Origin of the sequence: Streptomyces composti (assembly GCF_012034205.1) — a bacterium.
Lineage (GTDB): Bacteria > Actinomycetota > Actinomycetes > Streptomycetales > Streptomycetaceae > Streptomyces > Streptomyces composti.
The window spans coordinates 1-56,576 of the sequence record NZ_JAATEM010000030.1 but is presented as its reverse complement, the minus strand read 5'-3'; the positions used below and the strand labels follow the sequence as shown (position 1 = coordinate 56,576).

Below are 56,576 nucleotides of genomic sequence, written 5' to 3'. Positions count from 1 at the left end.
CTCAGACAGGACGCCGTGCTGGTCACCGACGCCGCGGAGATCGTCGAGCTGGTCGGCGGCATCGGCGAACTCGCCCCCGAGCGGCACGGTCCCGTGCTGCCGCGGGACCTGCTCCCGGCCGCCACCCGCCAGGTGCTCGCCGCCCTGCCGGCCCGCGCCCCGGCCTCCGTCGCCGACATCGCCCGCGGCGCCCAGACCAGCCGGGACGACGCCGTCGCGAGGCTGTACGAACTACGAGCACTTGGTTACGTCGAACGACACGACGACGGCTGGAAGTTGACACGCCAGGCGAAGATCTCGATCCGGGCCGATGCTCGCGAGTGCTGACGGAGCGTGTTCGGCCGTCCGGGGGAACCGCGACACGCCTGGGAAAATAAGCCAGTTGGGGCATCAGGGTGATCACGCAGAGCGACGGATGTGCCCCGGCGGGACGGCCCTCGGAACGTATCTGCGCACGCTCCCGCCCTCGTTGTTCGCGCACCGCGACGCCTTAGTCACGCTACGCTCACGAGGATCCCGACACGAACAGGCAACTCGACATCAGACAGACAGCTCACCCAGGCAGCAGCACTCCGCAGCAGAACGGCACAAGGCGACGAATGCCCCAGCACACCTCCGGGTCCGACCGGGCGGCGATCCCCCCAGCCGCCCGTGACGGTGGCAGCGTGCGGCCGCCCGCCCCCTCGACGCTCGACGAACTGTGGCGGTCGTACAAGGAGACGGGGGACGAGAGGCTGCGCGAGCAGCTGATCCTGCACTACTCGCCGCTGGTGAAGTACGTCGCCGGCCGCGTCAGCGTGGGGCTGCCGCCCAATGTGGACCAGGCGGACTTCGTCTCCTCCGGGGTGTTCGGGCTGATCGACGCGATCGAGAAGTTCGACGTCGACCGGGAGATCAAGTTCGAGACCTACGCGATCACCCGGATCCGGGGCGCGATGATCGACGAGCTGCGGGCGCTGGACTGGATCCCGCGCTCGGTGCGGCAGAAGGCCCGCAATGTGGAGCGGGCCTACGCCACCCTGGAGGCACGGCTCAGGCGCACCCCCACGGAGAGCGAGGTCGCCCGCGAGCTGGGCATCCCCGTGGACGAACTGCACGCCGTCTTCAGCCAGTTGTCGCTCGCCAACGTCGTCGCCCTGGAGGAGCTGCTGCACGCCGGCGGGGAGAGCGGCGACCGGCTCAGCCTGATGGACACCCTCGAGGACACCGCCGCCGACAACCCGGTGGAGGTGGCCGAGGACCGCGAGCTGCGGCGCTTCCTGGCGCGGGCCATCAACACGCTCCCCGAGCGGGAGAAGACCGTGGTGACCCTGTACTACTACGAGGGGCTCACCCTGGCCGAGATCGGCAACGTGCTGGGTGTGACCGAGAGCCGGGTCAGCCAGATCCACACCAAGTCCGTGCTCCAGCTGCGGGCCAAGCTGGCGAGCTTCGGCCGCTGACCGGGCACGGAGTCGACCTCGTGGTTCCGCCCGAGTGACTCCCGCCGTGCGGGGCGCGTCCGTACAGTGGTCGACGTGCCAAGGATTCGAGCGGCCTCCGTGGCCGAGCACCGGTCGATGCAGCGTGCCGCCCTGCTGGACGCGGCACGCTCCCTGCTGTCCGAGGGCGGTACGGAGGCGCTGACCTTCCCGGCCCTCGCCGAACGCACGGGCCTCGCGCGCTCCTCGGTCTACGAGTACTTCCGGTCGCGGGCGGCGGTCGTCGAAGAGCTGTGCGCGGTCGACTTCCCGGTCTGGGCGGCCGAGGTCGAGGCGGCGATGGCCGCGGTGGACGGCCCCGAGGCCAAGATCGAGGCCTATGTCCGCACCCAGCTCGCGCTGGTCGGGGACCGCAGGCACCGCGCCGTCGTGGCCATCTCCGCCGGCGAGCTGGACGCGGGCGCCCGGGAGAAGATCCGCGCGGCCCACGGCGGCCTGATCGCCATGATCGTCGACGCCCTCGCCGAGCTGAACCACGACCAGCCCCGCCTGGCGGCCATGCTGCTCCAGGGCATCGTCGACTCGGCCGTCCGCCGCATCGAACTCGGCGTGGAGGACCCCGGGGCCGTCACCGAGGCGGCGGTCTCCATGGCCCTCCGTGGCGTCGGCGGCTGACCGCCGTCCGGCCCCGGCTCACGCCGGACCGTCCGGGAGCGGCACCCCCAGGACCGGCAGCAGTCTCGACGGTCCCCGGTGGAGCAGCCACGGCGGCAGGAGGGCGAGCGGGTTCAGGTAGGTGCCGGCTCTGCGCAGGCCCCAGTGGAGGCAGGGCGCCCTGCAGTGTGAGCCGCCGGGCTCCACCACGCCGATCACCTCACCCGCGGTCACCTCGTCGCCCTCGCGGACCGACGCCCCCACCGGCTCGTAGGTCGTCCGCAGCGGGGGATCGCCGGTGCCGGACAGCTCCACCGAGAGCACGCCCTTTCCGGCCACCCGGCCCGCGAAGAACACCCGGCCCGCCGCGACCGCCCGGACCGGCGTCCCCGCGGGCGCGGCCAGGTCGACACCGCGGTGGCCCCGGCCGTAGGGCGTGGCCGGTGGTTCCCAGCCGCGCAGCACCGCGGGGCCCGTCCCCACCGGCCACGCCCGCCCGATCGCGGGCACGTCCGCTCCTGCCGCGTCCGGCGCTTCCGGCGAGGCCCGTGCCCCCGCCGCGTCCGCCGTCTTCGGCGAGGCCGGCGCCCCCGCCGCGTCCCCCGCCCCCGCACCCGCGCCGCCCCCGGTCCCCGCCGCGAGCAGCCGGGCCGGGGGAGGGGACAGGAGCAGCACGCAGGTCAGAGCCGCCAGGACGGCCGACCGGACCGCCGCTCTCGCACATCGCCTCGATCGCCTCATCCGCATGCCGCCAGCGTCGCCGGAACGCCCGATCATGGCGTGGACCTGTGGACAGGCGGCGGCTTGTGGACAACGGCGTCACCCGGGGCCCCGCGGGTCCCGTACACTTCTGGTGGCGACCCGGGCCACCGGGTCGACTTCGCACGCCCCGACATCCGGTCCGGTCACGGCCGTCCCCCGGTGTCAGCGCCCCTCGGTCCCTCGTGGCACGGCGCGTTGCGGGCGTCAGGCGCGGGAGCCGTCCGGCCCCCGCGGCACAACCGAGAAATCCAAGGAGAAACGGCCATGGCCGTCGTCACGATGCGGGAGCTGCTGGAGAGCGGCGTCCACTTCGGTCACCAGACCCGTCGTTGGAACCCGAAGATGAAGCGCTTCATCTTCACGGAGCGCAACGGCATCTACATCATCGACCTGCTCCAGTCGCTGTCGTACATCGACCGTGCCTACGAGTTCGTCAAGGAGACCGTCGCCCACGGCGGCACGATCATGTTCGTGGGTACGAAGAAGCAGGCGCAGGAGGCCATCGCCGAGCAGGCCACCCGCGTCGGCATGCCCTACGTCAACCAGCGCTGGCTGGGCGGCATGCTCACCAACTTCTCGACCGTCTACAAGCGCCTGCAGCGCCTGAAGGAGCTCGAGCAGATCGACTTCGAGGATGTGGCCGCCTCTGGCCTCACCAAGAAGGAGCTGCTGGTCCTCTCCCGCGAGAAGGCCAAGCTGGAGAAGACCCTCGGTGGTATCCGCGAGATGCAGAAGGTGCCCAGCGCCGTCTGGATCGTGGACACCAAGAAGGAGCACATCGCGGTCGGCGAGGCCCGGAAGCTGAACATCCCGGTCGTCGCCATCCTCGACACCAACTGCGACCCCGACGAGGTCGACTACAAGATCCCGGGCAACGACGACGCGATCCGCTCCGTCACCCTGCTCACCCGCGTGATCGCCGACGCCGTCGCCGAGGGCCTCATCGCCCGCAGCGGTGCCGCCGAGGGCAAGGGCGAGAAGGCCGCGGGCGAGCCGCTCGCCGAGTGGGAGCGCGACCTGCTCGAGGGTGAGAAGAAGAAGGCCGAGGCCGCCCCGGCCGCCGACGCCGCCGCCGCGGCCGAGAAGCCGGCCGAGGCCCCCGCCGCCCCGGCCGCCGAGGGCGACAAGGCCTGACCTTCCCGTCAGCGTCAGCGATGACGGCGGGAGCCGGAACCGGCCCACAGCGCCCCCGGGCGCGGTGACGTCCGCTCCCGCCGTCCACCCGTAGGCCTGCGGCGCCAACGCAGAACTGCATACCGCAGCGCAGCGCACCACCGCCGCAGGCCTCGAACCTCCAGACTTCGAGAAAGACTCACAGACTCATGGCGAACTACACCGCCGCCGACGTCAAGAAGCTCCGGGAGCTCACCGGCGCCGGCATGATGGACTGCAAGAAGGCGCTGGACGAGGCCGAGGGCAACATCGAGAAGGCCGTCGAGGCGCTCCGCATCAAGGGCCAGAAGGGCGTCGCCAAGCGCGAGGGCCGCTCCGCCGAGAACGGCGCCGTGGTCTCGATCATCGCCGACGACAACTCCTCCGGCGTGCTCGTCGAGCTGAAGTGCGAGACGGACTTCGTCGCCAAGGGCGAGAAGTTCCAGAACGTCGCCAAGGCCATCGCGGAGCACGTGGCGAAGACCTCCCCGGCCGACATCGAGGCCCTGCTCGCCTCCGAGATCGAGCCCGGCAAGACCGTCCAGGCGTTCGTGGACGAGGCCAACGCCAACCTCGGCGAGAAGATCGTCCTGGACCGCTTCGCGCAGTTCTCCGACGGCTACGTCACCGCGTACATGCACCGCACCATGCCCGACCTGCCGCCGCAGATCGGTGTGCTCGTCGAGTTCGACAAGCCGAACGCCGAGGTCGCCAAGGGCGTCGCCCAGCACATCGCCGCGTTCGCGCCGAAGTACCTCTCCAAGGACGACGTGCCGGCCGAGGTCGTCGAGGCCGAGCGCCGCATCGCCGAGGAGACCACCCGCGCCGAGGGCAAGCCCGAGGCGGCCGTGCCGAAGATCGTCGAGGGTCGCCTCAACGGCTTCTTCAAGGACGCCACGCTGCTCGGCCAGCCCTACGCGCTGGACAACAAGAAGTCCGTCCAGAAGGTCCTGGACGAGGCCGGTGTCACCCTGAAGCGCTTCACGCGCATCAAGGTCGGCATCTGAGTCCGTACCGCGACGGACGCTCGGCCCCGATAGGGTCGTCAGCAGTCGTCCGGACACGGCGTCACGCACCTGCGCGTGCGGGACGACAGCAGATCTGACGAGGAGGCCATTGCCGCACGGGATGCGAAACCCTGACCGGCAATGGCCTCCTTGTATGTGCAACACGTGAAAGAGGCGGAATCCGACCATGACCACCAAGGCTGAGAAGAGCGACGACGGCAAAGTACGCGGCCGGTTTCTGCTGAAGCTGTCCGGAGAGGCGTTCTCCGGTGGCGGGGGACTGGGCGTCGACCCCGACGTGGTGCACGCCATCGCACGCGAGATCGCTGCCGTGGTCCGCGACGGCGCACAGATCGCGATCGTCATCGGCGGCGGGAACTTCTTCCGCGGCGCCGAACTCCAGGTGCGCGGCATGGACCGCGCCCGCTCCGACTACATGGGCATGCTCGGCACCGTGATGAACTGCCTCGCCCTCCAGGACTTCCTGGAGAAGGAGGGCGTGGACTGCCGGGTGCAGACCGCGATCACCATGGGGCAGGTCGCCGAGCCCTACATCCCGCTGCGTGCCGTCCGGCACCTGGAGAAGGGCCGCGTGGTCATCTTCGGCGCCGGTATGGGCATGCCGTACTTCTCCACCGACACCACCGCCGCCCAGCGCGCCCTGGAGATCGACGCCGAGGCGCTGCTCATGGGCAAGAACGGCGTGGACGGGGTGTACGACTCCGACCCGAAGACCAACCCCGACGCGGTCAAGTTCGACCACCTCGGCTACGGGGAGGTCATCACCCGCGACCTGAAGGTCGCCGACGCCACGGCGGTCACCCTGTGCCGCGACAACAATCTCCCGATCGTCGTCTTCGAACTGCTCGCGGAGGGCAATATCGCGCGCGCGGTCAAGGGTGAGAAGATCGGCACGCTGGTGGGTGACCAGGTCAGCCGCGGCTGATCACCCCGGCCGGGGGTGGACAATGGCCCGCCGGTCGGGAACCGTGCAGAAAGAAGACGCGACGCAGCCGGCCGCCGCCGAGACAACGGAACCGCAGCCGGGCCTACTCAAGACACGCAGGAGCAAGTGGTGATCGAAGAGACCCTCCTCGAGGCCGAGGAGAAGATGGAGAAGGCCGTCGTGGTCGCCAAGGAGGACTTCGCCGCGATCCGCACCGGTCGTGCGCACCCGGCGATGTTCAACAAGATCGTGGCCGACTACTACGGTGCACCGACGCCGATCAACCAGCTGGCCTCGTTCTCCGTGCCCGAGCCGCGCATGGCCGTGGTGACGCCCTTCGACAAGAGCGCGCTGCGCAACATCGAGCAGGCGATCCGCGACTCGGACCTCGGCGTCAACCCGAGCAACGACGGCAACATCATCCGGGTGGTGTTCCCCGAGCTGACCGAGGAGCGCCGTCGCGAGTACATCAAGGTCGCCAAGGCCAAGGGCGAGGACGCCAAGGTGTCCATCCGCTCGGTGCGCCGCAAGGCCAAGGACGCCATCGACAAGATGGTCAAGGACGGCGAGATCGGCGAGGACGAGGGCCGCCGAGCGGAGAAGGAGCTGGACGACACCACCCACAAGTACGTCGCCCAGGTGGACGAGCTCCTGAAGCACAAGGAAGCAGAGCTGCTCGAGGTCTGATGAACGACTCTTCCTGGGGGACGCCGCCGCAGCCCGGGTACTGGGGGCCGTCCGACCAGGGGCCCGCCCAGGGGGCTGTCCCGGCGGGTCCCGCGTACGATGCGCACAACGCGCAGCAGACCCGCCCTCTGCCCTTCGTGGACGACGTGCCCGCGCACGGCGACGACCAGGATGCGGAACTGGGGGCCACTCGGCTGAGCGGCCCCCTGTTCCGAGACGAGACGACGCAGGCGCGCTCCCGCACCGGGGAGGTGCCGCAGAATCCGGAGCCCATGTCCGACGCCCCGCAGCCGGCGCCCCAGCCGCAGAAGAAGAGCGCCGGGCGCGACCTGGGCGCGGCGATAGGGGTCGGCGTCGGTCTCGGCGCCGTGATCGTCGCGTCGCTGTTCGTGGTGAAGGCCGTCTTCGTCGGCGTCATCGCCGTGGCCGTGGTGGTGGGCCTGTGGGAGCTGACCAAGCGGCTGGAGGAGCGCAAGGGCATCAAGGCGCCGCTGGTGCCGCTCGCCCTCGGCGGCGCGGCCATGGTGATCGCCGGATACGTCCGGGGCGCCGAGGGCGCCTGGATCGCCATGGCGCTCACCGCGCTGGCCGTGCTGGTCTGGCGGATGACGCAGCCGCCCGAGGGCTACCTCAAGGACGTCACCGCGGGCGTGTTCGCCGCGTTCTACGTGCCGTTCCTCGCCACCTTCGTCGCCATGATGCTCACCGCGGACGACGGTCCCTGGCGGGTGCTGACCTTCCTGCTGCTCACCGTGGTCAGCGACACCGGCGCCTACGCGGTCGGCTGGCGCTTCGGCAAGCACAAGCTCGCCCCGCGGATCAGCCCCGGAAAGACCCGCGAGGGCCTGCTGGGCGCGGTCGCCTTCGCGATGGTCGTGGGTGCGCTGTGCTTGCAGTTCCTGATCGACGACGGCACCTGGTGGCAGGGCCTGCTGCTCGGCCTCGCGGTCGCCGCCAGCGCCACCCTGGGCGACCTGGGCGAGTCCATGATCAAGCGGGACCTCGGCATCAAGGACATGGGCACCCTGCTGCCCGGCCACGGCGGCATCATGGACCGGCTCGACTCCCTCCTGCCGACGGCCCCGGTCGTCTGGCTCCTGCTGGTGGTCTTCGTGGGCAGCTGAACCCGCGGCACGCCGGAACCCGCGGCACGTCTGACCCGTCAGCCCGTCTGAACCCGCACGTCCGAGCCCCCGCCCCGAAGCGACTTCGGGGCGGGGGCTCGGTGCTGTCCGCGCCGTCGCCGCACGCGTGCAGCCGACCGTTACCCGGCCCGCCTCCCTGCCCGGGAGTCTGCGGACCGGCCGGCGAACCCCGGGATCAGCACCGCGGCCACCGCCACATGCATGACCGCCAGCGAGAACCGGGTGCCGCCGTCCATGCCACCGCCGGTCAGCGGCAGGAAGGACAACAGCAGCACGGCGCCTGCCACCACGGTCCAGATGGTCCGGGCCCGCCGAGCCGTGAACCGCTCCAGGACGGCCAGCAGACCCCACCCCAGCAGTGACGCGAGCAGCCCCACGAACGCCACCGGCACGGCACCGATGTCGAGCGTCTCCTCACCGTCCGTGATCCGCAGCGAATGCCCCGCCAGCGGATCCGCTATCACCCACACCAGAAGGGGGGCCAGGACGGCCAGGGCAGTCACCCCGAGACGACGCCTCCTCCGCGCGCTCACTGATTGCCTCCCCTGCCGTCGCCGTCGCCCTCGTCGGCGTCCTTGTCCCCGGCCCTGCCGCGGTCCGACAGCGCCCCGTGCAGGAAGACCTCCGCCAGCTCCTGAGGGGCCAGAGCGGGCTTGTCCTCCACGCGCGGCTGGACGAACAGCAGACCGAAGAACAGGGCCGCGATCTGCTCGGGCGACCGGCGCAGGGCCGCCCGGTCGGGCTCGAGCAGCTCCACCAGGGCCGCTCGGATGCGGGCCACCGACTCCTCGCGGCCCGCACCGCGCATCGTGCCCGGATGCTTGCCGCCGTGATGGCCCAGCGACCCGATGATCGCGCCCATGCGGGACATGTGTGCCTGCAGCGCCTCGGCGGCCTCCGCGAGCCGTTCGGCCAGGGGCAGGGCGGGGTCGATCGCGTCGAGCTCGCGGATCGCGTCGTCGGGGGAGAGCGCCTGGGACACACAGGCCTGCAGCAACTCGTCCTTGTCGGCGAAGACCCGGAAGATCGTGCCCTCTCCGATGCCCGCGGCACGGGCGATCTTCGCGGTGGTCACCGCGGCGCCGTACTCGGCGATCAGCGGGATGGCCGTCCGGATGATCATCTCGCGACGCTGCTCCGGCGACATGGCGGGCGCGCGGCGGCGTCGCGTGCTCTCTTGTTCCTTGGATGCGCCGAGAGTACGGAGTGAGTGCTCACTCCGTCAATGAGTGAGCACTCACTCCGGTGAATTGCCGGCCCTGGTGAGGAGTCCGTGCACCGAAGAAGAGCCCGCCCTGAACAGGGCGGGCTCTGGTGATGTCACACTCGGCGGCGAAGGGCCGCCAGGTAGCAGGTGAGTGGCAGCGCGGCTGCCAGGGCGAGCAGGGCGGCGGTCATCTGCCACGGCATTCCGAGGCCGGCCACCTCCACGGCCTTGGCCATGGCGGGGGGTGCGATCACCGTTCCCGAGATGCTGAACACGAGGTGACTCGTCTCCAGCAGCCGGCCCGCCTCCTTCGCCGGCACGGACGCGGCGAATGCCGGACCATTGCGCGTGGTCGTGATCTTGACGTAGGCAGCAGCGCTCGGTTCCTCACTGCTGCTGGACGGGAAGACCTCATGGGTACTCATCAAAGGCGCTGTCGGAACCGGCTCGTCAGCTTCTGGGCGCCCTGCCCAGCAATCAGCCGGCTCCACGGCCCGGGCCCTGGTCCAGGCGTCCTACCTAGACCGGCACCGGGCGGGGTCGGACGTTGACCATGGCTGCTCCTCTCGGAACGTCTTCGCAGGCGACGCCTGCGTGTGGTGACGGTAGCATCCCAGGTGCATTTTTGCACCTACTCGTTGCAGTATGGATGCAGTATGGGTGCAGTAGTGGATGCAGTAGTGGTCGTCTTCGTGCTCGCGGCAGGTGCAGAGGGCACCGGGATCCGAGCGCGACAACCAGGGAGGAGGTGCGTATGACCCCGGTCAAGAGCCGTCCGCAGGGCAATGAGCGGTACTCGGTCACGCTGGTGCCGCCGGCGGTGGACGCGATCAGCAAGCTGGTGGACGCGACGGGACTCACCAAGACGGACGTGATCAACAGGGCGGTGCAGATCTATGCGTTCCTGGAGGAGCGCATGGCGAAGGGGAACGACGTCATGCTCCGCAGCCCGAGCGGCGACTACGAACGCGTTCACATCGTGTAGGCGGGCTGGAGCGGCCACTTCCGAAGACGGCGCCGCAACGGCGCCACAGGCGCCTGCCCGCGGCCGGCCGCGCGCAGGCGACCGCCCCAGCCCGCGGGCCGGCCGCTACTGAGGTTCGGGCACCTTCCAGCTCGTCACCGAGAACTTCACCGACGCGGAAGGCCCGGTGGTCAGCTCTACCACCTTGATCAGGGCGACCGCGTCCCGATCGCTGCTGAAGGAGCAGTACCGCTGCCCCGCCTTCAGCTCGGACAGCTCCAGGTCACCCGTGTTCTCCGCCGCGTTGGCGACGGCGTCCACGCAGGCGGACGCTCCCACGTCACCGTCCACCGGTGTCGTGCGTTCCCCGAAGCGGATCTTCGGGGAGCTCAGGCAGTCCGGGAAGTAGAGGATGTCCGCGTCCGCCATCGAGCCCTTGACGTACTTGAGGATCGGCGACTTCGAGAACACGCTGGCGTGCCCGACCGCGCAGTCGTTCGCCTCCGAGGCCTCCTCGCTCAGGGTGAGGGGCAGGTCCTTGTAGACCGGTTCGTCGTAGGACTCCTTCTTCGCCGGCTCGTCCGGGGTGCGCCACGCGGAGACGGACCAGTCGATCTCGCGGGCCGGCGTGCCGGACACCTTCGTGACCCGGAAGTGGACCACCTGCCTGTGCTCCTCGAATTCCGTGCAGAACTCGTCGCCCGCCGCCAGGTTGCGCCCGCTGTAGGCGTCCAGCCAGGAGCCGTCGCCCAGCGCGTTCCGGATGTCGGCCCGGCAGCTCGACGGGGTCTGCGATCCGGAGACCTTGGCGACCGGGTCGTCGAAGTAGAGCACCGGCTTCGACGGGGCGCTGCACGGGGGGATCCACCTGATCGAGGGCCAGGTGCCTCCGTCGTCCTGCGGATGGTCCTTCGCCGGGGAGTCCGTGACGTGCGGCCCGTCGTCCCTGAACTCGAGGTAGACGGACGTCGGGCAACCACGCTTGACGGCCCAGGCGTTGCTGAGTGTCGCCGTCTTGTCGGTGTAGAGGGGGCCCGAGGGCTTCGCACCCGAGGTCCCTTCCTGCGTCGCGTCGCCGCCCGGCTGCGCCCACGACCCCCCGCCGCCGTCGCCTTCACCGTCGCCGCCGCAGCCCGCTGTCAGAGCGAGGGCGAGCAGGAGGACGCCACTGTGTAGTGCTCGTCGTGCATGCTTGCCGAACACATCATCTCCGCAATGCCGTTGGTGGATCACTGGATCACTGGCGCGCCCTCCCGAGGGCGGGCACACGGCGCGTCAGATTAGTGGCACATCAGTGATCGGCGGCGGCGATCGCCCGAGCCGGCAGCGGCTGCCACGGTGCGAGCCGATGTGCGTTTTGTGTCTCCGAACGCGTACGAGCGCCGGTCACCCCGGCGCCGTGGATGGCCCGGACGACTCGGCGGGCAGGTGGTCCGTGAGCCGGCGAAGCTCTGCGACATGGGCCTGGAGAGCGTGCCGTCCCTTCCCGGTGAGGCCGACCCAGGTGCGGACGCGGCCGCCCCGGCCGGTCGGTTTGGTGAGGGCGACGTAACCGGCGTCCTGCAAGGTGCGCAGGTGCTTGCTGAGGACGGGGTCGGAGACCCCGAGCAGCTCGCGCAGCACCGAGAACTCGGTCTCCGAGGCCGCCGCGAGCGCGGCACAGATGCGCAGCCTGTGGGGCGCGTGGATGACCTCGTCGAATCTCGGTTCGGCGGTCATGCGGCAGGGTGCCCTTCGGCGATGTCGAGGCGCAGTGCGGCGTCGTACGCGGCTCCGAGCAGCGCCGTGAGCGGCAGCGCCACGATCGCGACGAGCACGGCGATGCCTTCACCGCCGATGAGCCCGGCTCCCCAGATGCACGCCAGCGCGGCCACGAACCGCGCCGCCATCAGCAGGCGGCTGCGGGGGCCGCGCGGGCCGGCGACGGTGACACCGGTGCTGCGCCGGGCGAGCGCCACCAGCACCGCGGCGCCGGCGACGAGCACGGCGAACGACAGCAGCGTCCAGTTCCCGCCGCCCAGTCCGCCCACCAGTACCTGCTGAGCGACAAGCACGCCGAGCCCCACGTGCAGCCACCACGGCGAACCCACACGTACGCTCATCCCGCTCCGGGCCCGCTGAACCTGCTCCAGCGCCGCCCGCGGGTCAAGTGCATCACTTTCCATGACGGAAACATACCCACGACTTGCCGACTTGGAAACCCAAAGCGGAAGCGGACTCGGCTCTGCTGCGGCGACTCGAGATCGTCCGGCGGGCAGCTACCGGCCCGGCTTCCAGTCGGTGTCGAGGACGGCGGCGTGCACGGCGGCTGTGATCATCGTGATGGCGAGGACGCCGCCGCTCCGGTTCTTCGGGTTGCCGAGCGTCGATCCCAGGGCGGCCGAGCCGTAGATGACGGCCGCGCAGGCCGCGGGCGTCGCCATGCTGACGACTCGCTTCTTGGCCGCGACGAAGAACAGGGGCGGCTCCAGGAGGCCGGCTGACAGCGCGACCGCGACGACCCAGGTCGCCTTGTGCAGTGTGGTCGTGTGCATGCGCGCTCGGATGGGCGCGTTGATGTATGAGTCGCTCACCTGTCCCCATCGTCGGTTCCTCCGGGCGCCCAGTGTGACCCACGGCACTGGCAGTGTGTGGCGATTCAGGAGATTCGTGGGGGTAGGCCTCGGTGCGGGGCAATCGGCTGGGCGGGCCCTGGGCCGTACACGGTCGCTGAAGTCACCGCCACCGGCAGTCGAGGCGGCGACGCCCGCAGGTCACCCGAGTCGATCTGCGACACTGGTACGGCCATGCCTAAGCCCGGAGAACTCACCTTTGTCGCGCCGCGCGGAGCGAAGCTGCCGCCGCGGCATCTTGCCGATCTCACGCCCGCCGAGCGCAAGGAGGCGGTTGTCGCGGTCGGTGAGAAGCCGTTCCGTGCCAAGCAGCTGTCGAAGCACTACTTCGCGCGCTACGCGCATGATCCGGAGCAGTGGACGGACATCCCGGCCGCGTCCCGTGAGCCGCTGCGCGAGGCGCTGCTGCCGGAGCTGATGACCGTGGTGCGGCATCTGTCGACGGACCAGGGCGCCACCCGCAAGACGCTGTGGAAGCTGTTCGACGGGACGCTGGTGGAGTCCGTGCTGATGCGCTACCCGGACCGGGTCACCATGTGCATCAGCTCGCAGGCCGGGTGCGGCATGAACTGCCCGTTCTGCGCCACGGGGCAGGCGGGGCTCGACCGGAATCTCTCGACGGCCGAGATCGTGCACCAGATCGTCGACGGGATGCGGGCGCTGCGGGACGGCGAGGTCCCGGGCGGGCCCGCGCGGCTCAGCAACATCGTGTTCATGGGCATGGGCGAGCCGCTCGCCAACTACAAGCGGGTCGTCGGCGCCATCCGCCGGCTCACCGACCCGGAGCCGGACGGGCTCGGGCTGTCGCAGCGCGGGATCACCGTGTCGACGGTGGGGCTGGTACCGGCCATCCACCGGTTCGCCGACGAGGGCTTCAAGTGCCGGCTCGCCATCTCGCTGCACGCTCCGGACGACGAGCTGCGCGACACCCTGGTCCCGGTGAACACCCGCTGGAAGGTGCGCGAGGTGCTCGACGCGGGCTTCGAGTACAGCGCCAAGTCGGGGCGGCGGCTGTCGATCGAGTACGCGCTGATCCGGGACATCAATGATCAGGCGTGGCGAGGGGACCGGCTGGGACGGCTGCTGAAGGGCAAGCCGGTGCATGTGAATCTCATCCCGCTGAACCCGACCCCGGGGTCCAAGTGGACCGCCTCCCGGCCGGAGGACGAGAAGGCCTTCGTGGAGGCGATCGCCGCCCACGGTGTGCCGGTGACCATCCGGGACACCCGTGGCCAGGAGATCGACGGGGCGTGTGGTCAGCTCGCCGCGAGCGAGAGGTAATGTGACTCGCGTCAGTACAGGCACTACGACAACTGCATATCCTGCGTAACGTCATACGTTGCGAAACCAACGTCTACGTCACGAGACATCCGACAGGGGAGCGCCACAGCGCTGAGAGTGCGGCACCGGCCGCAGACCCTCCGAACCTGGCCCAGGTCATTCTGGGTAGGGAGATCGGTCACCACTCAAGCTGTTGCACCCTGCCCGGGACGCCGCCGGTGTCCCGGGCAGGGCCGCGTCTCTTCCTGGTCACTCCAGGAGGAATCCAGTGAGCATCACCAAGAAGGCCACGGTCCTGGTTGCCGGGCTCGGCCTGATCACCTTGTCCGCCTGCGGCTCGTCCGGCGGGAACGACCAGGGGACCGGATCCGGCGGGTCCAGGACCGTGACCCTGGTCAGCCACGACTCGTGGGCCGTGTCCAAGGACGTCGTCGCCGCCTTCGAGAAGCAGTCCGGCTACAAGCTGAAGGTCCTCAAGGACGGCGAGGCCGGGCAGGCGGTGAACAAGGCGATCCTGACGAAGGACAATCCGCAGGGCGACGTCTTCTTCGGCGTCGACAACACCCTGCTGTCCCGCGCCCTCGACAACGGGCTGTTCCAGCCGTACGAGGCCAAGGGCTTCGACGCGATACGGCCGGAGTACCGGGCGGACGAGGACGAGCACCGGGTGACGCCCGTCGACACCGGTGACATCTGCGTCAACTACGACAAGCAGTGGTTCGAGAAGAAGAAGCTGACCCCGCCGAGGACGTTCGACGATCTGGTCAAGCCGGAGTACAAGAACCTGCTGGTCACGGAGAACGCCTCCACCTCCTCACCGGGGCTCGGCTTCCTGCTCGGGACCGCCGCCGAGTACGGGGACGACGGCTGGCCGGGCTACTGGAAGAAGCTCAAGGCCAACGGTGTGAAGGTGGTCGACGGCTGGGAGCAGGCCTACTACGAGGAGTTCTCCGGTTCCGCCGGCGGCAAGGAGGCCGGAGCCGACCGGCCGCTGGTGGTGTCCTACGCCTCCTCCCCGCCCGCCGAGGTCGTCTACGCCAAGTCCGAGCCGAAGACCGCGCCGACCGGTGTCGCCGAGGGCACCTGCTTCCGGCAGGTCGAGTACGCCGGGCTGCTGGCCGACGCCAGGAACCCCGAGGGCGGCAAGGCGCTGCTCGACTTCCTGCTGAGCAAGCGGTTCCAGGAGGACATGCCGCTCAACATGTTCGTCTACCCGGTGCGCGAGGACGCCCGGGTGCCGAAGGTGTTCGCGCAGTACGGGCCGCAGGCCGAGGATCCGGAGACCATGGACCCGGCGAAGATCGCCGCCAACCGTGACCAGTGGGTCAAGTCGTGGACCTCGCTCGTACTGAAGTAGACCGGGGCACTGCGCTGCCGCCCGCTCCGTCGAGGGCGGGGCGGCGGGCGAAGGGGGTGGCGGCGCGGCTGGCCCTGCTGGCCGTGCCCGCCGCGTTCTTCGCGGTCTTCTTCGCCTACCCGGTCGCCGCGATCGTCGCCCGCGGCCTCAGGACCGGCGAGGGCTGGCAGCTCGGGCGGTTCGCCGAGGTGCTGGCGCAGCCGGACGTGCGGCAGGTGCTGTGGTTCACCACCTGGCAGGCGCTGGTGTCCACCGCGCTGACGCTGCTGATCGCGCTGCCCGGCGCCCATGTCTTCGCCCGCTACGACTTTCCCGGCAAGCAGCTGCTGCGGGCCGTGGTCACCGTGCCGTTCGTGCTGCCGACCGTCGTCGTCGGCTCGGCGTTCATGGCGCTGACCGGACGCGGCGGGCTGCTCCACGAGTGGTGGGGCGTGCGCCTCGACACCACCGTGTGGGCGATCCTGCTCGCCCATGTCTTCTTCAACTACGCCGTGGTGGTGCGCACCGTGGGCGGGCTGTGGGCGCAGCTCGACCCCCGGCAGGAGGAGGCCGCCCGGATGCTCGGCGCCTCACCCGGCGCGGCCTGGCGCCGGGTGACCCTGCCGGCGCTGGCGCCCGCCGTGGCCGCCGCCGCGCTGATGGTCTTCCTGTTCACCTTCACCTCCTTCGGGGTGGTGCAGATCCTCGGCGGTCCCGCCTTCTCCACCCTGGAGGTGGAGATCTACCGGCAGACCACCGAGGTCTTCGACCTGTCCACGGCCGCCGTGCTGACGATGATCCAGTTCGTCGCGGTCGGCGCGATCCTCGCCCTGCACGCCTGGACCGTGCGCCGCCGCGAGAGCACGCTGCGGCTGGTGGACGCCTCGGTGACCGCGCGCCGGCCGCGCGGTGCCCGCCAGTGGGCGCTGCTCGGCGCGGTCGTCGCCACCGTCGCCGTGCTGCTGGTGGCGCCGCTCGCGGTGCTGGTGCAGCGGTCCTTCGGCGGGGCGGGCCTGGACTACTACCGGGCGCTGACCAGTGAGGACAACGGCGTGTTCCTGGTGGCGCCGGTCGAGGCGGTCGGCAACTCGCTGCAGTACGCGCTGGCCGCGACCGCGATCGCCGTGGTGATCGGCGGTCTCGCCGCCGTCGCGCTCACGCGCAGGGACGCGGGACGGCTGGTCCGCGGCTTCGACGCGCTGCTGATGCTGCCGCTCGGGGTGTCCGCGGTGACCGTCGGCTTCGGTTTCCTGATCGCGCTCGACCAACCGCCACTGGATCTGCGGGCCTCCTGGATCCTGGTGCCGCTGGCGCAGGCCCTGGTGGGCGTGCCGTTCGTGGTGCGGACCATGCTGCCGGTGCTGCGGGCCGTGGACGTGCGGCTGCGGGAGGCGGCGGCGGTGCTCGGGGCGTCGCCGTGGCGGGCCTGGCGGGAGGTGGACCTGCCGATGGTGCGGCGGGCGCTGCTGATCGCCGCCGGGTTCGCCTTCGCGGTGTCTCTGGGAGAGTTCGGGGCGACGGTGTTCATCGCACGGCCCGACAACCCGACGCTGCCGGTGGCGGTGGCGCGGCTGCTGGGGCGGCCCGGCGAGCTCAACTACGGGCAGGCGATGGCCCTGTCGACGGTACTGATGATCGTGTGCGCGGCGGCGCTGCTCGTGCTGGAGCGGCTGCGGACCGACCGGACTGGGGAGTTCTAGATGCCCGCGGACAGCCTGCTGAGCCTTCAGGCGGCCACCGTACGCTTCGGCGGGCGGACGGTGCTGGACTCGGTGGATCTGTCGGTGGCCGAGCACGAGATCGTCTGCGTCCTCGGGCCCAGCGGCAGCGGCAAGTCCACGCTGCTGCGGGCGGTGGCCGGGCTGCAGCCCCTCGATTCCGGGCGGGTGCTGCTCGGCGGGCGCGACCAGGCGGCGGTGCCCGCGCACAAGCGGGGGGTCGGACTGATGTTCCAGGACCATCAGCTGTTCCCGCAGCGGGACGTGGCCGGCAACGTCGCCTTCGGGCTGCGGATGCGCGGCGTCTCGCGCCGCGAACAGGCCGGACGGGTGGCGGAACTGCTGGACCTCGTCGGCCTGCCGGACGCGGGAGGCCGGGCGGTCGCCGCGCTGTCCGGCGGTGAGCAGCAGCGGGTGGCGCTGGCGCGGGCGCTCGCCCCCAGCCCGCGGCTGCTGATGCTCGACGAGCCGCTGGGCCAGCTCGACCGCTCGCTCAGGGAACGTCTGGTCGTCGAACTGCGCGAGCTGTTCGGCCGGCTCGGCACCACCGTGCTCGCGGTGACCCACGACCAGGGCGAGGCGTTCGCGCTGGCCGACCGGGTGGTGGTGATGCGGGACGGGCGGATCGCCCAGTCCGGTACGCCGCTGCAGGTGTGGCAGCGGCCCGCGGACGCGTTCGTGGCCCGCTTCCTGGGGTTCGAGAACGTCGTCGAGGCGACGGTCGGCGAGGAGGCCGCCGTGACGCCCTGGGGCAAGGTCCCGGTGCCCGCCGACGCCCCGTCAGGCGCCCGCACCCTGCTGGTCAGGCCCGCCGGGGTCCGCCTGGTCGCCGCCGACCTGGGGCTGCGCTGCACGGTCGCCGCGCGCACCTTCCGCGGCACCCATGTCGCCGTCCGTCTCCAGCCCGAGAACGCCCCGCGTCTGGAGGCGGCCTGCCCCCTGCGTACGGCACCCGAGGTCGGCGACGAGGTGGGGGTCGAGTTCGACGCGACCGAGGTCGTCGTCCTGGACTGAACCCCGGCGCGGGCAACGGGACGCCGGCCCGTCCGACGGGAATGCCGGCCCGTCCGACGGGACGCCGCCCCCCGACGGGAACGCGGCCCCCCGACAGGAACGCCGGCCCGTGCAGCGGGCAACGGGACGGGATGCCGTCGGTCATGCCACCCAACGGGACTGCGGTCGGCCGCACATGACGGTGACCCGCCCCTTGCCGGGGACGGGCCACCTCGACTGCTCAGGAACTTCTCCGGCGAGAGCCTCCGAGCCGTGCGGATCAGCGGTCGCCGCTGCCCGCACCCTTGCGGCGCATGCCGAAGAAGACCGCGCCGCCGCCGATCAGCACCAGCGCGCCCGCGATACCGGCGATCAGGCCGGTGTTGGAGTTGGCGCCGGTCTCGGCGAGGTGCGACTCGCCGACCGCGGGCGACGGCACGTTGTCCGCCGTGCCGGCGGGCGCGGAGCTCTCCGGCTCCGACGGAGCCGGGCTGCCGGACTCCTCGGCCGGGGCCGAGGCGGTCTCCGACGGGGTGGGCTCAGGGCTCGGGCTCTCCTCCTCGCCCTCGTCCTGCTTCTGGCACGCCGTGGCCGGAGTGGTCAGGTTCGGCTTGATGTCCGCGTCCACGTACTTGTCGGCCTTGACGTGGATGCGGTACTCGGCGTTGGGCTTCCAGTCCTCCTCGAAGGTGATGGTGGTGCCCTCGCGGGAGCCCTTGACCACCTTCTCGCCGATCTTCTTCACATCGGCGCCGTTGTTCTCCAGGAACACGGTGACGGTGGCCGGAACGCCCAGGGGATCGACGTCGGTGACGGTGATGACACCCTTGTCACCGACACACTTCGCCTCGGCCGAGAAGTCACTGATGCTGCAGGCGGCAGCGGTGCCGGCGGCCGAGAGTGCGAGCGCGGCCGATGCGGAGACGACTCCGAGGGCGCGCAGAGTACGGGAGACGGTACGGCGCGACGCCGCACCACGGGATACGGACAGAACTGTCACGTTTGTCCTTCACTGGGATGCGCAAATGCGGGGGGTGGAAGGAGAGTTGACCTGACATCAACTCTCCCAGACGGCACCCAGGTCTATAAGCGTCGCATAAGTAGTGTCAACGCATATGCCGATCACGGGCCACGGCTTTACCGAATTATTAAGCGCCGAGACGTTTCAGCGCTTCGGGGGCCTCGTCGATGCGGTCCACCAGGGCGATCCGCGCGTCCATGGACCGCTCCCGCGCCAGCGCACGCAGCAGCGGCCAGGCCGGCAGCTTCTCCGTCCAGTGCGCCCGGTCCACCAGCACCATGGGCGTGGGTTCCCCGCGCGACTCGTAGTAGTTGGGGGTCGCGTTGTCGAAGATCTCCTGCACCGTCCCCGCGGCACCCGGCAGGAACACCACGCCGGCGTTGCAGCGGGCCAGCAGGCCGTCCTCGCGGGTGGCGTTGGCGAAGTACTTGGCGATGTGCGACGCGAAGGCGTTGGGCGGCTCGTGCCCGTAGAACCAGGTCGGGATGCCGACCGAGTGGTTGCCCTTCGGCCAGCGGGCGCGCACCTCGAAGGCGGCGCGGGCCCAGTCGGTGACCGACGGTGTGAACGAGGGCGCCGCGGCGAGCAGTTCGCAGGCCGCGTCCAGCATTCCGTCGTCGTACGGGGCCGTGTACGCACCCAGGTTGGCCGCCTCCATCGCTCCGGGCCCGCCGCCCGTGGCCACCGTGAACCCGTCCCGGGCCAGGGTCCGTCCCAGGCGGGCGGCGCCCCGGTACTGCCCGGTGCCGCGGGCCATCGCGTGGCCGCCCATCACGCCCACCACCCGCGCCGTGCGCAGGAGTTCGTCGAGGGCGTCGGACATGGAGTCGTCGTGGACGGCGCGCAGCATCGAGGCGAAGATGTCGCCGTCGGCGGCGGTCCGTCGGAACCAGTCGTAGGCGAGGGCGTCCGGTGTCGCCTCGTAGCCCTTCTCCAGCGAGGCGAACAGCTCGTCGGGGCGGTACAGACGGCTCCGGTAGGGGTCGAAGGGCAGGCCCGGCACCGGCGGAAGGACCAGGGCGCCGGCGGCCCGCAGCCTGGCCTCGGCCTCGGCGCGCATGGGGCAGCCCAGGAACACCGCCCGGGTGGTGTCGGTGGTCAGCAGTTCCCGCGTCCGGTCGGTCAGATCGACGGACTGGATCCGGTACCGGGCGAGGGTGCCGCGCGCCGAGACGACCGCGTCGAACTCCTCGAGCGTCTCGATCTCGCGGTCACCGTGATGGGCGGCATGGGCGGGCGACGTCTGCACCCGCCCATGCTAGATCGTCTCCCGTCTCAGCCCTCCACGGCGGCCGGGTCCATCCAGACGACCTCCCAGGTGTGGCCGTCCAGGTCGTCGAAGGCACGGCTGTACATGAAGCCGTGGTCCTGGGTCTCGCCGCTGGGGGAGCCGCCCGCCGCGATCGCCTTGTCGACCAGCTCGTCCACCTTCTCGCGGCTCTCCGCGCTCAGCGCGATCAGCACCTCGCTGGCCTTGGTGGCGTCCACGATCTCCTTCTTGGTGAACGTGGAGTAGTACTCCTTGGTGAGGAGCATCGCGACGATGGTGTCGCTGATCACGACCGAGGCGGCGTTCTCGTCGCTGAACTGCTCGTTGATCGAGTAGCCGAGCTCGGTGAAGAACTTCCGCGAGGCGGCGAGGTCGCTGACGGGCAGGTTCACAAAGATCATCTGCTGGTACATGGCGGGGTCTCTCCCGTTCCGCTTCATGGCTTTCACAGCGTTCGAGTGGGTAGACCGGGGGACCCCGCAGAAGTCATCGCTCACCGGAGACTTCTCCGGAGAACTTCCTCGCGTGCCGTGCCGGGCCGCGAGCCGTCTCAGGCGGCCAGCGGCAGCGCCGACAGCTCGGCGACCGCCAGCGTCAGCGGAGCGAACAGGGCGACCAGCGCCGCGGACCGGATCGCGGCCGCCCGGCGCAGCGCCCCGGCGGGTGCGCCGAGGCGCAGCAGCGCGTCCGTGGTGAGCGCGCGGGCCTGCCTGGCCTCGGCGGCGGCGGTCAGCAGCGTCGCCACCGCGCAGCCGGTCACCAGGAGCGTCCCGAGGGTGGTGAGCGGGGCGACGGACGGGTCGTCGGTGTCGTAGAGCGAGGTCATGGCGTACGCGGCCGAGATCACCGCGCAGACCACGCCCAGCGGGCGGCCGATGCGCACCGCCTCCGTCATCAGCGCCCGGCCCGCCAGCAGGCGCAGGGCGCCCGGGCGCACCGCCTGCAGCAGCCTGCCGCACAGGTGGGTGAGGCCCGGGCCGGCCAGGGCGAGACCGAGGGCGGTCAGCGCGAGCCCGGCCAGCGCCCCGGCCCGGCCGCCGGTCCCGGAGCCGCCGCCGGTGCGGCTGACGTAGGCCTCCACGGCAAGGCCCACGGCCAGGACGGCGGTGCCCCAGGGCAGTCCGGACGGCGGCGCCAGGGGAGCCGCGGGCGGTGCGGCGGGCGAGGTCCCGGTCCCGGGGGATCCGGCTTCCTCGGTCCCCCCGGCCGGCTGCTCCTGCCCGCCCTGCCGGCGGCTGCTTCGGTCTGCGGTGCCGGCCGCGCGCCCGCCGCGAGCCGCCCCGCCCAGATGGCTGCCGAAGCGCCCGTACGCGCCGAAGGTCTCGCGCACCGGCGTGCGCCGGTAGGCGCCGAAGCGGCCGTACACCCGGGCCATGCGGGAGGCGCCGGCCCTCTGCTCGCGCGGCCGCAGCGCGGCCGCCACCGCCAGCGAGGCGGTCACGGGCACCACGGAGAGCAGGGTGAGGGCGGCCGGGAGCGGCAGCGGCCGGCCCGCGGCGAGGAAGTCGGCGGCGGCCCCGTCGACGGGCATGCCGGTCAGGTCACCGCGCAGATGGAGGAAGACCAGCAGCGCCAGCAGCGAGCCCAGCGCGCAGGCCAGGGCGGTGGTCGCCGCGGAGAGCACCATCATGCGGGCCGGACCCAGGCCGAGAGCGGACAGGCCGGGCCGGGGCCGGGTGGCGGGGTCGGTGCGGGCCACCGCGACCGCGAAGTACACGGTGGCCGCCAGCGGGGCGGCGCACCAGGCCAGGCGCAGCGCCGAGACGGACGGGGTGTCCGGGTGGTTCAGCGCGTGGCCGAGGGCGCCCAGGAGCAGGAAGCCGGTCCCGGCCGAGGCGGCCGCGACCAGCAGGCGGCGCAGCTGGACGGCCGGCCGGGCGCTTCGGGTCAGGCGGAGAGCGAGCACGCGGCCCGGCCCTCCGTCTCGGCGGTCTCGGCGACCGGCGGCAGATGCACGGTGCGGACCCGCCGCCCGTCCAGCAGGGACACGGTGCGGTCGGCGAGGGCTGCGATGTCCGGGTCGGCGGTGGCGAGGACGACCGTGATGCCGTGCGAGCGGGCGGCCGTGGTGAGCGTGCGCAGCACGTGCCGGCGGTCCGCGCGGTGCAGCGGGGCGGTCGGTTCGTCGGCGAACAGCACGGTCGGCGCGGGGGCCAGGGCGCGGGCGATGCACACCCGCTGGCGCTCGGCGTGCACCAGCTCGCCGGGGTGCTTGCGGGCCTTGTCGCCGACGTCCAGGCGCTCCAGCCACTCCAGTGCCGCGGTCTTGGCCCGGCGGCGGTCGGTGCCGCGCAGCAGCAGCGGCAGCGCGGCGTTCTCCCAGACGTTCAGCTCGGGGACGAGCACCGGCTCGGGGTCGATCCAGCCGAAGCGCTCCCGGCGCAGCCGTTCCCGGGCGACCGGGCCCAGGGTGTGCAGGGGCCCGCTGTTGAACCAGACCTCGCCGCCGTGGACCGGGATCAGACCGGCGAGGCAGCGCAGCAGGGTGGTCTTGCCGCTGCCGCGCGGGCCGCCGACCGCGAGGATCTCGCCCTCCCGGACGCCGAGCGAGACCCCGCTCAGCCCGGGGGAGCCGTCCGCGTGCCGGAACTGCAGTCCGCGTGCCCAGAGCACGTCGTTGTCCGGTGGGGCCACCATGGCGTACACCTCGGTTCGGATCGGAAATGCCGTGCGCGGTTCGTGGTTTTCCCTCGTGCGGGGGAACGAAGGCAGGGCCGATCGGTCACTGGGCACGCTAGGCAGGAGGCGGCTGCACGCCGCACAGCACGCGGCCCCGGGCCGCCGTTTCTCACTCGAATGGGCGGCACCGGGGCCGGTGTTGATCATCCAGGAGGAAGATCGGAACCTCGGTCGGACCACAGCCTCGGAGCCCGGTCCGGGCCCGGGTGAGGCTTCGGGGGCCGGGTCCGGGCCCGGGTGAGGCTCAGAGCTTGGTCCAGGCCTCGGTCAGGGTGGCGCGCAGGATCTGCTCGATCTCGTCGAAGGTCTTCTGGTCGGAGATCAGCGGCGGCGCGAGCTGGACGACCGGGTCGCCGCGGTCGTCGGCGCGGCAGTACAGGCCGTTCTCGAAGAGCTTCTTGCTGAGGAAGCCGTACAGGACGCGCTCGGTCTCCTCCTCGTTGAAGGACTCCTTGGTGGCCTTGTCCTTGACCAGCTCGATTCCGTAGAAGTAGCCGTTGCCGCGGACGTCGCCGACGATCGGCAGGTCGTGCAGCTTCTCCAGGGTGGAGCGGAAGGCGCCCTCGTTGTCCAGCACGTGCTGGTTGAGGTTCTCGCGCTCGAACAGGTCCAGGTTGGCCAGGGCGACCGCGGCGGAGACCGGGTGGCCGCCGAAGGTGTAGCCGTGCAGGAAGGTGTTCTCGCCCTTGTAGAACGGCTCGGCGATGCGGTCGGAGATGATGCAGGCGCCGATCGGGGAGTAGCCCGAGGTCATGCCCTTGGCGCAGGTGATCATGTCGGGCACGTAGCCGAACTTGTCGCAGGCGAAGGTGGTGCCCAGGCGGCCGAAGGCGCAGATGACCTCGTCGGAGACGAGCAGCACGTCGTACTGGTCGCAGATCTCCCGCACCCGCTGGAAGTAGCCGGGCGGGGGCGGGAAGCAGCCGCCGGCGTTCTGCACCGGCTCCAGGAAGACCGCGGCGACGGTGTCGGGGCCCTCGAAGAGGATCTGCTGCTCGATCTGGTCGGCGGCCCAGCGGCCGAAGGCCTCCGGGTCGTCGCCGAAGATCGGGGCGCGGTAGATGTTGGTGTTCGGCACCTTGTGCGCGCCGGGGACCAGCGGCTCGAAGGGTGCCTTGAGGGCGGGCAGGCCGGTGATGGACAGGGCGCCCTGCGGGGTGCCGTGATAGGCGACCGCGCGGGAGATGACCTTGTGCTTGGTGGGCTTGCCGGTGAGCTTGAAGTACTGCTTGGCGAGCTTCCAGGCGGTCTCCACCGCCTCGCCGCCGCCGGTGGTGAAGAAGACCTTGTTCAGGTCGCCCGGGGCCTCGTCGGCCAGCCGCTCGGCCAGCTCCACGGCCTTGGGATGGGCGTAGGACCAGATGGGGAAGAAGGCCAGCTCCTGGGCCTGCTTGGAAGCGGTCTCCGCGAGCTCCGTACGGCCGTGGCCCGCCTGTACGACGAACAGGCCGGCGAGACCGTCGAGGTAGCGCTTTCCCTTGTCGTCGTAGATGTAGGTGCCCTCGCCCCGGACGATGGTGGGGACGGGAGCGTTCTCGTACGAGGACATGCGGGTGAAGTGCATCCACAGGTGCTCGTACGCGGACTTGCTGAGGTCGTTGGGGCGGTCGGTGCTCACGGTTATCGGGTTCCCCACATGTAGGTCTGCTTCTTGAGCTTCAGGTAGACGAAGCTCTCGGTGGAGCGCACTCCGGGCACGGCCCGTATGCGTTTGTTGATGACCTCCAGCAGATGGTCGTCGTCCTCGCAGACGATCTCGACCATCAGATCGAAGGACCCGGCGGTCATCACCACGTACTCGCATTCGGTCATCTCGGTCAGCGCATCCGCGACGGCCTCCACATCACCTTCCACGTTGACGCCGACCATCGCCTGCCGGCGGAAGCCCACGGTGAGCGGGTCCGTGACGGCGACGATCTGCATCACGCCCTGGTCGAGCAGCTTCTGCACGCGCTGGCGCACGGCCGCCTCGGACAGGCCGACGGCCTTGCCGATCGCCGCGTAGGGACGCCTGCCGTCCTCCTGCAGCTGCTCGATGATGGCGAGGGAGACGGAGTCCAGCTGAGGACTGCCGCCGTTGCGGGACTCGCGAGAGTCCTTGGGGTCTGCGCTTCGACTGGCCACGAGGTCACTGTGCACGACGTCTCGACAGTTTCGCAAGGCGTAGGCGATGAAATCCGTTGTCGAAGGGTTCGTAACGTGCGGATTTCGCAGAACGGTGCCCGGCGGGGGTGTTGAAAACGTCAGCCCACTGATTAGGGTGGGTGTCTCAGAGGTTGGACAGCTGGACAATCTCGGACACCCACAAGAAGCACTGGAGGGCCTGCAGTGAGCACCGAGCTGCGTCGTCTGCGCAACTACATCGGCGGTGAGTTCCGTGATGCCGCCGACGGACGGACCACCCAGGTGGTCAACCCCGCGACCGGCGAGGCGTACGCGACCGCTCCGCTGTCCGGTCAGGCGGACGTGGACGCCGCCATGGCGGCCGCGGCCGAGGCTTTCCCGGGCTGGCGGGACACCACCCCGGCCGAGCGCCAGAAGGCCCTGCTGAAGATCGCGGACCTCTTCGAGGAGCGGGCCGAGGAGCTGATCGCCGCCGAGGTGGAGAACACGGGCAAGCCCATCGGGCTGACCCGCACCGAGGAGATCCCGCCGATGGTCGACCAGATCCGCTTCTTCGCGGGCGCGGCGCGGATGCTGGAGGGCAAGGGCGCCGGCGAGTACATGGAGGGCCTGACCTCCTTCGTGCGCCGCGAGCCGGTCGGCGTCTGCGCGCAGGTCGCGCCGTGGAACTACCCGATGATGATGGCCGTGTGGAAGTTCGCCCCGGCGATCGCGGCGGGCAATACCGTCGTGCTGAAGCCGTCGGACACCACCCCCGCGTCCACCGTCCTGCTGGCCGAGATCCTCGGCTCCGTCCTGCCCAAGGGCGTCTTCAACGTCATCTGCGGCGACCGCGACACCGGCCGCATGATGGTCGAGCACCCCGTCCCGGCCATGGCCTCCATCACCGGCTCGGTACGGGCCGGCATGCAGGTCGCCGAGTCCGCCTCGAAGGATCTCAAGCGAGTCCACCTCGAGCTGGGCGGCAAGGCGCCGGTCGTGGTCTTCGAGGACGTCGACATCGCCAAGGCCGTCGAGGACATCTCGGTCGCCGGCTACTTCAACGCCGGCCAGGACTGCACCGCCGCCACCCGCGTGCTGGTCCACGAGTCGATCCACGACGACTTCGTCGCCGCGCTGTCCAAGGCCGCCAACGAGACCAAGACCGGCATGCCGGACGACGAGGACGTGCTCTACGGCCCGCTCAACAACCCCAACCAGCTCAAGCAGGTCGAAGGCTTCATCGAGCGGCTGCCGGCGCACGCGCGCGTCGAGGCGGGCGGCAAGCGGGTCGGCGACAAGGGCTACTTCTACGCGCCGACCGTGGTCTCCGGCCTCAAGCAGGACGACGAGATCATCCAGAAGGAGGTCTTCGGGCCGGTCATCACCGTCCAGTCCTTCACCGACGAGGACCAGGCCGTCGAGTACGCCAACGGTGTCGAGTACGCGCTGGCCTCCTCGGTGTGGACCAAGGACCACGGGCGTGCGATGCGGATGTCGAAGAAGCTGGACTTCGGGTGCGTCTGGATCAACACGCACATTCCGCTGGTCGCGGAGATGCCGCACGGCGGCTTCAAGAAGTCCGGGTACGGCAAGGACCTGTCGGCGTACGGGTTCGAGGACTACACGCGGATCAAGCACGTGATGACCTCGCTGGACGCGTGAGGGGCATCGCACAGGGTCCGAGCGCCGACGGGGCGCGGGGCCGCGGCCGGCTGCGGGTTCACCGCGGCCGGCCGCGGGACGGGTTCCCCGCGCCCCTTCCGCGTGTCTGCCGCGGGCCTGATGGACAAGGTGTCGGTGTTGGTGGTCTTCGGTCGACGTACCGTCGATTGCTCTGGAACGCCCGGGTGGGGATGCTGCGGCAATGGTGACCACATCCCGTTCCCTGTCCCGTCGTTCGCTGCTGCTCGGTGGGGGCGTGCTGCTCGGCTCGCTGGCCGGCTGCGGGGTGCCCGCCGCCCATGTGCCGGCCTCCGAGCGGGCCGCCGCCGATCTGTCCCGCCGGGAGAGGCGGCTCACCTGGGCGAACTGGCCGCTGTACATCGACACCGACGAGGAGCACCCCTCCCGGCGGCCCACACTGGAGGCGTTCGAGCGGCGGACGGGGATCTCCGTCGAGTACGTCGAGGAGATCAACGACAACGACGAGTTCTTCGGCAAGATCAGCCCGTCGCTGATGAACCGCCAGCCGACCGACCGCGACCTGATCGTCATCAGCGACTGGATGTGCGCGCGGTTCGTGCGGCTCGGCTGGGTGCAGGAGATGGACCGCTCCCGGCAGCCGAACGTCACCGAGTACCTGGATCCGCTGCTGCGCTCGCCCGCCTTCGACCCGGGCCGGAAGTTCACCGTGCCCTGGCAGTCCGGCATCACCGGCATCGCCTACAACCGGCGCCGGGTGGGCCGGGAGATCCGCAGCGTGTCGGACCTGTGGGCGCCGGACCTCAAGGGCAGGGTGACGCTGCTGTCCGGCGTGGACGAGGCGTTCGCGCTGCTGATGCAGGGCAACGGGGTCGACATCACCCGGTGGACCGCCGACGACTTCCACACCGTGTGCGACCAGGTGGAGAAGCAGGTGGCCAGGGGACAGATCCGCCGCTTCACCGGCAACGACTACATCAAGGACCTGTCCAGCGGCGACGTCCTGGCCTGCCAGGCCTACTCCGGCGACGTCATCCAGCTGCAGGCCGACGACCCGGACATCGAGTTCGTCGTCCCGGAGGAGGGCGCCGAGCTGTGGTCGGAGTCGCTGATGATCCCCAACCTGGCCCGGCACAAGGCCAACGCCGAGCTGCTGATCGACCACTACTACGACCCGGAGGTCGCCGCCGAACTGGCCGCCTGGGTCAACTACGTCTGCCCGGTGCCGGCCGCGCAGGACGTCCTCGCCTCCTCCGACGACGAGGAGACCGCGGCCCTCGCCGAGGACCCGCTGATCTTCCCGGACGCCGCGATGCGCAAGCGCCTCGCCATCGCCAGGGACATCGAGCCGGGGGAGCGGCAGGAATTCGCCAAGCGGTGGAACAAGATCGTGGGCCTCTAGCAGACTCGCCGCATGGAGACCACGGGGAACGAACGGGTGGGCGGGGCCGTCACGTTGGGGCTGCTGGCGGCCTGGGCGGTGCACGACGCGGAGGAAGTCGCCACGGTGCCGGGGTGGTTGCGCCGGAACGTGCCGCGGCTGCGGACGCGGCTTCCGGCCGTCCCCGAGGCGGTCTGGCGGCAGGCGGAGAGCGTCGACCGGCGCCGGTTCGCCGCGGCCGTGGGGGTGATGGGGACGGTCGTCGCCGCCGCCTCGGCCGCCGGGCGCCTCAGCGGCGGGCGCTCGGCCTTCTACCAGTCGGCCGTGGACGGCTTCGGGCTGCACGGGCTGGTGCATCTGGCGCAGGCCGCCGCGTTCCGCGGCTACACGCCCGGGTCCGTCACCTCGTCCCTGGTCGTCGTCCCGTACGCGCTCTGGGCGCGCGGGCGGCTGCGCAGGGCCGGTGTCCTGCGGCCCGCCCGTCCCCGGGACCTCGCCACGGGCCTTGCGCTGGCGGGGGCGGCGACGGCCGCCTCGCACGTGATCTCCCGAACGCTCTTCGAACGCGTGCGACAGGTGTGGGGGGTGTCGCCGTGAGCGACAGAGCCGCCCTGCTCAAGGGCGACCGCGCCGTGCCGGTGCCCCACGCGTGACGCCGTCGCGCAGGGCGCACAGCACGTCGATGCGGTTGGTGGTGACCGAGTCGGCGCCCAGCGCCAGCAGCCGGCGCATGGAGCGGCGGGTGTCGGGGGTCCACACCGACAGCAGGTAGCCGTCGCGGTGGACCCGGTCGGCGAGGGCCCGGTCGACCAGGGTGAAGCGGTAGTTGAGCCAGCGCGGCCGGATCGCCTCCAGCAGGGCGGACCGGGGCGGGGCCAGGGTCGAACGGGTCAGCGCGATCTCCGCCGACGGGTCCGCGGCCCGGACGGCGAGCATCGCCTCGGCGCCCGCGCAGTAGCAGACCCGGTCCTGCGCACCCGCCTCCCGGACCGCCTCCACCACCCTGCGTGCGTCCCGGACGTCCGGCGTGTCGGGCAGGTCCACCATCACCCGGCTGCCCTCGGTCGCCTCCAGCGCGGCGGAGAGCGACGGCACCCCGCCGCCGGTGGCGCTCCTGACCTCCGCCCAGGACAGCGACCGCAGCGGACGGTCCAGTTCCCACAGCCGCTTGAGCGTGGCGTCGTGCAGCAGCACCGGCACCCCGTCCCGGGTGAGCCGTACGTCGATCTCCACCGCGTCGGCGCCCTGCCGCAGCGCGGAGCGCAGGGAGGCGAGGGTGTTCTCACGGAAACGGTAGGGGTCGCCGCGATGAGCGACGGCGGTCACCTTCTCCACGGCGTCCCTTCCCTCGTGTCCCTCGTGTCCCATGTCCCTCGATGCGTCTTTTGCGCCGTCCTTCGGAGGGCCTTCCCGGCGTCTGCCCGGCGGCCCGGCCGGTCAGGAGGCGAGCCAGGAGTCCGTGTACGTGTCGATCTCGGAGGTCAGCTTCGCCTTGCCCTCGGCGTCCAGGAAGGAGGCCTCCACCGCGTTCTTCGCCAGCGCGGCCAGCCCCCGCTCGTCGAGGTCGAGCAGGCGGGCGGCCACCGCGTACTCGTTGTTCAGATCGGTGCCGAACATCGGCGGGTCGTCGGAGTTGATCGTCACCAGGACCCCGGCCCGCACGAACTCCCTGATCGGGTGCTCGTCCAGGGAGGTCACCGCGCGGGTGGCGATGTTGGAGGTGGGGCACACCTCGAGGGCGATGCGCCGCTCGGCGAGGTGGGCGAGCAGCTCCGGGTCGCGGGCGGAGCTGGTGCCGTGGCCGATCCGCTCGGCCCGCAGCTCGTGCAGCGCGTCCCACACCGTCTGCGGTCCGGTGGTCTCACCGGCGTGCGGCACGGACCGCAGGCCGGCGGCGATGGCCCGGTCGAAGTAGGGCTTGAACTGCGGGCGCGGCACGCCGATCTCCGGGCCGCCGAGCCCGAAGGAGATCAGCCCCTCCGGGCGCAGCCGGTCGTCGGTGGCCAGCCGCGTGGTCTCCTCGGCGGCCTCGAGCCCGGCCTCGCCGGGGATGTCGAAGCACCAGCGCAGCACCAGGCCGAGTTCCTTCTCGGCCGCCTTGCGGGCGTCCTCTATGGCGTCCATGAACGCGCGCTCGTCGATGCCCCGGCGGGTGGAGGAGAACGGGGTGATGGTCAGCTCGGCGTACCGCACCTGCTGCCGGGCCAGTTCACGCCCGACCTCGTAGGTCAGCAGCCGCACGTCCTCGGGGGTGCGGACCAGGTCGACGACGGACAGATACACGTCGATGAAGTGGGCGAAGTCCGTGAAGGTGAAGTAGTCGGCGAGGGCCTCGGCGTCCGCGGGGACCTTGGAGTCGGGGTGGCGGGCGGCCAGCTCGGCGACGATACGGGGGGACGCGGAGCCGACGTGATGGACGTGCAGCTCGGCCTTGGGCAGCCCGGCGATGAAGTCGCTCAGGCCGCGCGAGACGTGCGGCTCGACGAGGTGGTCGGTCAAGGGGTCCTCCCCACAGGCGGCGTCCCCGGGCCGCCGGGCGGCGGGACGCGGTTGATCGGCTGATCGGTGACTCGCAGTCATCGTAGGCGGTCCGGCCACGGCCCGGGCGGCGGCGGTGGGCGGGCGGGCCGTAGCATGGCGGGACGATCGACGCAGGGGGGATCTCCAGATGACGGACGCGACGCAGCCGGGCGGACCCGACGCGGGGAACGGCGACCCCTGGGCGCCGCCGGAGCGCCGGACCTCGCTGGAGAAGAACGACACGCCCCGGGCCGCCGGGCCCGCACAGCCGTCCGGCACGCCCACCGTGGCGGACGGAGTGCCCGCGCAGCCGGGGCCGTCCGTGCACGACCAGCCCACCGTGGTCTCCATGCCGGGAGCCGGCTTCGCCCCGCCGCACCCGCCGCCGCCCCCCGCCGGGGCCACACCCCCGGCCGGCAGCGCGCCGTTCGACGGCGGCCCGGGCTCCGCGGTGCCCCCACCGCCCGTGGCCCCCACCGGGCCCGGGGCGCCGGCCGGCTACGGCTACCCCGGCTACGGCGCGGGCTACGGCTGGCCCGGCATGCCCGGCCAGCGGCAGAACGGCTTCGGCATCGCCTCGATGGTGCTCGGCATCCTCGCCTGCTGTCTGTTCTGCGTGTACGGCGTGGTCTCCGTCGTCCTCGGCATCCTCGCCATCGTCTTCGGCGTCAAGGGCCGCCGTAAGGCCGAGGAGGGCCTGGCCGACAACCACGGTCAGGCCCAGGCCGGCCTGATCATGGGTGTCATCGGGCTGGTCCTCGGCCTGATCGTGGTGGTGCTGATAGCGATCGGCATCACGGCGGCCATCAACAGCGACCCGGACAGCTGGGAGGACGACGAGCCCTACTACGGCGCCGCCCGCCCGACGGCCGCCGCCCCGGCCTTCGGCTGAGGCACGCGCGGAGCACCCAGGGGCACACACCGAGGCACGCGCGGAGGCACCCAGGGGGCACACACCCCGGGGCGCCCGCTGCCGCACCGCGGCGCCCGGCGCCGGAGCGCGACCTGCGCGCCGCCGCGTCGAGGCGCCCCCGTCGCACAAGCGCACACGGGCCCGTCCCGGCACGTCACCGGTACGGGCAGCAGGATCCGCAACCCCCTCCGACGAGGGGGATCGCATCACTAGGATGCGAGGGTCGTTCAACGGAGGGGAGATCTTCACATGTCCGGCACCAATCCCACGCCCGGAGGATTCGGGCCGCCGTCCCAGCCCCCGCAGCAGCCGGCCCCGGGCTACGGCTACCCGCAGTCCGGCGCGCCGTCCTACGGCTACCCCGCCGCACCGGGACAGCCGGGCACGCCCCCGGCGCCCTACCCGCAGCCGGGCGGCTACGGAATGCCGGCCCAGCCCAGCAACGGCATGGGCACCGCCGGACTGGTTCTGGGCATCATCGGCGTGGTCTGCAGCCTCACGTTCTTCCTGTGGTTCTTCGGCGTGATCCTGGGCATCCTGGGGATCATCTTCGGCGCCGTCGGCCGCGGCAAGGCCAACCGCGGTGAGGCCACCAACAAGGGGGCGGCCACGGCGGGGCTCGTCTGCGGCATCGTCGCCACCGTGATCCTGCCGCTGCTCGGCCTGCTGCTCTTCGCGAGCCTCATGGGCGCCGCGAGCTGAGCGGAGGCGGCCACCGCAGCCAGAAGCCGGGGCCCGTGCGGACACCTCGTGGAGAGGTCCGCACGGGCCCCGGCTTCTTCCGCCACGGCCCCTCAGGCACTCCGCAGCCGCCGGCGCGCCTCCATCAGCGCGAAGCCCAGCAGATTCGGGCCGCGCCAGCGCTCCGGGTCCATCGCCCCGTCGTCCGTCGCCGCGAGGCCGATGCCCCACACCCGGTCCACCGGGCTCGCCTCGACCAGGACGCGGTCGCCCGTGTGCAGCAGGAACCGGCGCAGCTCGTCGTGGGCCGCGAACTTGTGGACGCTGCCCTCCACCACGATGCCGAAGCGGTGCTCGCGCCAGACCGCCTCGTCGAAGCCGCGCACCAGGCGCCCCGCCTTCTTCGCCTGAGCGGGATGCTCCGCCGCAAGGATCCGCCGCTCGGCCTCCCGGTCCCCGAACAGGCGGGCCTTCTCCGCCATCATCCAGTGCTCCGCGGTCGCGTACACCACGCCGTCCACCGTGAACGGCGACGGCCACCACTGGCTCAGACAGCTCGGCCCGATACGGCCGTCCGGCCGCGGGCGGTGCCCCCAGAAGTGCAGATACCCGACCTTCTCCCCGGACCGCAGAGCCTCGATCAGCGCCTGTCTCGAGGAGATGTCCCCCTTGATCCTCTCCATGCACGCGAGTGTGGCACGCACCACGGACAATCCGTCCCGCCTTTTCCGCGGCCACTCGACACCTGGTCGACAGATTCCGTCGCGTAACCAAAAGGCAACAACGGAATCACTTGTTGGAGTGCGGTTGCTCTGTCAGGATCGGCAGTCAAATCGAGCTGGAGCCACGCCGCCCCCTCACGGGGACACGGAGGAGAGCGACATGCACAACCCGGGCAACGCCACCCCGGAGCGATTCCCGGCCCAGGACCGTCTCGCCGAGGGCGCGCAGTTCATCGCCGGCCGGTACACCAAGGGCACCTCGGACCGCAGCCACACGGTCGTCGACCCGGCCACCGGCGAGGGCGTCCACACCTACGACCTCGCCTCCACCGACGACGTGGACGCGGCCGTCGCCGCCGCCCGGGAAGCGTTCCCGGCGTGGGCGGGCGCCACCCCCGCGGAGCGGTCCGAGGCGATGCACCGGTTCGCGGCCGTGGTCGCCGAGCGCGCCGAGGAGTTCGCCCGGGCCGAGTCGCTGCAGTGCGGCAAGCCGCTGAAGCTGTCCCGCGAGTTCGACGTGCCGGGCACCATCGACAACATCGCCTTCTTCGCCGGCGCCGCCCGGCACCTGCAGGGCCAGTCGGCCGGGGAGTACTCCGGCGACCACACCTCCTACATCCGCCGTGAGCCCATCGGTGTCGTCGGCTCCATCGCGCCCTGGAACTACCCGCTGCAGATGGCCGCCTGGAAGATCCTCCCGGCGATCGCCGCGGGCAACACGATCGTGCTCAAGCCCGCCGAGCTGACCCCGCTGACCTCCCTGCTGTTCGCCCAGGCCGCCACCGACGCGGGCATCCCGGACGGCGTGATCAACATCGTCACCGGCACCGGCAAGGAGGCCGGCGAGCACCTGGTCGGCCACCCCGACGTGGCCATGACCTCCTTCACGGGCTCCACCGCCGTCGGCAAGCGCGTCGCCGAGATCGCCACCGCCACCGTCAAGCGCCTCCACCTGGAGCTCGGCGGCAAGGCCCCCTTCCTGGTCTTCGACGACGCCGACCTGGACGCGGCAGTCAACGGCGCGGTGGCCGGCGCCCTGATCAACACCGGCCAGGACTGCACCGCCGCCACCCGCGCCTATGTGCAGCGCCCGCTGTACGAGGCGTTCGTCGAGCGCACCGCCGCCCTGATGGAGAGCGTGCGGCTGGGCGACCCGTTCGCCCCCGGCACCGACCTCGGCCCCCTGATCTCGCACGCCCAGCGCGACCGGGTGGCCGGATTCGTCGACCGGGCCCGCGCCTACGCCCGCGTGGTGACCGGCGGCGAGGCACCCCTGGGCGAGCTGGAGAACGGCGCGTACTATCGCCCCACCCTCATCGCCGGCGCGCCGCAGGACAGCGAGGTCGTCCAGTCCGAGATCTTCGGGCCGGTCCTGGTCGTGCTGCCCTTCGACACCGACGACGAGGGCCTCGCACTGGCCAACGACACGCCCTACGGGCTCGCCGCCTCCGCCTGGAGCCGCGACCTGTACCGCGCCAACCGGGCCACCCGGGAGATCAAGGCCGGCTGCGTGTGGATCAACGACCACATCCCGATCATCAGCGAGATGCCGCACGGCGGCTACAAGGCGTCCGGCTTCGGCAAGGACATGTCCGCCTACTCCTTCGAGGAGTACACGCAGATCAAGCACGTCATGTTCGACAACACCGCGGTGGTCCGCAAGGACTGGCACCGCACCGTCTTCGGGGACCGTTAGCAACCAGGCCGCCCGACCCGCGGCCCCCCTCCCGAAAGGGCACCACGCGCATGGAGCAGTACGAGCCCGACCGCCTCTCCCCGGCCCAGGTGGCCGCCATGCGGCGCAGTTTCCGCAACGGCCGAGCGGCCCTCACCCGCCGGTCGCTGCTGCGCGCCTCGGCGGGCGGCGCGCTCGCCGCCGGCGGTCTCACCGCGCTGACCGGCTGCGGCATCCCTCCGGCCGGCAACACCGAGGGCGGCGTCTCGGCGGAGGACCACTCCGAGGAGGAGAAGACCGTCAACTTCTCCAACTGGACCGAGTACATGGACGTCGACGACAGCGGACGGGGGCACCCCACGCTGGAGGGGTTCGCCAGGCGGACCGGCATCAAGGTCAAGTACACCGAGGACATCAACGACAACACCGAGTTCTTCGGCAAGATCAAGCCGCAGCTCGCCGCGGGCCAGGACACCGGCCGCGACATCATCGTCCTCACCGACTGGCTGGCCGCCCGGCTGATCCGGCTCGGCTGGGTGCAGAAGCTCGACCCGGCCAACCTGCCCCACGCGTTCACCAACCTCTCCGCCCAGTTCCGCAACCCCGACTGGGACCCGGGCCGCGCCTACTCCTACCCCTGGCAGGGCATCTCCACCGTCATCGCCTTCAACCGCAAGGCGCTCGACGGCATCGAGGTGAAGACCCTCTCCGACCTGCTGGACAACCCCAGGCTGAAGGGCCGGGTGGGTCTGCTCACCGAGATGCGCGACACCGTCGGCATGACCCTGCTCGACATGGACAAGGACCCGGGGAAGTTCACCGCCGACGACTACGACGCGGCGATAGCCCGGCTGCAGAAGGCCGTGGACAAGAGCCAGATCCGCCGCTTCACCGGCAACGACTACACCTCCGACCTCACCAAGGGCGACCTGGCGGCCTGCCTGGCCTGGGCCGGCGACGTCGTGCAGCTGAAGGCCGACAACCCGGACATCGGCTTCGTGATCCCGGACAGCGGCTACATGACCAGCAGCGACAACATGCTGATCCCCAACAAGGCCCGCCACAAGACGAACGCCGAGCGGCTGATCGACTACTACTTCGAGCCGCGCCCGGCCGCCCAGCTCGCCGCCTACATCAACTTCGTCTGCCCGGTCGACGGGGTGAAGGCCGAGCTGGAGAAGATCGACGAGGACGCGGCGAACAACCCGCTGATCATCCCCGACAAGGCCATGCAGGCCAAGTCCCGTGCCTTCCGCTCGCTGAGCTCCAAGGAAGAGACGGCATTCGAAGAGAAGTTCGCGAAGCTCACTGGGGCGTGACGAGATGAAGACGACCAACGACACGGCGGCTCACGGCGGGGACGTCCGCCTCACCGGCATCACCAAGAAGTACGGCTCCTTCACCGCCGTGCACCCGCTCGACCTGACCGTCCCGCAGGGCTCCTTCTTCGCCCTGCTCGGCGCCTCCGGCTGCGGCAAGACCACCACCCTGCGCATGATCGCCGGCCTGGAGGAGCCCACCGCGGGCACCGTCCACCTCGGCGACCAGGACGTCACCGCGCTTCCGCCCTACAAGCGGCCGGTGAACACGGTCTTCCAGTCCTACGCCCTCTTCCCGCACCTCGACATCTTCGAGAACGTCGCCTTCGGCCTGCGCCGGCGCGGCATCAAGAGCGTCAAGAAGCAGGTCGAGGAGATGCTGGAGCTGGTCCAGCTCGGCGAGCAGGCCCGCAAGAAGCCGCACCAGCTCTCCGGCGGCCAGCAGCAGCGCGTCGCCGTGGCCCGCGCCCTGATCAACCACCCCAAGGTGCTCCTCCTCGACGAGCCGCTGGGCGCCCTCGACCTGAAGCTGCGCCGCCAGATGCAGCTGGAGCTCAAGCGCATCCAGACCGAGGTCGGCATCACCTTCGTCCATGTCACGCACGACCAGGAGGAGGCCATGACCATGGCCGACACCGTCGCCGTGATGAACGCGGGACGGGTCGAGCAGCTCGGCTCGCCCGCCGACCTGTACGAGAACCCGCGCACCACCTTCGTCGCCAACTTCCTCGGCACCTCCAACTTCATCGAGGCCGAGGTCGACTCCACCTCCGGCTCCGAGATCGTGCTGAAGGCGGGCGGCGGCAAACTGATGCTTCCCGAGGCCCGCAACAGCGCGCCCGCCCGGACGGGCGGCAAGGTGCTTCTCGGGGTGCGCCCGGAGAAGATCTCCCTCACCCACGCCGACGACGCCGGGGACATCCCGGAGGGCCGCAACCGGATCACCGGGCGGATCGCCGACTCCAGCTTCATCGGCGTCTCCACCCAGTACGTGATCGACAGCCCGGTCTGCCCCGAGTTCGAGGTCTACGTGCAGAACATCGACCGCGACCCCCGGCTGACGCCCGGCGCCGAGGTCGTCCTGCACTGGAACCCGGAGCACACCTTCGGCCTGGACGCCGCGCAGGACATCGACGCCGGAGTCGAGACGGTCGAGGAAGAGGTCGCCTGATGGCCGCGGTCACCGAGGCGCCGCCCCTGGCGCCCACCCCAGCACCTCAGAAGAAGCCACCGCGCAAGCGGGGCCGCTGGATGCCCTATCTGCTCCTGCTGCCCGGCCTGCTCTGGCTGGTGGTGTTCTTCGCGCTGCCGGTGATCTACCAGGCCTCCACGTCCGTGCAGACGGGCTCCCTGGAGGAGGGCTACCAGGTCACCTGGCACTTCGCCACCTACTGGGAGGCGCTGTCCGAGTACTGGCCGCAGTTCCTGCGCTCGGTGCTCTACGCGGCCTCCGCCACCGTGCTGTGCCTGCTGCTCGGTTACCCGCTCGCCTACTTGATCGCCTTCCGCGCGGGACGCTGGCGCAACCTGATCATGATCCTGGTGATCGCGCCGTTCTTCACCAGCTTCCTGATCCGCACCCTCGCCTGGAAGACGATCCTCGCCGACGGCGGGCCGGTGGTCGGCGCCCTGGACGCGCTGCACGTCCTGGACGTGACCTCCTGGCTCGGCTGGACCGCCGGCGACCGGGTGCTCGCCACCCCGATGGCGGTGGTCTGCGGTCTGACCTACAACTTCCTGCCGTTCATGATCCTTCCGCTGTACACCTCGCTGGAGCGGATCGACCCGCGCCTGCACGAGGCGGCGAACGACCTGTACGCCAAGCCGTCGACCACCTTCCGCAAGGTCACCTTCCCGCTGTCCATGCCGGGCGTGGTCTCCGGCACCCTGCTGACCTTCATCCCGGCCACCGGCGACTATGTCAACGCGGATCTGCTCGGCTCCACCGAGACCCGCATGGTCGGCAATGTGATCCAGTCGCAGTTCCTGCGGATTCTCGACTATCCGACGGCCGCGGCACTGTCGTTCATCCTGATGGCCGCGATCCTGATCATGGTCACGCTCTACATCCGCAAGTCCGGCACGGAGGATCTGGTTTAAATGGCCTTCGTCAACTGGCTCAAACGCCACTTCGTCGTCATCGCGGGACTGCTGACCCTCGCCTACCTCCTGCTGCCGAACGTCGTCGTCACGGTCTTCTCCTTCAACAACCCGAAGGGCCGTTTCAACTACGAGTGGCAGGAGTTCTCCACCGACGCCTGGCGCGACCCCTGCGGCGTCTCCGGACTGTGCGGCTCGCTCTCGCTCAGCCTGCAGATCGCCCTGTGGGCGATGCTCGGCGCCACCGTCCTCGGCACGATGATCGCCTTCGCGCTGGTCCGCTACCGCTTCCGCGCCCGCGGCGCCGTCAACTCGCTGATCTTCCTGCCGATGGCGATGCCCGAGGTGGTCATGGCGGCCTCGCTGCTCACCCTGTTCCTCAACATGGGCGCCCAGCTGGGCTTCTGGACGATCCTGATCGCCCACATCATGTTCTGCCTCAGCTTCGTCGTGGTCGCCGTCAAAGCCCGCGTGATGAGCATGGACCCGCGCCTGGAGCAGGCCGCCCAGGACCTGTACGCCGGGCCGTTCCAGACGTTCCTGCGCGTCACCCTGCCGATCGCCGCCCCCGGCATCGCGGCGGGCGCCCTGCTCGCCTTCGCCCTCTCCTTCGACGACTTCATCATCACCAACTTCAACGCCGGCTCGACCGTCACCTTCCCGATGTTCGTCTGGGGCTCCGCCCAGCGCGGAACGCCCGTGCAGATCAATGTCATCGGCACGGCGATGTTCGTGGTGGCCGTCCTGCTGGTGCTGGTGTCCATGGCCGTCGGAAACCGCCGCAAGCGGCAAAGGACCTGAGCGGCGGCCGTACGGCAGGAGGCGGCCGCCCGATGCGGGCGGCCGCGTACACCGGAAGCAACCTCGAAGACACAACCGCACAAAGCGCAACCGCAGTCCGCTGTAGGGAGTTGAAATCATGGCCCGTAGCGCCATGAGCCGTTGGACGAGTTCCCTTTCCGAGGCCCGACCGGTGGCCTACTGGCTGGACGACCCCGGCCGTCCGGACCCGGAGCCCGCCCTCACCGGCGCCGAGAGCTGCGACCTGCTCGTCGTCGGCGGCGGCTACAGCGGACTGTGGACCGCGCTGCTCGCCAAGGAACGCGACCCCTCCCGCGACGTGGTCCTGCTCGAGGGCCGCGAGGTGGGCTGGGCGGCCTCCGGCCGCAACGGCGGATTCTGCGCCGCCTCCCTCACCCACGGCCTGCCCAACGGCCTGACCCGCTGGCCGGACGAGATCCGCCGGCTGGAGGAGCTGGGCCGGCGCAACCTCGACGCCATCGAGGAGGCGGTGGCCCGCTACTCCATCGACTGCGACTTCGAACGCACCGGCGAGATCGACGTCGCCACCGAGGATCACCAGGTGCGCGAACTGCGCGAGTGGTACGAGGAGATCGAGCGCCGCGGCCTCGCCGACGGCATCGAGTTCCTCGACGCCGAGGCGGTGCGCGAGCAGGTGAACTCCCCGACCTTCAAGGCAGGTCTCTGGGACCGGCACGGCGTCGCCATGCTCAACCCCGCCAGGCTGGCCTGGGGCCTGAAGCGGGCCTGCCTGGAACTCGGGGTGCGCCTCTACGAGCACACCCCCGCCCTGTCGCTGAAGCCGCACGGGGCGGGCATGGCCGTCCGCACCCCCTACGGCTCCGTGCGCGCCCGCCGGGTGGCCCTGGGCACCAACGTCTTCCCCAACCTGGTCCGCCGGGTGCGCTCCTACACGGTCCCGGTCTACGACTACGCCCTGATGACCGAGCCGCTGACCGCCGATCAGCTCCAGTCCATCGGCTGGAAGAACCGGCAGGGACTCGGGGACAGCGCCAACCAGTTCCACTACTTCCGGCTCTCCGCCGACAACCGGATCCTGTGGGGCGGCTACGACGCGATCTACCCCTACGGCGGCCGGGTGCGCGCCGAGTACGACGAGCGGCCGGAGACCTACGCCAAGCTCGCCGGGCACTTCTTCACCTGCTTCCCGCAACTGGAGGGCCTGCGCTTCACCCACGCCTGGGGCGGGGCGATCGACACCTGCTCCCGCTTCTCCGCCTTCTTCGGCACCGCCCACGCGGGCAAGGTGGCCTATGCGGCCGGTTACACCGGGCTCGGCGTGGGCGCCACCCGGTTCGGCGCCGAGGTGATGCTGGACCTGCTGGCGGGGGAGCGGACCGAGCGCACCGAGCTGGAAATGGTGCGCAAGAAGCCGCTGCCGTTCCCGCCCGAGCCGTTCGCCTGGGCCGGCATCGCCCTCACGAAGTGGTCGCTGGCCCGCGCCGATGCCAACGGCGGCCGGCGCAATCTGTGGCTGCGCACCATGGACCGGCTGGGGCTCGGCTTCGACAGCTGAGCCGCCCGGCAGGCCGCGCATCCGGGGCTTCGCAGAAACCCCGCTCTGTACCGAAAAAGATGCCGGAACCCGCGTAATGCCCGCCCACGGCCTCCCTCTCCCTCGTGACGCGACCGCGTCCACGACTGAGAGGGAGGTCGTTTGCATGACTGGGGCGAACTCGGCGGTCGAGTGGCTCTCTTCCGTCGCACCCGATCCGGAGGCGTGCCGCAGGGAGTGGGAACACAACCCCCACGGGGTGGCCCTGCTGCCCGCCGGCAAGGCCTGGGACGTACTGATCGTGCCGGGCGAACTCGGCTGTCCCACGCTCGATGTGCTCACCCGCGTCCTGGACCGGCCGGGCCCGGTCCTGGCCGATTTCGGGGACGCGCGGATGGGCTTCCTGGTGCCGCCCGGCACCGCCGCCCGCTGGCTCGGCACCGGTATCCGCACGGCGGGGGAGGGCACCTGGATCGTGGTGCCGCATCCGCTGCGCGCGGCCGGCGGAGGTGTGCGCTGGCTGGTCCCGCCGGACGGCACCGGCACGCTCACCGACCCGGCTCTGCTGGAACTGGCGCTCCACGAGGCGGCCGCCGGGCGCCGGGACTCTTGACAACCTGATTGGTCTGGACCAACTTTGAGGCGCTCCACCCGCGCGCCCACCGCGCCGCGTGTGCCGTGCGGCACCTCCATATCCCCCACCACCGGAGGCACTTGTGGACCGCCCCACACCGTTCCGTCCGTCCAGACCGTTCAGATTGTTCGCCGTGCTCACCACCGCGGTCGCCCTGGCCGCCTCCGGTATCTCGTCGGCCGCCCGTGCGGCCGACGCGGACCTCGTCCGCAACGGCGGCTTCGAGTCCGGCCTCGACGGCTGGACCTGCACCGCGGGCAAGGCCGTGAACACGCCGGCCCACAGCGGCAGTTCCGCGCTCGAGGCGACCCCGGCCGGCAACGACCACGCCCGCTGCAGCCAGACCGTCACCGTCAAGCCGGACTCCCAGTACACGCTCTCCGGCCACGTCCGCGGCTCCTACGTCTACCTGGGCGCGAGCGGCACCGGCACCACCGACGTGACGGCCTGGACCCAGTCCGCCCCCGACTGGCAGCAGCTCACCACCACGTTCCGTACCGGCCCCGCCACCACGAAGGTCACCCTCTACACCCACGGCTGGTTCGGCACCGGCGCCTACCACGCCGACGACATCTCCCTGACCGGCCCCGGTGGCGACACCGGTACACCACCCGCCCCGCCCACCGGTCTGAAGGCGGGTACGGTCACCGCCACCGGCGTCACCCTGTCCTGGTCACCCGTCGAGGGAGCCACCGGATACGCCGTCTACCGCGACGGCACCAAGGTGCGGACCGTGCAGGGCACGACGGCCACCGTGACCGGCCTGAACCCCTCGACCGCGTACGCCTTCCAGGTCGCGGCGGTCAACGACGCCGGGGAGTCGGCGCGTTCGGCCACCGTCACCGCGACCACCGCCGACGCCGACCCCACGGGCCCCTCCGACCTGCCGCCGCACGCCCTCGTCGGCTATCTGCACGCCAGCTTCGCCAACGGCTCGGGCTACACCCGCCTCGCCGACGTGCCCGACAGCTGGGACGTCATCGACCTGGCCTTCGGCGAGCCCACCACGCCCACCTCGGGCGACATCCGCTTCGACCGGTGTCCCGCGAGCGAATGCCCCGGCGTGGAGAGCGACGCCGAGTTCAAGGCGGCGATCAAGGCCAAGCAGGCCGCGGGCAAGAAGGTGCTGATCTCCATCGGCGGGCAGAACGGCCAGGTCCAGCTGACCACCACCGCCGCCCGCGACAAGTTCGTCTCCTCCGTCTCGCAGATCATCGACGAGTACGGACTCGACGGCCTCGACATCGACTTCGAGGGCCACTCGCTGTCGCTCAACGCCGACGACACCGACTTCAGGAACCCGACCACCCCGGTGATCGTCAATCTCATCTCGGCGCTGAAGACCCTCAAGGCCCGCTACGGCGAGGACTTCGTGCTGACCATGGCCCCGGAGACCTTCTTCGTCCAGCTCGGCTACCAGTACTACGGCTCCGGCCCGTGGGGCGGCCAGGACCCGAGGGCGGGCGCGTATCTGCCGGTGATCCACGCGATGCGCGACGACCTCACCCTGCTGCACGTCCAGGACTACAACTCCGGCCCGGTCATGGGCCTCGACAACCAGTACCACACCATGGGCGGCGCGGATTTCCACATCGCCATGACCGACATGCTGCTCACCGGTTTCCCGGTCGCGGGCGACGCCGGCAACGTCTTCCCGCCGCTGCGCCCTGACCAGGTCGCGATCGGTATGCCGGCCACCCCCAACGCGGGCAACGGGCACGTGCCGCCGTCCGAGGTCGTCAAGACCCTCGACTGCCTCACCAGGAAGACCGGCTGCGGCTCCTACACCACCCACGGGACCTGGCCGGAGCTGCGCGGGCTGATGACCTGGTCGATCAACTGGGACCGCTTCGGGGGCTGGGAGTTCCAGCGGACCTTCGACGGCTACTTCGGCTGACCCCACCACCGGCCCGCCCGGACAGCAGGGCCACGCCGGTCAGCAGCATCGCGCCGAGACACCAGCTGGCCGCCACGTCCAGCGGCCAGTGGTAGCCCCGGCGCACCAGCCCGTAGGAGGCGCCGAGGACCAGCAGGGCGCACAGCACGAGCAGCGCGCGCCGCACCGCCGCCGAGCGCAGCAGCGGAAGGAGGAGCAGAGTGGCCGCCCCGTAGGCGACCACGGCGGTGGCGGTGTGTCCCGACGGGTAGTAGCCGACCGCCGGGGGCACGGCCGGGGTGCCCGGGCGGTCGGTCCACTCCTTGAGCGGGGCGACCAGCACCGGAACCAGCGCCATGGCCCCGGCCCCGGCGGCCGGCGGCAGCCACCACCGGTCAAGACCCCTGGCCCGCCCGTGCCAGGCGGCGTACGCCAGCGCGACGGCCAGGACGGGCACGGCCACCTGCACATTGCCCAGGTCGGAGAGCAGCTCGGAGGCCTGGTCGGGCTCGATCAGGGCCCGGCTCAGCCGCTCGTCCGCGTCCACCAGCGGGCCGTCGCTGACGACCTGCCAGGTGATCAGCGCGAAGAGCAGGGCCAGGGGTCCGAGCAGGAGCATGCCGCCCAGCTTGGCAAACACCGCGGACGAACACACCAGAGGGCCGGCGCAAGGGGGGGAGTGCGTCGGCCCTGCGGTGGACCACCGCCTCTTCGGGGGAGGCGACCGTCCGGATCGGAACGTCGCACGCCCCGGGGGGTTTGGGGCGGCGACCGTCCGATCGGTGAGGAGACCCGAAGCTCTGGGCTCCGGTTGTGTGCGCGAGGGCACGACCAGGGTCGAAGCTGGGGAGGCCTCGGCCCGAGCCGCTCACAGTCGCCTGTGAGCGGGGTGTATCTCTCATCTGGGAAGAACTTACGGCAGGGGGTGGGGTCGCGACAGGGAGAACGGCCTCCTGCCATCCACCCCGCACACGTTCTTCACATGCTCTGCCGCTGGGAGCGTTCCGCTCCGGCCGGAGCCGGGCCGCGGGGGCCCGGCTCCGTGCCGGATGCGGAAGCGGGCACCGGGCTCAGATCCGGGTGAACGCCTGCTCGATGATGTCCAGGCCCTCGTTCAGCAGGTCCTCGCCGATGACCAGCGGCGGCAGGAAGCGCAGTACGTTGCCGTAGGTGCCACAGGTCAGGACCAGCAGGCCCTCCTGGTGGCAGGCCTTGGCCAGCGCGGCCGTGGCCTCCGGGTTCGGCTCCTTGGTACCGCGGTCCTTGACCAGCTCGATGGCGATCATCGCGCCGCGGCCCCGCACGTCGCCGATGATGTCGAACTTCTCGGCCATGGCGGTCAGGCGGCCCTTCATGACCTCCTCGATGCGCTTGGCCCTCGCGTTGAGGTCCAGCTCCTTCATGGTCTCGATGGCGCCGAGCGCACCCGCGCAGGCCACCGGGTTGCCGCCGTAGGTGCCGCCCAGGCCGCCCGTGTGCGCGGCGTCCATGATCTCGGCGCGGCCGGTGACGGCGGCCAGCGGCAGACCGCCGGCGATGCCCTTGGCCGTGGTGATCAGGTCGGGGACGATGCCCTCGTCCTCGCAGGCGAACCACTGGCCGGTGCGGCAGAAGCCGGACTGGATCTCGTCGGCGACGAAGACGATGCCGTTGTCCTTGGCGAACTTGCTGATCGCCGGGAGGAAGCCCTTGGCCGGCTCGATGAAGCCGCCCTCGCCGAGCACCGGCTCGATGATGACGGCCGCGATGTTCTCGGCGCCGACCTGCTTGGACATCTGGTCGATGGCCTGCGCGGCGGCCTCCGGGCCGGCGTTCTCCGGGCCGGTCGGCCAGCGGTAGCCGTAGGCCACCGGCACGCGGTACACCTCGGGCGCGAACGGGCCGAAGCCGTGCTTGTACGGCATGTTCTTCGCGGTCAGCGCCATGGTGAGGTTGGTCCGGCCGTGGTAGCCGTGGTCGAACACGACGACCGCCTGCCGCCTGGTGTACGCGCGGGCGATCTTGACGGCGTTCTCGACGGCCTCGGCGCCGCTGTTGAACAGCGCGGACTTCTTGGCGTGGTCACCGGGGGTCAGCTCGGCGAGCGCCTCGGCCACGGCCACATAGCCCTCGTACGGGGTGACCATGAAACAGGTGTGGGTGAAGTCGGCGAGCTGCGCGGAGGCGCGGCGGACCACGGCCTCGGCGGAGGCGCCGACAGAGGTGACGGCGATGCCGGAGCCGAAGTCGATGAGACGGTTGCCGTCGACGTCCTCGATGATCCCGCCGCCCGCACGCGCGGTGAACACGGGCAGCACGGAGCCCACGCCCTGCGCGACCGCGGCGGTACGGCGGGCCTGCAGCTCCTGCGACTTCGGACCGGGGATGGCGGTGACGACGCGGCGCTCCTGCGGAAGTGCGGTCATGCGGGGCTCCTGGGGGTCTTTGCGGACGCTTGTCTTCTTTTCTCGCAGGCTAGGGCCGGCGGGGAGGGCTGGGCATGCTCCATGTGGGCGTTGTCCGGGGGGCCGGGTTGTCCGCGATGGACATAGCGGCGCCCGGGCCCCGCCCGGGCAGGCGGGACGCCGGGCCGGCGGACGCGGCCGAACGCGCCGGTTCCGGGCACCGGCGGGACCGGCTGAGCAGCCAGGATCCGGCCCGGACCCGCCCCGGCCGGGCGACGGAGACCGACGGTCCGCGGGACCCGGCCGCGTAAGCGGTGAACGGCTGCTGTCGGAGCGTTAGATTGGCTCGCTGATGGTGGACGGAGCGGCTGGTCAGGGGGCAGAGGCGATGGACGGCGACGGGACGCAGGACGCGCGGGGTACCCGAGGGCGGGCCGTACCGGATCCTGCCGCGCCCCTGCCACCGGTGCCGCGCAGCTCGCCGGCCGTGCCGCCCCAGCCGCAGTACGAGGGGCAGCGCACCCAGCCCATGGCGTCCTGGCTGGACACACCCCGGGCCGACGCCGCCCTCGGCGTCTGGCGGTTCGGCTACGTCCCGCCGCGGCCGAAGGCCCGCGAACGCAAACTCGCCCCCACGACCGTCGCCGGCGCCCTGATCCCCCTCGTCATCGGCGCCTTCCTGTGGACCCTGTGGGCGCGCGGCAGCTTCCCCTACCAGGGCGCGCTGGTGCGGCTGTTCACCCCGAACGACTGGTGGTACGGCGGGTCGCTGTGGCCGAGGGACGGCGTCTGGCAGGCGCCCGTCGCGCGGAAGGTCGCCGACAACGTCTTCTTCCTGCTCCTGGTGTGCGCCATGGGCTACCTGGGCGGCTGGCCCGCCCTGATCCGGTACTGGTTCGGCCGCTGGGAGCAGCCCGCCCGCGCCGCCGTCGCCGCCGCTGGTGCCGCCGTCGCCCTGCTGCTGGTGTACCCCTTCTTCGACAGCGATCCGGTGCCGGTCTACACGACCATGGTCCTCCTTGTCGCCCTGATCACCGGCGGCTGGGAGGCGACCGACAACCCCCTGATCGTCCTGCTGATCGTCAGCTCCATCGCCCTCGCCGTGCTGTGGCCGGCCGCCCGGTGGGGCGGCTGGATGCCGCTCCTGCGCCGCCACCGCGCCGCCCGGAAGGCCGGCCCCAGGCCCCGCGCCGAGCCCGTCGCCGCGAAGCCCTCCCAGTGGCCGGCGCTGCGGACGGCCGGGCAGACCGAAGCGGCCGACGCCCTCTCCGCCGAGCTGCTCAGCGGGCGGATGAACGACGTGGACTGCGCCCGGATCCACCGCTCCTGGGAGACGCTGCGCCGGGCCGGGCGCCTCGCCTCGTTCACCGAGACCGTGCTGCGGCACGGCGCCGCCGCCTGGACGCACCCCTCGGGCGCCCGCGACCTTCCCCGGCGCACCGCGACCCACGACCTGTGGGCAGGCCAGGTCCGCATCGGCCGCTGGGCCGCCGCCGAGCGGACCCCCGCCTCCCACCAGGGGGCCGGGGCGGCCCTGGAACCCGCCACGCTGGGCACCTCCCTGCTCGCCGTCGGACCACCCGGCTCGGGCAGGACGGACCGGCTGATGATCCCGGTCACCGAGTCCCTCACCCTGCACGCGCTCACCGGCGCCTGCGCCGTGGTCGCCGTGGGCACGGCGGGCGCGCCGCTCGGGCCCGACGCGGCGTACGACGTCGTGGTCCGGCCCGGCGACCCCGCCTCCCTGCGCGCCCTGGACCTGTACGCGGAGTCCACCGACCCCGACGAGGCCGCCGCCGTGCTCGCCGAGGGCCTGGTCGGCGACATCGAGACCCTCGACACCGGACGCGCCGCCACCGCCCTGGCCCAGCTGATCGGCCCCTATCGCGCCGCGTACGGCGCCTTCCCCGCCGTCGCGGCGCTCCGGGAGCTGGTGGAGGGGCGCGAGGAGGCGCTGACCGCACTCCTCGACCGGCTCCCGGACCGGGACGCGCCCGCCCTGCGACGGGAACTGGAGCCGTGGCTGAGGCGGACCGGTGCCGCCGTCACGGCCGGACCCGCCCTCGCCGACCGGCTCGCCCTCCTGGACCGGCCCGCGTTCCGCGGAAGCTTCGGCGGCCCGGAGGACGGCGAGGCGGGCCAGGGCGCCCCGGACGGCACCGTGCGGCCGTTCTCGCTGCGCGCCGTCGCTCACCACCCGCTGCGGGTCCGCATCGACCTGCCCGAGCAGGGCCACGAGGAGGCGGCGCACCTGCTGGCCCGCCTGGTGCTGGCCCAGTTCCTCGCCGTCGCCCGCGCCGCCGGCGCCCGCGACCACTTCCTGGGCCTGGTGATGGACGACGCCTCCGGTGCCGTCACCAGGGGAACGGTGCGTGCCGTCCAGCGCCTGAGGTCGCACGACGCCGGGGTGGTGCTCGGCCTGCGCACCCTGGGCGACGTGCCGGAGTCGCTGCACGGCCCGCTGCTGAGCGCGGTCGGCTGCCGGGCGGCGTTCTCGGGCGTCACCACCTGGGACGGGCGGGCCTTCGCGGAGGCCTGGGGCACCGAGTGGGTGGAGACCACGGAGGTGGCCCAGCACACCGTCTTCGCCGACCAGCCGATGACCCGGGCCATGCACGCCCTGCGCAAGCTGGTCACCGGCAAGGCCGTGACCACCGAGGCGGTCACCGTCCGGCAGATCGAGCGGGAGCGCTGGTCCGCCTCCGAACTGGCCCACGGACTGCCGCCCGGCCACGCCGTGCTGTCGCTGACCGACGTCCGGGGCGAGCACGCACCGCCGCTCCTGGTGGACCTGCGAGGCTGACGCCGGAGTGATGCGGGAGTGATGCGGGGGCGATCCGGGACGAGCTGAACGGCCCGGCATGCGGGGACCGTACAGTGAGGCAGAATCGACACAGGCCGTTCATACGCCACGGCCAAATGATCACACCTCTCACACGGCCCGCACAGCTCCCCAGACAACCGGACCCGAAGGCAACCAGCCCCCATGCCCCTGACGCTCGCCTCGCTCGTCCACCACTCGGCGCTCAGACTCACCGTCCGCGCCGGCGAGGACAAGCTGGACGTTCCGGTCCGCTGGGCGCATGCCAGCGAACTCGCCGACCCCGTGCCCTACATGGAGGGCGGGGAGCTGCTGCTGATCACCGCGCTCAAGCTGGACGCGGAGAACCCCGAGGCGATGCGCCGCTATGTGAAGCGGCTGGCCGGCGCCGGCGTCGTCGGTCTCGGCTTCGCCGTCGGCGTCCACTACGAGGACATACCTCAGGCTCTGGTCCGGGCGGCCGAGGAGGAGGGCCTGCCGCTGCTGGAGGTGCCGCGCCGCACCCCCTTCCTCGCCATCAGCAAGGCGGTCTCCGCCGCCATCGCCGCCGAGCAGTACCAGGCGGTCACCGCGGGTTTCGCCGCGCAGCGCGAACTCACCAAGCAGGCGCTGACCGCAGGCCCCGAGGGACTCCTCTCCGCCCTCGCCTCCCAGGTCGACGGATGGGCCGCGCTGTACGACGCCTCGGGCGCCGTCGTCGCCACCGCACCGGAGTGGGCCGGCCGGCGCGCGGCCCGGCTCACCGCCGACGTCCAGCGGCTGCGCGAACGGCCCGCACCCGCCTCCTCCGTGGTCGCGGGACCCGAGCACGAGGACCGCGTCGAGCTGCACTCCCTGGGCACCGGACGCCTCCCGCGCGCCGCCCTCGCCGTCGGCACCGCTTCCACCCTGGGCACCGCCGAGCGCTACGCCCTGCACTCCGCGATCGCCCTGCTCACCCTCACCACCGAACGCTCCCGCTCCCTGCACGCCGCCGAGCAGCGCCTCGGCGCCGCCGTGCTGCGCATGCTGCTCGCCGGGGAGCCGGACCACGCCCGCGCGGTGGCCGGCGACCTCTACGGCGGCCTGCTCGACGCGCCGTTCCGTCTGATCGTCGCCGAGACCGGCACCGCGGCCACCACCCGCGACCCCGGCGCGGGAGGCGGTGACGCCCTCGACGTGCTCGCCGAGGTCATGGAGTCGGCCGCCGCCCGCGCCGGCGAGGCCGTGCTCGTGGTGCCCGAGGGGGAGCGGCTGGTGGTGCTCGCCGCCGACGGCGGCGCCGCCGTGACCGCCTGCTGCGACCACGCGGCCGCCCTCGAGGCGGCCCGCCCCGGCGGCGACGTCCGCCGCACCCTGTCCGCCTCCGACGAGGACGACCCCGTCATCGGCCTGTCCGCACCCGCCGGGCCGATCGCCGCCTCCGCCGCCTACAAACAGGCCCGGCAGGCGCTGTCCGTGGCCCGGCGGCGCGGCCGGGTGCTCGTCGAGCACGAGCAGATGGCGGCCGGCTCCGTCCTGCCGCTGCTCGCCGACGACGCGGTCCGTGCCTTCGCCGACGGCCTGCTGCGGGCCCTGCGCGAACACGACGCCACCGGCCGCGGCGATCTGGTCGCCTCCCTGCGCGCCTGGCTCTCCCGGCACGGCCAGTGGGACGCCGCCGCGGCCGACCTCGGCGTGCACCGCCACACCCTGCGCTACCGCATGCGCCGCGTGGAGGAGATCCTCGGCCGCTCCCTGGACGACCCGGACGTCCGCATGGAGCTGTGGCTGGCGCTGAAGGCCACCGCGGCCGAGTAGCCCGTCCCTTGACTGGCCATTGCGGCGTGCCGCGGCACCCGACTACTACGGCCCGGACAAACGACCCCGCCCGGCCCCGCACCTACCGTGGACTCAGCAATGCATGCCAGCCATGTCCACCCCCGATGCGGAAGGGCCGGGACTCACATGACTTCCACCCACGCCTTCTGGCTCGCCGGCCGCCAGGCCACCGGCGAGTCCGCCTTCGACGTCACCTCCCCGTGGGACGGCCGGGTCGTCGGCTCGGTGAGCGTGCCCTCCGACGCGCAGGTCGAGGAGGCCGTGGCCGCCGCGTACGCCGTACGGGACGAGTTCGCCGCCACCCCCGCCCACGTCCGCGCCGCCGCCCTGGACCACGTCAGCCGGCGGCTGGCCGAGCGCGCCGAGGAGATCGCCCGGCTGATCTCCGCCGAGAACGGCAAGCCCGTCAAGTGGGCGCGCGGCGAGGTCGGCCGCGCCGTGTCGGTCTTCCGCTTCGCGGCCGAGGAGGCCCGCCGCTTCAACAGCGGCGAGGCCCAGCGGCTCGACACCGACCTCGGCGGCCAGGGCCGGCTCGCCTTCACCCGCCGCTTCCCCAAGGGCGTCGTGCTGGGCATCGCGCCGTTCAACTTCCCGCTGAACCTGTGCGCCCACAAGATCGCCCCGGCCATCGCCGCCGGCGCGCCGATCATCCTCAAGCCCGCCCCGGCCACCCCGCTGTCCGGGCTGCTCCTCGGCGAGCTGCTGGCCGAGACCGACCTGCCCGCCGGCTCCTGGAGCATCCTGCCGGTGCCCAACGACCGCATGCCCGCCCTGGTGCAGGACGAGCGGCTGCCGGTGATCTCCTTCACCGGCTCCGAGCAGGTCGGTTACGCGATCATGGAGTCGGTGCCCACCAAGCACTGCACCCTGGAGCTCGGCGGCAACGGCGCGGCCGTCGTCCTCTCCGACTGGTCGAGCGACGAGGACCTGGACTGGGCGGCCAGCCGCATCGCCACCTTCTCCAACTACCAGGGCGGCCAGTCCTGCATCTCGGTGCAGCGCGTGATCGCCGACGCCTCCGTCTACGAGCGGCTGCTGCCGCGCATCGTCACCGCCGTCGAGGCCCAGGTCACCGGTGACCCGTCCGACGACAAGACCGACGTCGGCCCGCTGGTCAGCGAGGACGCCGCCAAGCGCGTCGAGGCCTGGGTGCAGGAGGCCGTCGACGCCGGCGCCAGGCTGCTGACCGGCGGCAAGCGCGACGGCGCCTCCTACGCGCCGACCGTGCTCACCGACGTCCCGGCCGATGTGAAGATCTCCTGCGAGGAGGTCTTCGGACCGGTCCTGACCGTGCAGCAGGTGGACGGCGAGAGGGCGGCCTTCGACGCCGTCAACGACTCCAAGTACGGCCTCCAGGCGGGCGTCTTCACCCACGACCTGCAGACCGCCTTCCGCGCCCACCGCGCCCTGGAGGTCGGCGGCGTGGTCATCGGCGACGTGCCCTCCTACCGGGCCGACCAGATGCCGTACGGCGGCGCCAAGCGGTCCGGCGTGGGCCGCGAGGGCGTGAAGTTCGCGATGGACGACTACACCTATGAGCGGGTGATGGTCCTGACCGGCATCGAGTCCCTCTGACACGGACGCCGCACTCCGGCTGACGCGTCCGCTGGACCCCGGCTGACGCGTGAGCCGCACCCCGGCCGAAGGGGCCCCGCACCGAGCCTTCCGGTGCCGGGCCCCTTCTTCATCGCCGCGCAGCCTTCCCCGCGGGCGGCCGGCCGCGGCACACGTGGCCGGCCGCAGCACACGTGGCCGGTCGCCGCCGGGCCCGCTCGGCGGCTGGGCCGATCGGCCGCACGAAGGGTGGTGGGGTCGCTACGAATCGGGTACATACGATCGAGTAGCACCAGTCGGTAACGAACCCGATCTTCCGATTCGCGGCGAGGTGAGCCTCATGTCCGCAAGCCCCGAGACACCCACGACTCCGTCTCGACCAACCGTCACCGAACGTGAGGCCCGTCAGGTCGCGGAGGCCGCGCGGGAGCAGCACTGGCGCAAGCCCAGCTTCGCCAAGGAGCTCTTCCTCGGCCGTTTCCGGCTCGACCTCATCCACCCCCACCCCCTCCCGGCCGACGAGGACGCCCAGCGCGGCGAGGAGTTCCTCGCCAAGCTCCGCGACTTCTGCGAGACCAAGATCGACGGTGCCCGGATCGAGCGCGAGGCGCGGATCCCCGACGAGGTCGTCACCGGCCTGAAGGAGCTCGGCGCCTTCGGCATGAAGATCGACACCAAGTACGGCGGTCTCGGCCTCACCCAGGTCTACTACAACAAGGCCCTCGCCCTGGTCGGCTCCGCGAGCCCCTCGATCGGGGCGCTGCTCTCCGCCCACCAGTCCATCGGCGTCCCGCAGCCGCTGAAGCTCTTCGGCACCCAGGAGCAGAAGGAGAAGTTCCTCCCGCGCTGCGCCCGCACCGACATCTCCGCCTTCCTGCTCACCGAGCCGGACGTCGGCTCCGACCCGGCCCGGCTCGCCACCACGGCGGTCCCCGACGATGGGGGCACCTCCCGCTCGAGCGGAGCCGAGAGTGGCGGAGACTACATCCTCGACGGCGTGAAGCTGTGGACCACCAACGGCGTGGTCGCCGACCTGCTGGTCGTCATGGCCCGCGTCCCCGAGTCCGAGGGGCACCGCGGCGGCATCACCGCCTTCGTGGTCGAGGCCGCCAGCGAGGGCATCACCGTCGAGAACCGCAACGCCTTCATGGGCCTGCGCGGCCTGGAGAACGGTGTCACCCGCTTCCACCGGGTCCGGGTCCCCGCCGCGAACCGCATCGGCGAGGAGGGCCAGGGCCTCAAGATCGCGCTGACCACGCTCAACACGGGCCGGCTCTCGCTGCCCGCGATGTGCGTCGGCGCCGGCAAGTGGTGCCTGAAGATCGCCCGCGAGTGGTCCGCGGCCCGTGAGCAGTGGGGCAAACCGGTCGCGCTGCACGAGGCCGTCGGCTCGAAGATCGCCTTCATCGCGGCGACCACCTTCGCCCTGGAGGCCGTGGTCGACCTCGCCTCCCAGATGGCGGACGAGGACCGCAACGACATCCGCATCGAGGCCGCCCTCGCCAAGCTCTACGGTTCGGAGATGGCCTGGCTGATGGCCGACGAGCTGGTCCAGATCCGCGGCGGGCGCGGCTTCGAGACGGCCGACTCCCTGCGGGCGCGCGGCGAGCGGGCGGTGCCCGCCGAGCAGATGCTGCGCGATCTGCGCATCAACCGGATCTTCGAGGGATCCACCGAGATCATGCATCTGCTGATCGCCCGCGAGGCCGTCGACGCGCACCTGTCGGTCGCGGGCGATCTGATCGACCCCGACAAGTCCCTCGGCGACAAGGCCAGGGCGGGCGCCAACGCGGGCGTCTTCTACGCCAAGTGGCTGCCGAAGCTGGTCGCCGGGCCCGGGCAGCTGCCGGGCACCTTCGGCGAGTTCAAGCACGGCATCGACCTCTCCACGCATCTGCGGTACGTCGAGCGCACCTCCCGCAAGCTGGCCCGCTCCACCTTCTACGCCATGTCCCGCTGGCAGGGCCGGATGGAGACCAAACAGGGCTTCCTGGGCCGGATCGTCGACATCGGAGCCGAGCTGTTCGCCATGAGCGCGGCCTGCGTCCGTGCCGAACTGCTGCGCAGCCGGGGCGAGAACGGCCGCGAGGCCTACCAGCTCGCGGACGCCTTCTGCCGGCAGGCGCGGATCCGGGTGGAGGAGCTGTTCGGCCGGCTCTGGACCAACACCGACGACCTGGACCGCAAGGTGGTCAAGGGCGTGCTGTCCGGGGCCTACGAGTGGCTGGAGCAGGGCGTGATCGACCCGTCGGGCGACGGGCCGTGGATCGCCGACGCGAGCCCGGGGCCGAGCACCAAGGAGAACGTGCACCGCCCGATCCGCTGAACCGCCACCGCACACCACGACAGCGCATCACCCCCGCGCTCGGCCGCCCGCCCGGACCGCGCCGGGGCGCCCCCGGCGGGCCCGTGCGGCCCGCCGGGAGACACCGCGCCCCGGCCGCCCGGCGGGCGGTGGCCTGCGCACCGGCCCCGACCGGACACAATGGGGCCCATGACCGACGCTCCAGCTCCCCTCGCCGATCCGCATCTGGTGTACGACCCCGTCGCCGGAGACGGCCCGAAGGACGTGGTGATCCTCGGCTCCACCGGGTCGATCGGCACCCAGGCCATCGACCTGGTGCTGCGCCACCCCGCACGCTTCCGGGTCACCGGCCTCTCCGCGAACGGCAGCCGCGTCGACCTCCTCGCCGAACAGGCCCGCCGCCTCGGTGTCCGCACCGTCGCCGTCGCCCGCGAGGACGTCGTACCGGCGCTGCGGGAGGCGCTCACCGCGCGGTACGGCGCGGGGCAGCCGCTGCCCGAGATCCTCGCCGGACCGGACGCGGCCACCCAGCTCGCCGCCTCCGACTGCCACACCGTCCTCAACGGCATCACCGGCTCCATCGGCCTCGCCCCGACCCTGGCCGCCCTGGAGGCGGGCCGCACCCTCGCGCTCGCCAACAAGGAGTCGCTGATCGTGGGCGGCCCGCTGGTGAAGGCACGCGCCAAGCCGGGGCAGATCATCCCGGTGGACTCCGAGCACGCCGCCCTGTTCCAGGCGCTGGCGGCCGGCACCCGCGCCGATGTCCGCAAGCTGGTCGTCACCGCCTCCGGCGGCCCCTTCCGCGGCCGCACCAAGGAGGAGCTGGCGAACGTCACCGTGGAGGACGCCCTCGCCCACCCCACCTGGGCGATGGGCCCGGTGATCACCATCAACTCCGCCACCCTGGTCAACAAGGGACTGGAGGTGATCGAGGCGCACCTGCTCTACGACATTCCCTTCGACCGCATTGAGGTGGTCGTGCATCCCCAGTCGTATGTCCACTCGATGGTTGAGTTCACGGACGGATCGACGCTGGCGCAGGCGACGCCCCCCGACATGCGCGGGCCCATCGCCATCGGCCTCGGCTGGCCCGAACGGGTCCCCGACGCCGCCCCCGCCTTCGACTGGAGCAAGGCGTCCACCTGGGAGTTCTTCCCCCTCGACAACGAGGCCTTCCCCTCGGTGAACCTCGCCCGGCACGTCGGCGAGCTCGCGGGCACCGCCCCGGCCGTGTTCAATGCGGCCAACGAGGAGTGCGTGGAGGCGTTCCGCGCCGGCCGGCTGCCGTTCAACGGCATCATGGAGACCGTCACGCGGGTGGTCGAGGAACACGGCACCCCGCAGGCGGGAACCTCACTGACCGTGCCGGACGTCCTCGAAGCGGAGACCTGGGCGCGGGCGAGAGCCCGGGAACTGACCGACCGGACGGCGAGCGCGGAGGCGCGTGCATGACGACCCTGATGTTCATCCTCGGCATAGTCGTCTTCGCGGTCGGCCTGCTGGTCTCCATCGCCTGGCACGAGCTCGGACACCTGTCCACCGCCAAGATGTTCGGCATCCGTGTGCCCCAGTACATGGTCGGCTTCGGCCCGACCCTGTGGTCCCGGCACAAGGGCGAGACCGAGTACGGCATCAAGGCGATCCCGCTCGGCGGCTACATCCGGATGATCGGCATGTTCCCGCCGGGCCCCGACGGCCGGCTCGAGGCCCGCTCCACCTCCCCGTGGCGCGGCATGATCGAGGACGCCCGCTCGGCGGCCTTCGAGGAGCTCAAGCCGGGCGACGAGAACCGCCTCTTCTACACGCGCAAGCCGTGGAAGCGGGTCGTGGTGATGTTCGCCGGCCCCTTCATGAACCTGATCCTCGCGGTCGCGCTGTTCCTCACCGTCCTGATGGGCTTCGGCATCCAGCAGCAGACCACCACGGTCAGCTCGGTCTCCCCGTGCGTGATCGCGCAGAGCGAGAACCGCGACGAGTGCAAGAAGGGCGACCCGCAGTCCCCGGCCGCCGCGGCCGGAATCAAGGCCGGCGACAAGATCGTCGCCTTCGACGGCAAGCGCACCGAGGACTGGGGCACTCTCTCCGACCTGATCCGCGACAGCGCGGGCAAGCAGGTGCCGATCGTCGTCGAGCGCGACGGCAAGGAGGTCACCCTCCAGGCGAAGATCGCCACCAACCTGGTCGCCAAGAAGGACGGCCACGGCCAGTACGTCGAGGGCGAGTACGTCAAGGCCGGCTTCCTCGGCTTCAGCGCCGCCACCGGCGTGGTCAAACAGGACTTCGGCGACTCCGTGACCTGGATGACCGACCGGGTCGGCGACGCCGTGGACTCCCTGGCCGCCCTGCCCTCCAAGGTCCCCGCCCTGTGGGACGCGGCCTTCGGCGACGGCCCGCGCGAACCGGACTCCCCGATGGGCGTCGTCGGCGCGGCCCGGGTGGGCGGCGAGATCGCCACGCTCGACATCCCGGCCTCCCAGCAGCTGGCGATGTTCGTGATGCTGCTGGCCGGCTTCAACCTCTCGCTGTTCCTGTTCAACATGCTCCCGCTGCTGCCGCTGGACGGCGGCCACATCGCCGGCGCCCTGTGGGAGTCGCTGCGCCGCAATGCCGCCAGGGTGCTGCGCCGCCCGGACCCCGGCCCGTTCGACGTGGCCAAGCTGATGCCGGTGGCGTACGTGGTGGCGGGCATCTTCGTCTGTTTCACCATCCTGGTGCTGGTCGCCGACGTGGTGAACCCGGTGAAGATCTCCTAGCGACGGCGCCCCGAGGACGCCCCGCACGACGGCCTGGAACCCTTTTGTTCCGGGTCGTCGTCCTTTGGGTGGGTTTACGCGGGGGATGTGCTCCGGCCAGGGCCCGTGCCGTAATCTCGAAGCCCGGAGCCCGCTGCTCACCGGGGCCGGACCTTGATCCACGACTTGGGGTTGCACAGCAGATGACTGCGATTTCTCTCGGCATGCCGTCCGTTCCGA

The 56,576-nt window shown here is 71.5% G+C and carries 52 protein-coding genes and 1 riboswitch (1 of these 53 running past the window's edge); of the genes, 32 read left to right on the top strand and 20 right to left on the bottom strand.

The features are described 5' to 3' along the window. The 3 genes from dprA to HCJ93_RS23210 all read left to right on the top strand — a co-directional run. On the top strand, positions 1-327 hold the end of the coding sequence (dprA, locus tag HCJ93_RS23220) for a DNA-processing protein DprA (protein ID WP_167997734.1). Its footprint begins 831 nt before the window's first position; 327 of the gene's 1,158 nt are visible here — the last part of the coding sequence; the start codon falls outside the window, past its left edge; the stop codon is at positions 325-327. A gap of 272 nt (positions 328-599) precedes the next feature. Beyond that, positions 600-1,442 (top strand): RNA polymerase sigma factor WhiG, encoded by an 843-nt coding sequence (whiG, locus tag HCJ93_RS23215; RefSeq protein WP_167997733.1) that lies wholly within the window; start codon positions 600-602, stop codon positions 1,440-1,442. A 99-nt stretch (positions 1,443-1,541) separates the two neighbouring features. After that, the gene (locus HCJ93_RS23210; protein WP_167997766.1) at positions 1,542-2,096 is read left to right on the top strand and encodes a TetR/AcrR family transcriptional regulator; all 555 of its coding nucleotides are present in this window, start codon (positions 1,542-1,544) and stop codon (positions 2,094-2,096) included. Between the two features lie 18 nt (positions 2,097-2,114). Here HCJ93_RS23210 and HCJ93_RS23205 read toward each other — a convergent pair whose 3' ends face one another. Continuing rightward, positions 2,115-2,816 carry a murein hydrolase activator EnvC family protein gene (locus HCJ93_RS23205; protein WP_240967786.1) on the bottom strand — a complete coding sequence of 234 codons (702 nt, stop codon included), beginning with the start codon at positions 2,814-2,816 and terminating at the stop codon, positions 2,115-2,117. 285 nt (positions 2,817-3,101) lie between these two features. On the opposite strand from HCJ93_RS23205, the gene rpsB reads away from it, so the two are divergent. The 5 genes from rpsB to HCJ93_RS23180 all read left to right on the top strand — a co-directional run bounded on the left by rpsB (position 3,102) and on the right by HCJ93_RS23180 (position 7,753). Next, positions 3,102-3,971: a 30S ribosomal protein S2 gene (gene rpsB, locus HCJ93_RS23200; protein WP_167997732.1), complete on the top strand. Its 870-nt coding sequence runs from the start codon at positions 3,102-3,104 to the stop codon at positions 3,969-3,971. 188 nt (positions 3,972-4,159) lie between these two features. Then, complete coding sequence (gene tsf, locus HCJ93_RS23195; RefSeq protein WP_167997731.1) at positions 4,160-4,996, top strand: translation elongation factor Ts; 837 nt, start codon at positions 4,160-4,162, stop codon at positions 4,994-4,996. A gap of 187 nt (positions 4,997-5,183) precedes the next feature. Next, a complete protein-coding gene (gene pyrH, locus HCJ93_RS23190; RefSeq protein ID WP_167997730.1) occupies positions 5,184-5,942 on the top strand; it encodes a UMP kinase in 759 nt (252 codons plus the stop codon). A gap of 129 nt (positions 5,943-6,071) precedes the next feature. Beyond that, the gene (gene frr / locus HCJ93_RS23185; protein WP_167997729.1) at positions 6,072-6,629 is read left to right on the top strand and encodes a ribosome recycling factor; all 558 of its coding nucleotides are present in this window, start codon (positions 6,072-6,074) and stop codon (positions 6,627-6,629) included. Next, complete coding sequence (locus tag HCJ93_RS23180) at positions 6,629-7,753, top strand: phosphatidate cytidylyltransferase (protein ID WP_167997728.1); 1,125 nt, start codon at positions 6,629-6,631, stop codon at positions 7,751-7,753. The genes frr and HCJ93_RS23180 overlap by 1 nt, the downstream gene beginning before the upstream one ends. A gap of 140 nt (positions 7,754-7,893) precedes the next feature. On the opposite strand, the gene HCJ93_RS23175 is transcribed toward HCJ93_RS23180, so the two are convergent. The 3 genes from HCJ93_RS23175 to HCJ93_RS23165 form a co-directional block, all read right to left on the bottom strand. Then, complete coding sequence (locus HCJ93_RS23175) at positions 7,894-8,277, bottom strand: DUF6069 family protein (protein WP_309141487.1); 384 nt, start codon at positions 8,275-8,277, stop codon at positions 7,894-7,896. Positions 8,278-8,303: 26 nt separating this feature from the next. Next, positions 8,304-8,897, bottom strand: a complete 594-nt coding sequence (locus tag HCJ93_RS23170; RefSeq protein ID WP_240967774.1) for a TetR/AcrR family transcriptional regulator — start codon at positions 8,895-8,897, stop codon at positions 8,304-8,306. A gap of 197 nt (positions 8,898-9,094) precedes the next feature. Further along, entirely contained in the window at positions 9,095-9,406 is a 312-nt protein-coding gene (locus HCJ93_RS23165; protein ID WP_167997726.1) for a hypothetical protein, read from the bottom strand. A gap of 329 nt (positions 9,407-9,735) precedes the next feature. Between HCJ93_RS23165 and HCJ93_RS23160 the strand changes: the two genes are divergently transcribed. Continuing rightward, the gene (locus tag HCJ93_RS23160) at positions 9,736-9,966 is read left to right on the top strand and encodes a hypothetical protein (RefSeq protein ID WP_167997725.1); all 231 of its coding nucleotides are present in this window, start codon (positions 9,736-9,738) and stop codon (positions 9,964-9,966) included. Positions 9,967-10,071: 105 nt separating this feature from the next. Here HCJ93_RS23160 and HCJ93_RS23155 read toward each other — a convergent pair whose 3' ends face one another. From HCJ93_RS23155 to HCJ93_RS23140, 4 genes are all read right to left on the bottom strand, one after another. Further along, on the bottom strand, positions 10,072-11,148 hold the full coding sequence (locus tag HCJ93_RS23155) for a hypothetical protein (RefSeq protein ID WP_167997724.1): 1,077 nt from the start codon (positions 11,146-11,148) through the stop codon (positions 10,072-10,074). A 183-nt stretch (positions 11,149-11,331) separates the two neighbouring features. Beyond that, positions 11,332-11,664 (bottom strand): transcriptional regulator, encoded by a 333-nt coding sequence (locus HCJ93_RS23150; RefSeq protein WP_167997723.1) that lies wholly within the window; start codon positions 11,662-11,664, stop codon positions 11,332-11,334. Then, positions 11,661-12,047, bottom strand: a complete 387-nt coding sequence (locus tag HCJ93_RS23145; RefSeq protein ID WP_167997722.1) for a hypothetical protein — start codon at positions 12,045-12,047, stop codon at positions 11,661-11,663. Before HCJ93_RS23145 ends, HCJ93_RS23150 begins: the two co-directional genes overlap by 4 nt. Positions 12,048-12,203: 156 nt before the next feature. After that, on the bottom strand, positions 12,204-12,479 hold the full coding sequence (locus HCJ93_RS23140) for a hypothetical protein (protein ID WP_206317838.1): 276 nt from the start codon (positions 12,477-12,479) through the stop codon (positions 12,204-12,206). 252 nt (positions 12,480-12,731) lie between these two features. On the opposite strand from HCJ93_RS23140, the gene rlmN reads away from it, so the two are divergent. The 4 genes from rlmN to HCJ93_RS23120 all read left to right on the top strand — a co-directional run bounded on the left by rlmN (position 12,732) and on the right by HCJ93_RS23120 (position 17,906). Then, the gene (gene rlmN / locus HCJ93_RS23135) at positions 12,732-13,838 is read left to right on the top strand and encodes a dual-specificity RNA methyltransferase RlmN (protein WP_167997720.1); all 1,107 of its coding nucleotides are present in this window, start codon (positions 12,732-12,734) and stop codon (positions 13,836-13,838) included. 84 nt (positions 13,839-13,922) lie between these two features. Next, positions 13,923-14,028: riboswitch (TPP riboswitch) on the top strand. Between the two features lie 78 nt (positions 14,029-14,106). Continuing rightward, positions 14,107-15,195, top strand: coding sequence for a thiamine ABC transporter substrate-binding protein (locus tag HCJ93_RS23130; protein ID WP_167997719.1), 1,089 nt, complete (start codon positions 14,107-14,109; stop codon positions 15,193-15,195). After that, positions 15,171-16,874: an ABC transporter permease gene (locus tag HCJ93_RS23125; protein WP_373563605.1), complete on the top strand. Its 1,704-nt coding sequence runs from the start codon at positions 15,171-15,173 to the stop codon at positions 16,872-16,874. Before HCJ93_RS23130 ends, HCJ93_RS23125 begins: the two co-directional genes overlap by 25 nt. Then, positions 16,875-17,906 (top strand): ABC transporter ATP-binding protein, encoded by a 1,032-nt coding sequence (locus tag HCJ93_RS23120; RefSeq protein ID WP_167997718.1) that lies wholly within the window; start codon positions 16,875-16,877, stop codon positions 17,904-17,906. A gap of 259 nt (positions 17,907-18,165) precedes the next feature. On the opposite strand, the gene HCJ93_RS23115 is transcribed toward HCJ93_RS23120, so the two are convergent. From HCJ93_RS23115 to HCJ93_RS23085, 7 genes are all read right to left on the bottom strand, one after another. Next, positions 18,166-18,885 (bottom strand): LAETG motif-containing sortase-dependent surface protein, encoded by a 720-nt coding sequence (locus HCJ93_RS23115; RefSeq protein ID WP_309141486.1) that lies wholly within the window; start codon positions 18,883-18,885, stop codon positions 18,166-18,168. A gap of 148 nt (positions 18,886-19,033) precedes the next feature. Continuing rightward, positions 19,034-20,155: an LOG family protein gene (locus HCJ93_RS23110; RefSeq protein WP_167997717.1), complete on the bottom strand. Its 1,122-nt coding sequence runs from the start codon at positions 20,153-20,155 to the stop codon at positions 19,034-19,036. 26 nt (positions 20,156-20,181) lie between these two features. Further along, positions 20,182-20,589 (bottom strand): VOC family protein, encoded by a 408-nt coding sequence (locus tag HCJ93_RS23105; RefSeq protein ID WP_167997716.1) that lies wholly within the window; start codon positions 20,587-20,589, stop codon positions 20,182-20,184. A 137-nt stretch (positions 20,590-20,726) separates the two neighbouring features. Next, positions 20,727-22,082 carry a hypothetical protein gene (locus HCJ93_RS23100; RefSeq protein WP_167997715.1) on the bottom strand — a complete coding sequence of 452 codons (1,356 nt, stop codon included), beginning with the start codon at positions 22,080-22,082 and terminating at the stop codon, positions 20,727-20,729. Further along, on the bottom strand, positions 22,064-22,813 hold the full coding sequence (locus tag HCJ93_RS23095) for an ABC transporter ATP-binding protein (protein WP_167997714.1): 750 nt from the start codon (positions 22,811-22,813) through the stop codon (positions 22,064-22,066). Before HCJ93_RS23095 ends, HCJ93_RS23100 begins: the two co-directional genes overlap by 19 nt. A gap of 286 nt (positions 22,814-23,099) precedes the next feature. Next, positions 23,100-24,473, bottom strand: coding sequence for an aspartate aminotransferase family protein (locus HCJ93_RS23090; protein WP_167997713.1), 1,374 nt, complete (start codon positions 24,471-24,473; stop codon positions 23,100-23,102). 2 nt (positions 24,474-24,475) lie between these two features. Further along, on the bottom strand, positions 24,476-24,994 hold the full coding sequence (locus HCJ93_RS23085; protein WP_167997712.1) for an Lrp/AsnC family transcriptional regulator: 519 nt from the start codon (positions 24,992-24,994) through the stop codon (positions 24,476-24,478). A gap of 189 nt (positions 24,995-25,183) precedes the next feature. Here HCJ93_RS23085 and HCJ93_RS23080 point away from each other — a divergent pair, with 189 nt between their 5' ends. From HCJ93_RS23080 to HCJ93_RS23070, 3 genes are all read left to right on the top strand, one after another. Continuing rightward, positions 25,184-26,623 carry a gamma-aminobutyraldehyde dehydrogenase gene (locus HCJ93_RS23080; protein ID WP_167997711.1) on the top strand — a complete coding sequence of 480 codons (1,440 nt, stop codon included), beginning with the start codon at positions 25,184-25,186 and terminating at the stop codon, positions 26,621-26,623. Positions 26,624-26,825: 202 nt separating this feature from the next. Then, a complete protein-coding gene (locus HCJ93_RS23075) occupies positions 26,826-28,004 on the top strand; it encodes a polyamine ABC transporter substrate-binding protein (protein WP_167997710.1) in 1,179 nt (392 codons plus the stop codon). Between the two features lie 12 nt (positions 28,005-28,016). After that, positions 28,017-28,580 (top strand): HXXEE domain-containing protein, encoded by a 564-nt coding sequence (locus HCJ93_RS23070; RefSeq protein WP_167997709.1) that lies wholly within the window; start codon positions 28,017-28,019, stop codon positions 28,578-28,580. A gap of 18 nt (positions 28,581-28,598) precedes the next feature. On the opposite strand, the gene HCJ93_RS23065 is transcribed toward HCJ93_RS23070, so the two are convergent. Together HCJ93_RS23065 and HCJ93_RS23060 are read right to left on the bottom strand one after the other, a co-directional pair. Next, on the bottom strand, positions 28,599-29,318 hold the full coding sequence (locus tag HCJ93_RS23065; RefSeq protein ID WP_167997708.1) for a glycerophosphodiester phosphodiesterase: 720 nt from the start codon (positions 29,316-29,318) through the stop codon (positions 28,599-28,601). 102 nt (positions 29,319-29,420) lie between these two features. Then, positions 29,421-30,482, bottom strand: a complete 1,062-nt coding sequence (locus tag HCJ93_RS23060; RefSeq protein WP_167997707.1) for an adenosine deaminase — start codon at positions 30,480-30,482, stop codon at positions 29,421-29,423. A gap of 169 nt (positions 30,483-30,651) precedes the next feature. Between HCJ93_RS23060 and HCJ93_RS23055 the strand changes: the two genes are divergently transcribed. Then, positions 30,652-31,395 (top strand): DUF4190 domain-containing protein, encoded by a 744-nt coding sequence (locus HCJ93_RS23055; protein ID WP_167997706.1) that lies wholly within the window; start codon positions 30,652-30,654, stop codon positions 31,393-31,395. Between the two features lie 270 nt (positions 31,396-31,665). Continuing rightward, positions 31,666-32,118, top strand: a complete 453-nt coding sequence (locus HCJ93_RS23050) for a DUF4190 domain-containing protein (RefSeq protein ID WP_167997705.1) — start codon at positions 31,666-31,668, stop codon at positions 32,116-32,118. A gap of 92 nt (positions 32,119-32,210) precedes the next feature. Here HCJ93_RS23050 and ybiA read toward each other — a convergent pair whose 3' ends face one another. Further along, entirely contained in the window at positions 32,211-32,780 is a 570-nt protein-coding gene (gene ybiA, locus HCJ93_RS23045; protein ID WP_167997704.1) for a riboflavin biosynthesis intermediates N-glycosidase, read from the bottom strand. A gap of 199 nt (positions 32,781-32,979) precedes the next feature. On the opposite strand from ybiA, the gene HCJ93_RS23040 reads away from it, so the two are divergent. The 8 genes from HCJ93_RS23040 to HCJ93_RS23005 all read left to right on the top strand — a co-directional run bounded on the left by HCJ93_RS23040 (position 32,980) and on the right by HCJ93_RS23005 (position 42,761). Further along, positions 32,980-34,515 (top strand): gamma-aminobutyraldehyde dehydrogenase, encoded by a 1,536-nt coding sequence (locus tag HCJ93_RS23040; protein WP_167997703.1) that lies wholly within the window; start codon positions 32,980-32,982, stop codon positions 34,513-34,515. Positions 34,516-34,565: 50 nt separating this feature from the next. Beyond that, positions 34,566-35,813 (top strand): polyamine ABC transporter substrate-binding protein, encoded by a 1,248-nt coding sequence (locus HCJ93_RS23035; protein WP_167997702.1) that lies wholly within the window; start codon positions 34,566-34,568, stop codon positions 35,811-35,813. A 4-nt stretch (positions 35,814-35,817) separates the two neighbouring features. Beyond that, on the top strand, positions 35,818-36,984 hold the full coding sequence (locus tag HCJ93_RS23030; protein ID WP_167997701.1) for an ABC transporter ATP-binding protein: 1,167 nt from the start codon (positions 35,818-35,820) through the stop codon (positions 36,982-36,984). Beyond that, complete coding sequence (locus tag HCJ93_RS23025) at positions 36,984-37,913, top strand: ABC transporter permease (RefSeq protein ID WP_167997700.1); 930 nt, start codon at positions 36,984-36,986, stop codon at positions 37,911-37,913. The genes HCJ93_RS23030 and HCJ93_RS23025 overlap by 1 nt, the downstream gene beginning before the upstream one ends. Continuing rightward, the gene (locus HCJ93_RS23020) at positions 37,914-38,714 is read left to right on the top strand and encodes an ABC transporter permease (RefSeq protein WP_167997699.1); all 801 of its coding nucleotides are present in this window, start codon (positions 37,914-37,916) and stop codon (positions 38,712-38,714) included. A 118-nt stretch (positions 38,715-38,832) separates the two neighbouring features. Then, positions 38,833-40,251 carry an NAD(P)/FAD-dependent oxidoreductase gene (locus HCJ93_RS23015; protein WP_167997698.1) on the top strand — a complete coding sequence of 473 codons (1,419 nt, stop codon included), beginning with the start codon at positions 38,833-38,835 and terminating at the stop codon, positions 40,249-40,251. A gap of 145 nt (positions 40,252-40,396) precedes the next feature. After that, on the top strand, positions 40,397-40,843 hold the full coding sequence (locus tag HCJ93_RS23010; RefSeq protein ID WP_167997697.1) for a hypothetical protein: 447 nt from the start codon (positions 40,397-40,399) through the stop codon (positions 40,841-40,843). Positions 40,844-40,997: 154 nt separating this feature from the next. After that, positions 40,998-42,761 carry a chitinase gene (locus HCJ93_RS23005; protein WP_309141485.1) on the top strand — a complete coding sequence of 588 codons (1,764 nt, stop codon included), beginning with the start codon at positions 40,998-41,000 and terminating at the stop codon, positions 42,759-42,761. Here the strand turns inward: HCJ93_RS23005 and HCJ93_RS23000 are convergent. Together HCJ93_RS23000 and gabT are read right to left on the bottom strand one after the other, a co-directional pair. Continuing rightward, on the bottom strand, positions 42,700-43,359 hold the full coding sequence (locus HCJ93_RS23000) for a phosphatase PAP2 family protein (protein WP_167997695.1): 660 nt from the start codon (positions 43,357-43,359) through the stop codon (positions 42,700-42,702). The two genes, HCJ93_RS23005 and HCJ93_RS23000, sit on opposite strands and share 62 nt — an antisense overlap. A gap of 451 nt (positions 43,360-43,810) precedes the next feature. Then, complete coding sequence (gene gabT, locus HCJ93_RS22995; protein ID WP_167997694.1) at positions 43,811-45,145, bottom strand: 4-aminobutyrate--2-oxoglutarate transaminase; 1,335 nt, start codon at positions 45,143-45,145, stop codon at positions 43,811-43,813. A gap of 367 nt (positions 45,146-45,512) precedes the next feature. Between gabT and HCJ93_RS22990 the strand changes: the two genes are divergently transcribed. From HCJ93_RS22990 to HCJ93_RS22965, 6 genes are all read left to right on the top strand, one after another. Beyond that, positions 45,513-47,927 carry a type IV secretory system conjugative DNA transfer family protein gene (locus HCJ93_RS22990; RefSeq protein WP_167997693.1) on the top strand — a complete coding sequence of 805 codons (2,415 nt, stop codon included), beginning with the start codon at positions 45,513-45,515 and terminating at the stop codon, positions 47,925-47,927. A gap of 183 nt (positions 47,928-48,110) precedes the next feature. After that, positions 48,111-49,724 (top strand): PucR family transcriptional regulator, encoded by a 1,614-nt coding sequence (locus tag HCJ93_RS22985; protein WP_167997692.1) that lies wholly within the window; start codon positions 48,111-48,113, stop codon positions 49,722-49,724. A gap of 147 nt (positions 49,725-49,871) precedes the next feature. Next, positions 49,872-51,320 carry an aldehyde dehydrogenase family protein gene (locus HCJ93_RS22980; protein WP_167997691.1) on the top strand — a complete coding sequence of 483 codons (1,449 nt, stop codon included), beginning with the start codon at positions 49,872-49,874 and terminating at the stop codon, positions 51,318-51,320. A gap of 319 nt (positions 51,321-51,639) precedes the next feature. Then, the gene (locus tag HCJ93_RS22975; protein ID WP_167997690.1) at positions 51,640-53,625 is read left to right on the top strand and encodes an acyl-CoA dehydrogenase family protein; all 1,986 of its coding nucleotides are present in this window, start codon (positions 51,640-51,642) and stop codon (positions 53,623-53,625) included. A gap of 168 nt (positions 53,626-53,793) precedes the next feature. After that, positions 53,794-55,056, top strand: coding sequence for a 1-deoxy-D-xylulose-5-phosphate reductoisomerase (gene dxr, locus HCJ93_RS22970; protein ID WP_167997689.1), 1,263 nt, complete (start codon positions 53,794-53,796; stop codon positions 55,054-55,056). Continuing rightward, positions 55,053-56,357, top strand: coding sequence for a site-2 protease family protein (locus tag HCJ93_RS22965; RefSeq protein WP_167997688.1), 1,305 nt, complete (start codon positions 55,053-55,055; stop codon positions 56,355-56,357). The genes dxr and HCJ93_RS22965 overlap by 4 nt, the downstream gene beginning before the upstream one ends. Positions 56,358-56,576 lie beyond the last annotated feature (219 nt).

What these genes read in the sequence shown, in the direction of transcription:
- HCJ93_RS23070 (WP_167997709.1), top strand. Translation starts at nt 28,017, where the DNA reads ATGGAGACCACGGGGAACGAACGGGTGGGCGGGGCCGTCACGTTGGGG.
- ybiA (WP_167997704.1), bottom strand. Translation starts at nt 32,780, where the DNA reads ATGGAGAGGATCAAGGGGGACATCTCCTCGAGACAGGCGCTGATCGAG.
- gabT (WP_167997694.1), bottom strand. Translation starts at nt 45,145, where the DNA reads ATGACCGCACTTCCGCAGGAGCGCCGCGTCGTCACCGCCATCCCCGGT.
- HCJ93_RS23145 (WP_167997722.1), bottom strand. Translation starts at nt 12,047, where the DNA reads ATGAGCGTACGTGTGGGTTCGCCGTGGTGGCTGCACGTGGGGCTCGGC.
- HCJ93_RS23040 (WP_167997703.1), top strand. Translation starts at nt 32,980, where the DNA reads ATGCACAACCCGGGCAACGCCACCCCGGAGCGATTCCCGGCCCAGGAC.
- HCJ93_RS23120 (WP_167997718.1), top strand. Translation starts at nt 16,875, where the DNA reads ATGCCCGCGGACAGCCTGCTGAGCCTTCAGGCGGCCACCGTACGCTTC.
- HCJ93_RS23055 (WP_167997706.1), top strand. Translation starts at nt 30,652, where the DNA reads ATGACGGACGCGACGCAGCCGGGCGGACCCGACGCGGGGAACGGCGAC.
- HCJ93_RS22965 (WP_167997688.1), top strand. Translation starts at nt 55,053, where the DNA reads ATGACGACCCTGATGTTCATCCTCGGCATAGTCGTCTTCGCGGTCGGC.
- HCJ93_RS23140 (WP_206317838.1), bottom strand. Translation starts at nt 12,479, where the DNA reads ATGCACACGACCACACTGCACAAGGCGACCTGGGTCGTCGCGGTCGCG.
- HCJ93_RS23050 (WP_167997705.1), top strand. Translation starts at nt 31,666, where the DNA reads ATGTCCGGCACCAATCCCACGCCCGGAGGATTCGGGCCGCCGTCCCAG.
- HCJ93_RS23095 (WP_167997714.1), bottom strand. Translation starts at nt 22,813, where the DNA reads ATGGTGGCCCCACCGGACAACGACGTGCTCTGGGCACGCGGACTGCAG.
- HCJ93_RS23035 (WP_167997702.1), top strand. Translation starts at nt 34,566, where the DNA reads ATGGAGCAGTACGAGCCCGACCGCCTCTCCCCGGCCCAGGTGGCCGCC.
- HCJ93_RS22990 (WP_167997693.1), top strand. Translation starts at nt 45,513, where the DNA reads ATGGACGGCGACGGGACGCAGGACGCGCGGGGTACCCGAGGGCGGGCC.
- HCJ93_RS23010 (WP_167997697.1), top strand. Translation starts at nt 40,397, where the DNA reads ATGACTGGGGCGAACTCGGCGGTCGAGTGGCTCTCTTCCGTCGCACCC.
- HCJ93_RS22980 (WP_167997691.1), top strand. Translation starts at nt 49,872, where the DNA reads ATGACTTCCACCCACGCCTTCTGGCTCGCCGGCCGCCAGGCCACCGGC.
- HCJ93_RS23150 (WP_167997723.1), bottom strand. Translation starts at nt 11,664, where the DNA reads ATGACCGCCGAACCGAGATTCGACGAGGTCATCCACGCGCCCCACAGG.
- rpsB (WP_167997732.1), top strand. Translation starts at nt 3,102, where the DNA reads ATGGCCGTCGTCACGATGCGGGAGCTGCTGGAGAGCGGCGTCCACTTC.
- HCJ93_RS23020 (WP_167997699.1), top strand. Translation starts at nt 37,914, where the DNA reads ATGGCCTTCGTCAACTGGCTCAAACGCCACTTCGTCGTCATCGCGGGA.
- HCJ93_RS23160 (WP_167997725.1), top strand. Translation starts at nt 9,736, where the DNA reads ATGACCCCGGTCAAGAGCCGTCCGCAGGGCAATGAGCGGTACTCGGTC.
- HCJ93_RS23015 (WP_167997698.1), top strand. Translation starts at nt 38,833, where the DNA reads ATGGCCCGTAGCGCCATGAGCCGTTGGACGAGTTCCCTTTCCGAGGCC.
- tsf (WP_167997731.1), top strand. Translation starts at nt 4,160, where the DNA reads ATGGCGAACTACACCGCCGCCGACGTCAAGAAGCTCCGGGAGCTCACC.
- HCJ93_RS23000 (WP_167997695.1), bottom strand. Translation starts at nt 43,359, where the DNA reads ATGCTCCTGCTCGGACCCCTGGCCCTGCTCTTCGCGCTGATCACCTGG.
- HCJ93_RS22985 (WP_167997692.1), top strand. Translation starts at nt 48,111, where the DNA reads ATGCCCCTGACGCTCGCCTCGCTCGTCCACCACTCGGCGCTCAGACTC.
- rlmN (WP_167997720.1), top strand. Translation starts at nt 12,732, where the DNA reads ATGCCTAAGCCCGGAGAACTCACCTTTGTCGCGCCGCGCGGAGCGAAG.
- HCJ93_RS22975 (WP_167997690.1), top strand. Translation starts at nt 51,640, where the DNA reads ATGTCCGCAAGCCCCGAGACACCCACGACTCCGTCTCGACCAACCGTC.
- HCJ93_RS23105 (WP_167997716.1), bottom strand. Translation starts at nt 20,589, where the DNA reads ATGTACCAGCAGATGATCTTTGTGAACCTGCCCGTCAGCGACCTCGCC.
- HCJ93_RS23170 (WP_240967774.1), bottom strand. Translation starts at nt 8,897, where the DNA reads ATGATCATCCGGACGGCCATCCCGCTGATCGCCGAGTACGGCGCCGCG.
- HCJ93_RS23180 (WP_167997728.1), top strand. Translation starts at nt 6,629, where the DNA reads ATGAACGACTCTTCCTGGGGGACGCCGCCGCAGCCCGGGTACTGGGGG.
- whiG (WP_167997733.1), top strand. Translation starts at nt 600, where the DNA reads ATGCCCCAGCACACCTCCGGGTCCGACCGGGCGGCGATCCCCCCAGCC.
- HCJ93_RS23025 (WP_167997700.1), top strand. Translation starts at nt 36,984, where the DNA reads ATGGCCGCGGTCACCGAGGCGCCGCCCCTGGCGCCCACCCCAGCACCT.
- pyrH (WP_167997730.1), top strand. Translation starts at nt 5,184, where the DNA reads ATGACCACCAAGGCTGAGAAGAGCGACGACGGCAAAGTACGCGGCCGG.
- HCJ93_RS23205 (WP_240967786.1), bottom strand. Translation starts at nt 2,816, where the DNA reads ATGAGGCGATCGAGGCGATGTGCGAGAGCGGCGGTCCGGTCGGCCGTC.
- HCJ93_RS23030 (WP_167997701.1), top strand. Translation starts at nt 35,818, where the DNA reads ATGAAGACGACCAACGACACGGCGGCTCACGGCGGGGACGTCCGCCTC.
- dxr (WP_167997689.1), top strand. Translation starts at nt 53,794, where the DNA reads ATGACCGACGCTCCAGCTCCCCTCGCCGATCCGCATCTGGTGTACGAC.
- HCJ93_RS23075 (WP_167997710.1), top strand. Translation starts at nt 26,826, where the DNA reads ATGGTGACCACATCCCGTTCCCTGTCCCGTCGTTCGCTGCTGCTCGGT.
- HCJ93_RS23165 (WP_167997726.1), bottom strand. Translation starts at nt 9,406, where the DNA reads ATGAGTACCCATGAGGTCTTCCCGTCCAGCAGCAGTGAGGAACCGAGC.